Raw genomic sequence first — 57,671 nt, 5'->3', positions numbered from 1 at the left:
GGCGAACAGGAAACGGCCGGGGAGGGCGGTCAGCGCCGGGTCGGCGCACAGGGCGGCGTCCAGCTCGCGGACCAGGGCCTGGATCGGCCGGTCGGCCAGCGGCGGGGCGGCGATGTTGCGCACCGTCTCGTGCGACGGGGCGGGCAGCAGTCCGGCGGTGGCCAGGCGGGCCGCCAGGTCGGTGGAGTTTGTCCTGGTCAGGGCGCGTAGCTGGACGTTGGCCCGGGACGTCAGCTCCAGGTGCCCGTCGCCGGACTCGGCGGCCAGCCGGGCCAGCTCGGCCAGCTGGGGCCCGGTCACCCGGCCGCCGGGGAGACGGATGCGGGCCAGGGGGCCGTCGGCCGCGGAATGCAGACGGAGGGCGCCCGGGCAGGCGTCGGTCTCGGCTTGGCGGATCGGGTGGGGCACGACCGGATCCTACGGAGGGGCCCCGACATGAACGCATCCTCGGGTCGGCATCGTCACACCACCGACCCCGGCTTGACGGGGGTCGGCACCGGCCGGGAGGCTGGGAACTCACGAGCGGCGACGCCGCGGAGGAAGCCGGTGCGAGACCGGCGCGGTCCCGCCACTGTCACCGGCCCGATCCGGGCCGGGAGCCAGGAACTCCGGTCGCCGCGATCCGTCTACCCGGGGCGCGGACCCCGAGGGGGAGAGCGCGTGTTTCTGCTGCTGTCGACGTCCGACACCGACCTGCTCAGCGCCCGGGCGAGCGCGGCCGACTGGCGGCTCGCCAACCCGGCCCGCACCGGCGTGGACGACCTGCCGGGCCTGCTCGCCGGGGTCGAGCTCGTCGTGGTGCGCATCCTCGGCGGGCGCCGGGCCTGGGAAGAGGGGCTCGACGCGCTGCTCGCCGGGCCGGTCCCGGTCGTGGTGCTGGGCGGCGAGCAGGCGCCGGACGCCGAGCTGATGAAGCTCTCCACGGTGCCGGCCGGGGTGGCCGCCGAGGCGCACACCTACCTGGCCCAGGGCGGGTCGGACAATCTCGCCGCGGTCTGGCACTTCCTCTCCGACACCGTGCTGCTCACCGGGCACGGCTTCGCGGCCCCGGTGGCCGCGCCCGACTGGGGGCCGCTGCCGCGCGAGTCCGCGCTCGACGCCGGGCCGACCGTCGCGGTGCTCTACTACCGCGCTCACCACATGGCCGGGAACACCGCGTTCGTCGAGTCGCTGTGCAAACAGCTCGAGGCGAAGGGCGCGCGGCCATTGCCGATCTTCACGGCCTCCCTGCGTACGGCATCAAGCGAGCTCCTCGCCGAATTGCGCAAGGCCGACGCCCTGATCGTGACCGTCCTGGCCGCCGGTGGCACGAAGCCGGCGACCGTCGGCGCCGGAGGTGACGACGAGGCGTGGGACGTCGGTTTTCTCGCCGGGCTCGACGTGCCGATCCTGCAGGCGCTGTGCCTGACCAGCAGCCGGGCCACGTGGGAGGCCAGCGACGACGGGTTGTCGCCGCTGGACGCGGCGACCCAGGTGGCGATCCCCGAGTTCGACGGGCGGATCATCACGGTGCCGTTCTCGTTCAAGGAGATCGACCCGGACGGGTTGTCGGTCTACGTCGCCGACGACGAGCGTGCGGCCCGGGTGGCCGGCATCGCGGTGGCGCACGCCCGGCTGCGGCACATCCCGCCGGCCGAGCGGAAGATCGTGCTGATGCTGTCGGCCTATCCGACCAAGCACTCCCGGATCGGCAACGCGGTCGGCCTGGACACCCCGGCGTCGACGGTGGCGCTGCTCGCCGCGCTCCGCGAGCAGGGTTACCGCACCGGGTCGTTCGGCGACTACGACGGCGACGGGCTGATCCACGCGCTGATCGCGGCGGGCGGGCAGGACCCGGACTGGCTGACCGAGGACCAGTTGGCCGCGAACAAGGTGCGGATCAGCTCCTCTTCCTACGCCTCATTCTTCGCCACCCTTCCGGCCGACCTGCGGGCCCGGATGGAACAGCACTGGGGGCCGGCGCCGGGCGAGCTCTACGTCGACAACGGCGACATCGTGCTGGCCGCGATGCGCGACGAGAACATCGTGGTGATGGTGCAGCCGCCGCGCGGCTTCGGCGCCAACCCGGTCGCCATCTACCACGACCCGGACCTGCCGCCGAGCCACCACTACCTGGCCGCCTACCGCTGGGTGGCCGACGAGTTCGGCGCACACGCGGTGGTGCACGTCGGCAAGCACGGCAACCTGGAGTGGCTGCCCGGCAAGAACGTCGGCATGTCGGCTTCGGACGGCACCGATGCCGCGCTCGGGGACCTGCCGCTGATCTACCCGTTCCTGGTCAACGACCCGGGCGAGGGCACCCAGGCCAAGCGCCGGGCGCACGCCACCCTGGTCGACCACCTGATCCCGCCGATGGCGCGGGCCGAGTCCTACGGCGACATCGCCCGGCTCGAACAGCTGCTCGACGAGCACGCCAACATCGCCGCGCTCGACCCGGCCAAGCTGCCGGCCATCCGCGCGCAGATCTGGACGCTGATCCAGGCCGCCAAGATGGACCACGACCTCGGCCTGGACAACCGGCCCGGGGACGAGGAGTTCGACGAGTTCATCCTGCACGTCGACGGGTGGCTGTGCGAGGTCAAGGACGTTCAGATCCGGGACGGCCTGCACATCCTCGGGGCCGCGCCGGTCGGCGAGGCCCGAATCAACCTGGTGCTCGCGATGCTGCGGGCCCGGCAGATGTGGGCCGGCAAGGTGGCCGCCCTGCCCGGTCTGCGCGAGGCGCTGGGGCTGGCGGAGGACGCGTCGACCGCTCGCACCGACGAGGTGGAGCAGGAAGCCCGCGCGCTGGTCATCGCGATGGAAGAGGCCGGCTGGCCCACTGACGCCTCGCACATTTCGGACAATTCCGAAGTGCGGCGAGTGCTGGAGTTCGCCGCCGCCGAGATCGTGCCGCGGCTGGCCCGCACCACCGACGAGCTCACCAACGTGCTGCACGCCCTCGACGGCGGTTACATCCCGGCCGGGCCGAGCGGCTCGCCGCTGCGCGGCCTGATCAACGTGCTGCCCACCGGCCGCAACTTCTACTCGGTCGACCCCAAGGCCATCCCGAGCGCGCTCGCCTGGGAGACCGGCCAGGCGATGGCCGACTCGCTGCTCGCCCGCTACCGCACCGACTACGGCGACTGGCCGCGCTCGGTCGGCCTCTCCGCGTGGGGCACCAGCGCCATGCGCACGGCCGGCGACGACATCGCCGAGATCCTCGCCCTGATCGGCGTACGGCCGATCTGGGACCCGGCCTCGCGCCGGGTGACCGGCCTGGAGCCGATCGCGCGCGACGAACTCCAGCGGCCCCGCATCGACGTGACGGTCCGCATCTCCGGCTTCTTCCGGGACGCGTTCCCGCACGTCGTGGCGATGCTCGACGACGCCTTCCGGATGGTCGCCGAGCTCGACGAACCGGACAACTACGTCCGCGACCACGCCCTGCGGGACAAGAACGAGCACGGCGACTGGCGGCGGGCCACCATGCGCATCTTCGGCTCCCGGCCGGGTGCCTACGGCGCCGGCATCCTCCCGCTCATCGACAGCCGGAACTGGCGGGACGACAAGGACCTGGCCGAGGTGTACGCCGTGTGGGGTGGCTTCGCGTACGGGCGTGGCCTGGACGGCGTGCCCGCGCGACCGGACATGGAAAATGCCTACCGCCGGATCGACGTGGCCGCGAAAAACATCGACACCCGCGAGCACGACATCGCCGACTCGGACGACTACTTCCAGTACCACGGCGGCATGATCGCCACGGTGCGCGCGCTGACCGGCAAGGCCCCCGCCGCGTACGTCGGCGACTCCACCAACCCGGACGCCACCCGCACCCGCAGCCTGACCGAGGAGACCGCCCGGATCTTCCGGGCCCGGGTGGTCAACCCGCGCTGGATCGCCGCGATGCGCCGGCATGGCTACAAGGGCGCGTTCGAGCTGGCCGCGACGGTCGACTACCTGTTCGGCTTCGACGCGACGGCCGGCGTGGTCACCGACTGGATGTACGAGCAGCTGGCCGCGAGCTACGTGCTCGACCCGGAGAACCAGAAGTTCATGCAGGACTCGAACCCGTGGGCCCTGCACGGCATCACCGAACGCCTGCTGGAGGCGGCCGACCGCAAGCTGTGGGACTCCCCGGACCCGGCGACCCTCACCGCCCTGCAGGAGGTCTTCCTGGCCACCGAGGGCGACCTCGAAGACAACTAGTCGGGGCGGCGCAGGAGATAGGTGTCCATGATCCAGCCGTGCTGTTCGCGGGCCTCGGCCCGGGTCTTCAGGATGTCGTCGGCGACGTCCGCGACCCGGCCCGAGCGCAGCAGCTCGTCGGTGGTGCCGAGGTAGGCGCCCCAGTAGATGTCGGCGTCCGGGTGGGCGGTGAAGGCCTGCTGGGCGTCGAGCATGACGATCACGTCGTCGACGCCGGCCGGCCAGCCCTCGTCGGTCAGCCGGCGGCCGGTCGTCACCTGGAACGCCCGGCCCACCCGGTTCAGGCCGATCCGGTGCCGGGCGGCCAGCGTCGACACGCTGCTGATGCCGGGGATCACCTCGTACTCGAAGAGGGTCTGACCGCGGGCCAGGATCTCGTCGAGGATGGCGATCGTCGAGTCGTAGAGCGACGGGTCGCCCCAGACCAGGAACGCGCCGGTCTCGTCGTCAAGCAGGTGCTCGCTGATCAGCGCCTCGGTGACCTCGGAGCGGCGGTGCCGCCAGTCGGCGATCGTGCCCTGGTAGTCGGCGGGCGTGCGGTCCCGGTCGGGGTCCCGCCCCTCGACGACCCGGCGGCTGGGCCGGCCGTACGCCTTCATCATCCGGCGCCGCAGCTCGACCATGCTCTCCTTCGCCGCGCCCTTGTCGAGGACGAAGAAGAGATCGGTCCGCCCGATCGCCTTGGCCGCCTGCAAACTCAGCTGGTCCGGGTCACCGGCACCGATCCCGATCACGTAGATCTTCCGCACGATTGTCGAGGTTAGCCTGCAGCTCGCGCAGCCCCCGCGCGGCCGGGCTGCCGGCGTCGGCGGTCACGAAGACGACCTCCTGATCGTCGTCGGGAACGGACAGCACGTCGCAATTGACGGCGAGCGCCCCGAGAAGCGGATGGTCGACGGTCTTGCGGCGGTGGCCGGGGGAGCGCACCGGGTTGGTGTCCCACAGCGCCACGAACTCTTCGCTGCCGGCCCGCAGCTCGCCCAGCAGGGCGGCGAGGGCGGCGTCGCGCGGGTAGCGGACGGCGGCCGCCCGCAGCCGGGCCACCGCGACCGCCCCGAACTCCTCGGCCCCCGAGCTCCGATGGCCGGGCCCGCCGAGGAACCGCCGCCGGGCCAGGTTGGGCTGCGTGCCGAGGCCGCCGAGCAGGGCGCCGGCCAGCGGACTCCAGGCGATCACGTCGTAGTTGGCGGCGGTGACCACGGCCGCGGTGTCCGGCAAGCGGCCGAGCAGGGCGGCGACGTGCGGGCGCACCCGTTGCGACGGGCCGGGTGGCGCGGTCGGGACGGCGCCGGCCAGGTGGAACAGGTGGCGGCGCTCGGCCGGGTCGAGGCCGAGGGCGTGGCTGAGCCCGTCCAGGATCCGGGCCGACGGGTGCGGCCCGCGCGCCTGCTCCAGGCGTACGTAATAGTCCACCGACATGTGCGCGAGGGCGGCGACCTCCTCGCGCCGAAGTCCGGGCGTGCGCCGCGGTCCGGCGTCGGCCGGCCGCAGCCGTTCCCGCCGGTTCCGCAGGAACCGCGCCAACTCCGCTCGCGCCACCGCGGCCTCCCTGGTATCGGTTGTCCCTGGCAGCGACTCCGCCGCCGCGGAATCGTCGAACCCATGACCAACACTTCCACGGCCCTGGTGACGGGCGCCAACAAGGGAATCGGCAAGCAGATCGCGCGGCTTCTGGCCGAGGAGGGATTTCGGGTGTACGCGTCGGCCCGCGACCCGCAGCGCGGCGCCGAGGCCGTCGCCGGCATTCCGGGCGATGTCCGCTTCGTGCAGCTCGACGTGACCGATCCGGCGAGCGTCGCGGCGGCCGCCAAGGAGGTCGGTGAGCTGGACGTTCTCGTCAACAACGCCGGCATCCTGGTCGGTGGCGCCAACCCGGCCGAGGCCGCCGTCGACGACTTCCGGCGCACCTACGAGACCAACGTCTTCGGTGTCCTCGCGGTGACCAACGCGTTCCTGCCGGCGCTGCGCCGCTCGGCCTGCCCGCGGATCGTCAACATCTCCAGTGGCACCGGCTCGATGACGCAGAGCGCGGCCGAGGCGTTCGCGGCCACCGGCGGCTCCGGCGCCGCCTACCGCTCGTCGAAGACCGCCCTCAACGCGATCACCCTGTTCTACGCCCAGGCCCTGCCCGGCTTCCGGGTCAACGCGCTCGCCCCGGGCCTGCGCCGCACCGACCTCAACGAGCGCGCCCAGCAGGCCGACGGCGACCCGGCCGAGGCGGCCGCCGGTGCGGTCCGGCTGGCGCTGCTCGGCGACGACGGTCCCACCGGTGGATTCTTCTCCTGGGACGGGCGCACCGTGCCGTGGTGAAAGTCAGTAACGTCAATGTCCATGGGGAGCGAGCCGACCGCCGGGGCGCTGCTCGCCGCGGGCAACGAGGCGATGCTGGAGGCGGCGTTCCGCACCGGTGACCACCTGCCGGCGCGGCAACTGCTGGAGGCGGCGTGCGACCGGGCCCGGCTGGCCCGCGACCGGATCACCGAGGCGGCCGCGCTGACCAGGCTCGGCATGCTGCTGCACTTCGCGGCGATCGGCGAGGACCTGAGCCGGGCCGACTGGGCGGCCGAGGAGCGGCTGTTCCAGGACGCCCTGGCCATCCAGCGGGAGACCGACGACCCGGCCGGTGCGGCCGAGTCGCTGTTCGGGCTGGGGCTGGTGCATCAGGTGCTGCGCGGTGACTGGGCCACCGCGATGCCGTTCTACCGCGAGGCGCTCACCCTGGCCGAGCGGTATGCCGACGAGATGGTGCGCTCCGAGGTGCACCGGCACATCGGGTTCTTCCACGTCTACGTGGCCGGCGACCCGGAGCAGGGGCTGCGGCATCTGCGCATGTCGCAGGTGCTGCGGGAGCGCTACGGCGATCCGCGCCGGGTCGCGACCGGCACCCTCGCGCTGGGCGAGGCCGAGCTGGCCGCGGGCAACCGCGCCGAGGCGATGCGCCTGCTGCACGAGGCGGTCCGCCAGGCCCGCGCGGCCGGCCTGAGCGAGCAGCGGATCGGCTGGGCGGAGCGGGCACTGCACGAGGCTGAACTACCGGGCGCCTAATCGGGAACGCCGCTGTCGAGACTTCGTCGGATTGCCGACGGATCGACCGTGATCTGTCCAGCGTGGTTGTAACTTAACCGACAGTGACCTGGTCAAAGGGGGCGGCCTTGACCGAGCACACCTCTTTCCATCCGGTTGTCGGGATCGACCTCGGCACCACTTCGTGCACCATGGCGGTCTGGAATGGCGCCGAGCCGATCGTCATCCCCGGCCCGGACGGCGGATCCACCCTCCCGGCCGTGGTCGGGCAGAATCAGGCCGGCCAGATCGTGGTCGGCCGCCCGTCGGCGAGTGACGCCCTGCCGCAGATCGACCGGATCAAGCGCGACCTCGGCACCGAGGAGCGACTCCGGCTGCGCGGCCGGCACTACCGGCCGCCGGAGATCTGCGCCTTCCTGCTGATCGAGCTGAAACGGCAGGCCGAGGCGTTCCTCGGCGGCGCGGTGCACGACGCGGTGATCACCGTCTCCGGTTCGGCCGGCGAGCCGCAGCGCCGCGCGATCCGGGAGGCGGCCGGGCTCGCCCAGCTCAACCTGCGCCTGCTGCTCGACGACCCGGTGGCGGCCGCGGCGGCGCTCGGCGTCGGCGATCAGGATCGGACCTACGCGATCTACGACCTCGGCGGCGGCACGTTCGACACGGCCATCGTGCGGATCGGGCCGGACGGGGTGGCCGTGCTGGGCGCGGCCGGCGACCCGCAGCTGGGCGGCGACGACTTCGACGAGCACATCGTCGGGTACACCCTGCGCCAGATCCGCGAGCGGCACCACGTCGACCTGAGCCGGGATGAGCACGTGCGGCGGCGGATCCGGTGGGAGGCCGAGCGCCGCAAGCGGGAGCTGTCCACGGCCGAGACCACCGTGCTGGACCTGCCGCTGCTCACCGCGACGGTCAGCGTCAGCGTGCCGCTGTCCCGGCGTGCCTTCGAGGCGATGATCGAGCCGGACGTGACCAAGTCGCTGGGCCACGTGGCCGCCGCGCTGGCCGCGGCCGAGCTCGAGCACGGCCTGCCGCGCCGCGCCGTCGACCAGGTGATCCTGTCCGGCGGCTCGACCCGGATCCCGTCGATCCGGGCCCGCCTGGCCGACTACTTCGGGCTCGACGCCGAGGCGGTGCGGGCCGACGTCGACCCGGCCGAGCTGAACGCGCGCGGCGCCGGGCTGATCGCCCGCGAGTTCGAACCGGCGATGATCTTCGAGGGCTCCCGGCCCGGCCTGCTCGGCGCCAACCTGCGATTACGCGCCGAGATGGCGGACCCGTCGCCGGCCGCCGAGACCATCGGTCTCCAGCCGCCCGACCTGCTGCCCGGCGTCCCGGCCGAGACCCCGGCCGACTTCCGCGCGGTCGCCGACGCCAGCCGCAGCCTGCTGACCACCACGCCGGCCGGCGGCCGCGGGCGCGGTCCGCTCCGCGCCGCCTATCTGGCGTTCGTGGCCGCCATCCAGGCGGCCGACCCCGACTCCCGGCTGACCGAGCTCGGCCGGCGGCTCGCCACCGAGTACGACCGGTCCGGACGGGGGGCTCCCGACCAGCCCACCGAAACGTCAGACTAACGTTTGAACCATGCGGATCAGCCTGGGTTTGCCGGTTTCGGGGGCGTGGGCCACGCCCGCGTCGCTGGCCCGATTCGCCAAGCTTGCCGAGGAGCTCGGCTACTACGGCCTGTGGTCGTTCCAGCGGCTGCTGGTCGGCGTCGACCAGGAGATGGCGCCGGTCTACCGCAGTGTGCTCGACCCGATGGTCGCGCTGAGCTACACGGCTGCCTGCACCTCCCGGATCCGGCTCGGCGTCGCGGTGATCAACCTGCCGTACGTGTCGCCGGCCTATCTCGCCAAGCAGGCGGCCAGCCTGGACGTGGTCTCCGGCGGGCGGCACGACCTGGGGCTGGGCACCGGCTGGTCGGAACCGGAGTTCGTGGCGACCGGGTCGGACCCGAACCCGCGTGGCCGGCGCACCGAGGAGTACCTGGCCGCCCTGCGCACGCTGTGGAACGACCCGGTGGCGTCCTTCGAGGGCGAGTTCTACACCGTTCCGCCGAGCCGGTCGGCGCCGCCGCCGGTGCAGGCGGGCGGTCCGCCGGTCCTGCTGGGCGGCACCGCGGAGCCGGCTCTGCGCCGGGCCGGCCGGATCGCCGCCGGGTGGGTGAGCAGCAGCCGGGCGCGGCTCGCGGACATCGAGCGCGGCGTGCAGGTGGTGCGCCGCTCGGCCGAGGAGTCCGGCCGGGACCCGGACGAGATGCGCATCGTGGTGCGCGGCGTGGTGCGGGCCGGCGCCCGGGACGATGCGCTGCCGCTGTCCGGCGACCCTGATCAGATCCGGGCCGGGGCCTCGCTCTACGCCCGGGCCGGGGTGACCGAGTTGTTCTACGACCTGAACTGGGATCCGCTGATCGCCGGGGCGGACGCCGACCCGGCGGCGGCCCTGGAGCGGGCCGAAGCGATCATCACCGATCTGGCGCCCGTCGACTTCGTAACGTAGGGATGACGCCCGTCGAAGTCCGCAAAATGGCCGAGAATGGCGCCCGATTCGTAATGGGAATGGCCGGTGGGCTTCCGGATGGCTCTTTCGCACGCCGGTGTTATGACCCGCGCGCTATGGAAGAACCGTGTTTCCAGGGCCGTACGGGCCGTGGATCTGGGTCCTTCGGCCCTGATCAACCGGAGATCTTCCTTGTGGGAGCGCTCACAGCAGGAGATCAGACGGGCACCGTCTGCCAAGATCGACATGTCGGCGAAACTCTCATGAAACAGCGGCCCATTGCGGTACGGGGCGTGACTTCGATGACTTTGCGCAACAGTACGATTGCCCTTTGACTTGTGATATCCGACAAAAAAGACACTCCAGATCGTCGAAACGCCTGATTTGTTCGGTCGAGTGGCGGTACGTGCCCCGGTGGGCGGTCCCTTGGTGTGACGTGGACAACATGCCGCTTTCAGCTGGCTGTTATTCATTCGATGCGTCAACTCATTTCCTACGGACGATTTCCGGGCTACCTTCCCAACCGCAGCATCCGAATACCTCTCGCGCACGGCGCATGTGAGGGTGTGTCGTTCGATGGAGGTGATTGACCGTGGAACCACTGATCGAAGAGGCCGCGGTGGAGCCCAAGGGCGCGTCGATCGACGCGATGACGGCTCCGACAGGGGAACCCAAGAAGGTCGAGACCCGGCACAAGTCGCCGACCCAGATCGCCCTGGCGCGTTTGCGCAAGGACCGGCTGGCGATGGTCTGTCTGGGGATTTTCATCTTCTTCATCCTGATCGCCGTGTTCGCCCCGCTTCTCGCGAAGCTCGAGGGCCAGGACACGACGACGCTGCACCAGGACCTGATCGACGAGTACGGTTTTCCGACCATCTCGTTCACCAGTGAGCACTGGTTCGGCATCGAGCCGCGACTCGGCCGCGACCTGTTCGCCCGCTTCGTCTACGGCGCCCGCCCGTCGCTGATCGTGGCCATCACGGTCACCGCGATCACCGCCGTCGTCGGCGTGTGCATGGGCCTGCTGTCCGGCTTCCTCGGCGGCTGGATCGACCGGGTCATCTCCTGGGTCGTCGACTTCGTCCTGAGCCTGCCCTACCTTCTCTTCGCGATCGCCGCGCCGGCCGTGATCCTGAGCATCATGGGCGACAACCCGACCGAGGCGGACGTCAGCCAGGTCACCCGGTCCCGCTTCCTCGCGCTGATCCTGGTGCTCTCGTTCTTCGGCTGGGCGAGCCTGGCCCGCCTCATCCGCGGTGAGGTCCTGTCGCTGCGTGAGCGCGAGTTCATCGCCGCCGCCAAGGTGCTGGGTGTGCCCACCCGCAAAGTTCTGTTCAAGGAACTGCTGCCGAACCTGGTGGCGCCGATCATCATCGCCACCTCGCTGGCTCTGCCGACCTACATCGTCGCCGAGGCGGGTCTGACCTTCCTCGGCGTGGGTCTGGTCGAGCCGACCCCGTCGTGGGGGCTCACGATCAGCAACGCCACGACGTACTACCGGGCCGACCCGCTCTACCTGTGGCTGCCCGTCCTGGCGATCAGCATCCTGGTGCTGGCGCTGAGCCTGCTCGGTGACTCGATCCGAGACGCTTTTGATCCCCGCACCCGACGGTGACCCCGTCGACGCATTGTTAAGGAAGAGGAGAAATGGCAAGGCGCTTCAAGGTGGCCGTGGCGGCGACAGCCGCCCTGGCGATCGGGCTGTCGGGCTGTGGCAGCCCGTCATCGAAGAACGACACAGGTAAGGCAGACACCGGCAAGCTTCAGGCCCAGCAGGCCGCGACCGACCCGAACGCCAAGGGTCCGGCCGAAGAGGTCCCCGGCGCGAAGAAGGGCGGCACGATCCAGATCGTCGCCCAGACCACGCCGTCGACGCTGGACCCGACCGATACGTACTACACCGACTCGAACGAGATCGAGAAGCTCACCTTCCGTACGCCCACGCAGTACGACATCCGGAACGGCCAGCCCGTTCTCGTCCCCGACCTGACCGACCTCGGTACGGCCTCGGCGGACAAGCTGACGTGGACGTTCAAGATGACGGGCACGTTCAAGTACGAGGACGGCACGGACGTCAAGGTCGAGGACCTGGCGTACGCGATCAAGCGGTCCTTCGCGCACGACGTGTACCCGAACGGCCCGGCGTACCAGCTGACCTACTTCAAGGACGGCGACAAGTACAAGGGCCCGTACGCCGACGGTGACACCTACTCCGGCGTGGAGACCCAGGGCACCGACACCCTGATCATCCACCTGGCGAAGCCGTTCGCCGACCTGCCGTTCTACCTGACCTTCCCGGCGTTCACGCCGATCCCGAAGGCCAAGGACACCAAGCAGGACTACAAGAACCACCCGCTGTCCACCGGCCCGTACATGTTCGACCAGTACGTTCCGGGCACCTCGCTGACGCTGAAGAAGAACCCGAACTGGGACCCCAACACGGACCCGGCCCGGCACCAGTACGCGGACGCGTGGAGCTTCAAGTGGGGCGGCGAGCTCGTCACCCTGCAGCAGAAGGTGCTCAACAGCGCCGGCGACGACGCCAACTCGCTCGCCTACGACGAGGTTGACGCTTCGCTGATCCCGCAGCTGACCGGCGACAAGGCCAACCAGCTGATCAAGGGTGAGAGCCCCTGCCTCTACATCCTGAACATGGACACCCGCAAGATCACCGACATCAACGTCCGTAAGGCGATCGCCAAGGCGTACCCCTACGACGCGCTGTCGAAGGCCAACGGCAACAACGACTACACCGCCGAGCCGGCCAGCACCTTCCTTCCCCCGGGCGTTCCGGGTCACACCAAGTACACCCCGCTCCCGGACATGACCGGCACCGGTGCCGGTGACCCCGAGGGCGCCAAGAAGCTGCTCACCGACGCCGGCAAGATCGGCTTCGAGCTCAGCTGGTACTACGACAACACCAAGCCGATCCCGCAGCAGATCTCGAACATCCGGGCCGACGCGCTGACCAAGGCCGGCTTCAAGGTCAAGGCGATCGGTGTGGCCACGGCCGACCTGCGTGCCAAGGTCGGCGACTACGACGCTCCGGTCAACATCGGTCAGTCCCCGCGTGGCTGGTGCTCCGACTGGCCGACCGGTAGCTCGTGGCTGCCGGTGCTCTTCGAGACGAAGAGCATCGCCGAGGGCCAGAGCTGGGGCATGCTGCAGGACGCCGCCCTGGACAAGAAGATCGAGGACGTCGCGAACCTGCCCACCGACCAGGCGACTGCCAAGTGGGCCGAGCTCGACCAGGAGATCATGGGCATGTACGTCGCCCTGCCGTGGTACTACACCAAGATGGCCGTCGTGGCCGGCACCAACATCGGCGGCGCCGTCGGCGACGCGACCGTGGGTATGCCGTTCTTCCCGGACATGTTCCTGAAGAGCTGACCTAGGGTCAGATTCGGCCGGTGGCCCGGTCGCTACGGCGGCCGGGCCACCGATCACGCCTACCGGCGTTCCTCCAGTCACCTATCTCGATCTCTCTCACCATGAGGTGCCGCCGTGCTGTTCTACATCCTGCGACGCGTGATCAGTGCGATCTCGGTCGTGATAGTCACGGTGGTGTGCAGTTTCCTGCTGTTCTTCGCCGCGCCGCACGACCCGGCCGGCGTGATCTGCGGCCCGAAGTGCACGCCTGAACGGCTGAAGGACATCACCAACAGCCTCAATCTCGACCAACCCGTAGTCGAGCAGATCGGTCTCTACTTCAAGGGCATCGTGGTCGGTCGCGACTACACCGCCGGCGGTGTCACCCGGCACTGCGACGCGCCCTGCCTCGGTTACTCGTACATCCTCGGCGTTCCCGTCACCGACCTGCTGGCGCGCGCCGTCCCGGTCACGCTGTCGATCGTCATCGGTGGCGCGACCATCTATCTGGTCTTCGGCGTCCTGATCGGCACCATCGCGGCCCGGGTTCGAGGAACGACTCTCGACAAGGCCACGGTCGGCACCTCGCTGGTGATCGGCTCGGTTCCGTACTTCATCGTCGCCCTGGTCATCGCGCTGTACGCCACGTTCCTGCCGAAGTCGCAGTACGTGTCGTTCTTCGACAATCCGATCCAGTGGGCCGGCGGCCTGCTCGCGGCCTGGCTCTGTCTCGGCCTGACCAACTCGGCGCAGTACACCCGGTACTCCCGCGCCTCCATGATCGAGGCCCTCGGCCAGGACTTCGCCCGCACCGCCCGGTCGAAGGGCATCTCGGAGCGACGCGTGGTCTACCGGCACGGCCTGCGCGCCGCCATGACCCCGGTCATCACCATCTTCGGCGTCGACGTCGCCTACCAGCTGGTCAACACGATCTTCACCGAGCGCATCTTCCAGCTGCCCGGCCTCGGCACCCGCATCATCAACGCGTTCAACCAGTACGACCTGCCGGTGCTGATGGGCGGCGTGATCGTCGGCGCCACCGTCCTGGTCGTGATGAACCTGGTGGTAGACATCCTGTACACGGTGCTCGACCCTCGTGTGCGGCTCGGATGAGCGACACCGACCCGACCACATCTGTCCCGCAAGGCGGCAACATGACTGATCAGAGCGTCCGCGCCCCGCAGACCGTCACCCGCATCCCGCGCGCACACGCCGAGGGTGAAGAGGCGTACCTCGAGGTCAACGACCTGCACGTCCAGTTCCCCACGGCGGACGGCAAAGTGCAGGCGGTGCAGGGCCTGAGCTACTCGCTGCCGCTGCGGCGCACGCTGGCCATCGTCGGCGAGTCCGGCTCCGGCAAGAGCGTCTCCAGCATGGCCATCCTCGGCCTGCACGACCGCAAGTCGACCTGGATCTCCGGGTCGATCAAGGTCGGCGGCAAAGAGGTCGTCGGCATGAGCGAGAAGGACCTGATGAGCTACCGCGGCGCCGACGCCGCGATGATCTTCCAGGACCCGCAGTCGTCGCTGCACCCGTTCTTCACCATCGGCGACCAGATCATGGAGTCGTACCGGGCGCACCACAACGTCTCGAAGCGGGTGGCCAAGGCGCGTGCGATCGACATGCTCGGCCGGGTCGGCATCCCGAACCCGTCGCGCCGGGTGAATCAGTTCCCGCATGAGTTCTCCGGCGGCATGCGGCAGCGCGCCATGATCGCGATGGCGCTGGTCAACGACCCGAAGCTGCTGATCGCCGACGAGCCGACCACGGCCCTCGACGTGACCGTGCAGGCGCAGATCCTCGACCTCATCTCCGATCTGCAGCGCGACTTCGGCTCGGCGGTCGTCTTCATCACCCACGACCTGGGCGTGGTGGCCGAGATCGCCGACGACATCCTGGTGATGTACGGCGGCAACGCGGTCGAGCACGGCCCGGTCGACAAGATCCTCGGTGCGCCGCTGCACCCGTACAGCTGGGGTCTGCTGGAAAGCATCCCGGCGGTGTCCGGCACGCCCGGCCCGCTGCACCCGATCCCGGGCTCGCCGCCCAGCCTGCTCGCCATGCCGAGCGGCTGCGCCTTCCACCCGCGCTGCGAGTTCCGCGACCGGGTGGGCGGCGACCTGTGCCGCACGCTCAAGCCCGAGTTGATCTCGCGGACCGCGGACCAGGGCCGCACCTCCCGGTGCCACCTGAAGGAACCCGACAGGGTGTTCGAGACCGAAGTCCTGCCCCGGCTGCCGTAAGAGGACCACTGCGATGACCGCTGCTACGAACACGAAGTCGGGAGTCAAGCGGGTTGAGGGTGCCCCTCTGCTCGAGCTCGACAATGTGAAGATGCATTTCCGGACCAAGGGCGATGGCCTGCTGGCCCGCAAGAACAAGTGGGTGCAGGCGGTCGACGGGGTCAGCCTGACCGTGCAGCCCGGCGAGACGCTGGGCCTGGTCGGCGAGTCCGGCTGTGGCAAGTCCACCACCGCCCGGCTGATCACCCGGCTGCTCGAACCGACCGCCGGCTCGATCAAGTACCAGGGCGTGGACATCGCGCACATGTCCGAGCGCAAGCTGCGGCCGTACCGCCGGGAGATCCAGCTGATCTTCCAGGACCCGTACTCGTCGCTGAACCCGCGGCACACCGTCGGCGCGATCGTCGGCACCGCGCTGCGTACGCACGGCATGGTGCCCAAGAACGGCGAGCTGAAGCGGGTGCAGGAGCTGCTCGAGGTCGTCGGCCTCAACCCGGAGCACTTCAACCGCTACCCGCACGAGTTCTCCGGCGGTCAGCGCCAGCGCATCGGCATCGCCCGCGCGCTCGCCGCCCGGCCGAAGATCATCGTGGCCGACGAGCCGGTCTCGGCGCTCGACGTGTCCATCCAGGCCCAGGTGATGAACCTGCTGGAGAACCTCCGCAAGGAGCTGGGCATCGCGTTCGTCTTCATCGCCCACGACCTGGGCGTGGTCCGGCACTTCTGCGACCGGGTCGCGGTCATGTACCTCGGCCGGATGGTCGAGGAGGGCCCGCGGGACGCGCTCTACGAGAAGCCGCAGCACCCGTACACTCAGGCGCTGCTCTCCGCGGTGCCGGACATCGCGGTGGTCCGCGGCGTTCCGCCGAAGCACCGGATCCGGCTGGTCGGCGACGTGCCCAGCCCGGTCGACCCGCCGTCCGGCTGCCGCTTCCGCACCCGCTGCTGGAAGGCCCAGGACATCTGCGCCACCCAGGACCCGCCGCTGGAGGAGAAGCCGGGCGGTGCCACCGTCGCGGCCTGCCACTTCGCCGAGCCGCCGGTCGAGTCGATCGTCGCCGAGGTCGTCTAGCGGTGGTGGCCCCACCGCCGGCGGCTCCGTCGGTCTACCGCACCCGCGCCTATCGCACCCGGCAGCGCCTGCTCTTCGCGCTGGCCGGGCTGGGCTTGGTGCTTCTCGGCTACCTGATCGGGCGCTGGCAGGACACGCCGGCGCCGGCGGCGGCCAACGCGCTGCCCTCGGCGGTTCCGTCGTCGGGGCCGGTGTCACCGGTCCCGACCACCTCGGAGGCGCCGACGCCGACCGTCTACCAGACGCTGCAGGCCGAGTCGGCGAGCGCCGCCGAGGGCATCGAGCCGCAGGACACCGAGGACGAGGGCGGCGGCAAGAACGTCGGCTGGATCGCGGGCGGTGACGCGCTGCGCTTCGACAACATCGAGTTCGGCGAGGTGCCGGCGACCAAGCTGGACGTGCGGGTGGCCTCCGACGCGGAGGACGGGCGGATGGAGATCCGCCTGGACAGTCCGACGGCCGAGCCGGTCGGGACGCTGCGGGTGACGAAGACCGGCGGCTGGCAGAATTGGCGTACGGACGAGGTGTCGCTCACGCCGGTGACCGGGACGCACACGGTCTACTTCACGTTCGCCCGGGACGACGACGGCGAGTTCCTCAACATCAACTGGTTCCTCTTCGTGCACTGAGCCTGCTCAGTTCGGTGGAGGGCGGGCCCGTCTGCCCGCCCCCCACGTTCCCTGTTACCGGAAGAAGGCCGGTCCCGGGACGCCCACGCCGGTCTCGGCGTCGTAGCCACGGGTGCTGTGGATGGTCGTCGTCTGCACGTCGACCGTCTGCAGCAGGAACTGCCGGCCGTCCGCCGCGTTCTCCGAGTTCACGAAGTTCGTCCGGACCTGCAGGACGGGCTTCTTCGGCGCGACGATGTCGGTGATCGCCGCCGTGCCCGCCGTGCGGTAGTAGGCCGGGTTGGCGAAGCCGACCGGGTGGTGCTGCTTCTGGCTCTGCACCGCCTGCAGACCGGCCAGCAGCGGCGACGCCAGGCTGGTGCCACCGATGCGGTACTCGTCGTAGTAGGTGCCGTCGGTGAACTCCTGGGTCTGGCCGACGATGAAGCCGGTGTTCGGGTCGCCCGGCATCGAGATGTCCGGCACGGTCCGCATCCGGGTCGCCCCGAAGTACTTCGAGATCGAGTCCGGAACGACACCGCGCTGGTAGAACGGCTGCCCGAACAGGATGCTCGTACCGCCGCCACCACCGGACGAGTACGCCGACTCGCCCCAGCTCTTGCCGTCGTCCGACAACGGGGCGTAGGCCGACTGCCAGCCGTGCTCCCAGACCCGCTTGCCGTGCTTGTCGATGCCGACGCTGGTGCCGCCGACGCCGGTCACGAACGGCAGGTCGGCCGGGAAGTCGACGGTCTTCAGGTCGGGCTCGGTGCCGCCCTGGGTCTCGTCGCCGGCGTCGCCGCTGGAGAAGTCGACGGTGATGCCGGTCAGCGCGGCCTCCAGCGAGAACTGCTGGTAGAACGCGATGAACTCGGCGCCGAGGTCCGCCACCTTGTCGGTGCCGGTGCCCCACGAGTTGGTGACGATGTCGGCCACGTGGTTGTCGATGGTGGTCGCCCACGCCTCGTCGAGGCCGGTGTTGCAGTCGGCCCCGCCCACGTAGACGATCTTCGCGCCCGGGGCCATCGAGTGCACTGCCTCGATGTCCAGAGTCTCCTCGCCGTACCAACCGGCGCCGCCGCAGTCCTCGACCATGTCGTAGCCGTCGGGGCCGGGGGTGATCTGCCGGAACTGGTTCCGGCCGAACGCGGGCAGGCCGTGCTTGCGGTTGTACGTGCTCAGGTCCTGCGCGATCGTCGGCGAGGCGAACGCGTCGGTGACCGCCACGGTCACGCCACGCCCGTCGATGCCCTTCTTGATCAGGTCACTGACGCCGTACGCCGACTGGTACTGCTTCGGCGCGTAGCCACACACGACGTACGGCTGCTTCTTGCCGTTCGCGGCCGGCTGCGCGGTGGCGGTCTTCTCGCCGTAGTACGACGAGCAGGGCGTGCCCGGGCGGAAGCCGGTGTCCGGGCCGGGCAGGGTTTCGCCCGGGGTCTTGAGCGCCTGGCCCTGGTCGAGGCCGAGCACGCCGGCGACGACGCCGAGGACCGCCGACGGGGTGTCCTCCGGCAGCGACAGCGCGGTGCTGTTCGCGTGCACGGTCTTGCCCTGGTACGAGTAGTCCTTCACGGTCGTACCGAAAACTTTGTTGATCTGAGCCGTGGTGCCGGCCGCCTCGACATACATCCCGCCGAGGGTGTCGCGCAGGGCGAAGCCCTGGCCCTTGAGCCAGGAGCGGACGGCGTCGACATCGGTCGAGGCCGGCGCGAACCGGGTCTTGAAATCACTGGTGGTGAGCCACTTGCCGTAGCTCGCGCTCGCCGGGTCGGAGATCTGGGCGAGAGTGGCCTCGGCGTTGGCGCTGTCGCGCAGGTTGAGCAGGACGCCGAAGGAGATGGATTCGGCGGCGGCCGGAGCGCCGCCGGTAGCGCGCGCCCTGGTCAGCCAGCGCGGCTGACTGCCGTTGAGGACGTGCCGTCCGGGACGGGCCGCGGCGGTGGCCGGGCCGGCCCCGAGGAACGAGGCGGCGGCGGTGCCGAGTGCGACAACCAGCGCCAGCCGCGACCTCACGGTCGAGCTTTTGATCACTTTGCCTCCATTGAAGCGGACGAACGCCCCCACATAACGCCGATAGACGTTCGTCGGTCAATACCTCCCGGGGAAATTCCGTGTTGCATAGATAGATGTCTTCGCAGCTCAGAGGCCCTGTCGCCGATCGAACATATGTTCTAAACTGCTCAGCGTGCCCATCCTGCACGCCGATCTCGACGCGTTCTACGCCTCGGTCGAGCAGCGCGACGACCCCGCGCTGCGCGGCCGTCCGGTGCTGGTCGGCATGGGCGTGGTGCTGGCCGCGAGCTACGAGGCGAAGGCGTGCGGCGTGCGCACGCCGATGGGCCTGACCCAGGCCCGGGCGCTCTGCCCGCGGGCGGTGGTGGTCCCGCCCCGGATGAAGGCGTATTCGGCGGCGAGCAAGGCGGTGTTCGAGATCTTCCGCGACACCACCCCGCTGGTCGAGGGCATCTCCATCGACGAGGCCTTCCTCGACGTCACCGGCCTCCACAAGATCCGTGGGGAGCCGCGGGAGATCGCGGCCGGCCTGCGCGCCGCCGTGCGCGACGGGGTCGGCCTGCCGATCACGGTCGGCATCGCCGGCACCAAGTTCCTGGCCAAGGTCGCCAGCGCCGTCGGCAAGCCGGACGGCCTGCTCGAGGTCCCGCCCGGCACCGAGCTCGACTTCCTGCACCCGCTGCCGGTCGAGCGGCTCTGGGGCGTCGGCCCGGTGACGTCGGCCAAGCTGCGCGAGCACCGGATCAACACGGTCGGCCACGTCGCCCGGATCGGCGAGGCCGCCCTGGTCACCATGCTCGGCCCGCACTCCGGCCGACACCTGCACGCGCTGGCCCACAACCGCGACCCGCGCCGGGTCCGGCCCGGCCTCCGCCGCGGCTCGATCGGTTCGCAGTGCGCGCTGGGCCGCCGCCCGCGCCCGTTCGCCGAGATCGACGCCACCCTGGCCGCCCTGGTCGACCGGGTCACCCGCCGGATGCGCGGCGCCAACCGGGCCGGCCGCACGGTGACGTTGCGGCTGCGCTTCGACGACTTCGGCCGGGCCACCCGATCGCGCAGCCTGCTGACGGCGACGATGCAGACCCGGGTGGTGCTGGAGACCGCGCGGGCGCTGCTGGCCGAGGCCCGCCCGCTGATCGAGGCCCGCGGCCTGACCCTGGTCGGTGTGGCCGTGAGCAACCTGGACACCGACGGCAGCGTCCAGCCGTCCCTGTTCGACGAGCTCTCCGACGACCGCCTCGACGTGGCGATGGACGCGGTTCGCGACCGCTTCGGTTCGAGCTCCCTGGGCCGCGCCGCCACCCTGGGCCGCCGGCTCAACCCGTCGGTGCCGATCCTCCCCGACTAGCCGGCGGACGGCCTCGACCACGGTGCGGCGGCGGCCCGCGCGCTCTTTGGGTGGTCGTCGTAGAAGGCGGTCAGGTCGAAGGGCATGGCTCGGGACCGTAGGAGAACGCCGGGGCGGGCGGCTGTGCAGTTTCGCCGGATGGTGGCGCAACGGCCTTGGCCGGACGCCTTGCCCTGCCTGTGCGGGCGGGGGCTCATCTACGGCGTATTTATATGGGTTTATGCGGAATTTCGGATTACCAAGGACGGCTGGAACGTCACCGAGCGAGGCAGGCGACCCGGAGTGGCTATGTGGGCCATCAGGACCTCGGCCATCTCGGCGGCCATCTCCTCCACCGGCTGGCGCACCGTCGTCAGCAAGGGGCGGCAATCCAGGGCGGCGCTGCTGTCGTCGAAGCCGACCACCGCTATGTCGTCGGGGACTCGGCGGCCCAGGTCCTGCAAGGCGCGTAGTGCGCCTTCGGCCATCAGGTCGTTTGCTACGAAAAGTCCGTCTATGTTGGGGTGTTGGGCCAGCAGGCGGCGGGCCATTGCCTCGCCTCCTGCTCGGGTGAAGTCGCCCTCGATCGTGGGGACCGACGGGAAGCCTCGGGTTGACAAGAAAGCTCGGAATCCGTCCAAGCGGTCCAGACCCGATGGGATGTCCAGCGGGCCGCTGATCGTCGCTAGCGTGCGGCAACCCCGGTTGAGCAGGTGTTCTGCGGCCAGGCGGGCGCCCAGGCGCTGATCCACGTCCACGTAACTGACCGCAATCGGGGACGTCGGGCGGGCCGAGACCACCGCCGGAATCCCCAGGTCGTGCACCTGCCTCGGGAGGGTGTCCTGTTCGTGGCTGCTGATCAGCAGGACGCCGTCGACGTGGCCCTGGCGCAGGTAACGCACCACCTGGTGGTGATCTGTGGAATCTGTCGGGATCACCACCAGGTGGATGTCGTGCGGGCGCAGCGCACTTGTCGCGCCGGCGGTGATGCGGCCGAAGTACGGGTCGGTGAAGATGCGGTTCAGGAAGCTGTGGTTGTCGGGGCGGTCCGGCTCGCTGATCACCAGGGCCACCGAGTTCGACCTTCGGGTGACCAGGCTGCGGGCCGCCACGTTCGGGACGTAGCCCGTGTCGGCGATCGCGCGCTGGACCATCTCGCGGATCTTGGCGTCGACGCTGGGGGCGCCGTTGATGACGCGGGAGACGGTCGCCCGCGAGACGCCGGCGGCCTCGGCCACCTGGTCCATCGTCGGATGCTGGCCGCCGCGAGCGGGCCGGGGATTCATGCGGTCTGTTATAGCAGGCCCATTGAGAGCGCTCTCTCGGTGTGAGGCGCCGCCGCCGGGGACGGCGGCGGCGCCCGCGCTCACTGGTAGACCCGCACGTAGTCGACGAGCATCTGAGACGGGAACGGGGTGGTCGCGTCGACCGCACCCGGCCAGTCGCCGCCGACCGCCAGGTTCAGGATGAGGTAGAACGGGTGGTCATAGACCCACGCGCCCTTGGTGTTCTCGGTGGTCTCCTTGCTGGCGTAGAAGACCTGGGTGTTGTCGAGGAAGAAGCGGATGCCCTTGCTGTCCCACTCGGCGGCCCAGGTGTGGAAGTCGGCGGAGAGGTCCACCGTCTTCAGCGACTGGCCGTAACCGCCGCCGCCGTTGTACATCGGGGCGTGCAGCGTCGCGTACGTCGTGGTGGTGTCCTTGCCGAGGACCTCCATGATGTCGACCTCGCCGTTGTACGGCCACGGGCGGCCGCTCAGGAAGTCGGCGCCCATCATCCAGAACGCCGGCCAGAAGCCCTGGCCCTTCGGCACCTTCACCCGGGCCTCGACCCGGCCGTACTGGAAGGTGAACTTACCGCCGGTGTTCATCCGGTGTGACGTGTAGTCACGGCCCCCGACGGTCTCCTTACGCGCGGTCATCACCAGGTGGCCCTGGCCGTCCATCGCCGCGTTGTCGCCGTTGGTGTAGTACTCCTGCTCGCCGTTCTGGCCGGTGCCCGGGTCGAGCGTCCACTTGGACGAGTCTGGTTTGCTGCTGGCCGCGCCGTTGAACTCGTCCGCGAAGACCAGGCGGGACGCCGGGAAGGTCGGGTCGGCCGGTTTGGCCGGCGGGTCCTGCGGGGCGCCGCCGGTGCCGTAGATGCTGAACTCCCACAGCGAGTAGCCGTAGGTGCTGCTGCGGGCGGTGCCGTACATCCGGACGTAGCGGCCGGTGCCGGTGGCGTTGATGACGTCCTTGAGACCGTCACCGGTGGTGGTGCTGTAGATCGAGGTCCAGTTCACGTTGTCGTTCGAGACCTGGATTTGGTACGCCTTGCCGTAGGCCGGGTCCCACTGCAGGACGACCTGGCTGATCTGCGCGGTGGCGCCCAGGTCGACCGCGATCCAGCCGGGGTCGACCCAGCCGTTGGTCGAGCTGGTGGCCCAGCGGCTGGCCGGGTCGTTGTCGAACGCCTTGTCGGGGCTGCAGGGGTTGCAGTTGACGTCGTTCTGCCAGGTGGAGGCGGTGGCCGGCTTGTTGTAGCTCAGCAGCCGCGCGGTGCCGGTCGGCGGGGTGGTCGTTGGCGGCGTGGTGGTGCCACCGGCAAAGACTTGGAACTCCCAGAATGAGTAGCCGTAGGCGGCCAGTGCCCGCTCAGTCAGATTTATCCGAACATATCGGGCGGTGCCGCTGACCGTGATGCTCTGCTGGCCGCCCGCGCCGGTCGTGGTGGCGTAGGCCTGGGTAAACGACGAGCCGTCGTTCGAGAACTGGATCGTGAACGCCTTCGCGTACGCCGACTCCCAGTTGATCGCGATCCGGGAGACCGCGGTGGCCGTGCCGAGGTCGACCTGCCACCACTGCGCGGCCGACCAGGTGCTGGCCCACCGGGTGCCGTTGTTGCCGTCGTTGGCCTCGGACGCCAGGTAGGCACCGGCCACCTCGGACGACGACGCGGTCGCCGTCTTGCCCTGCGAGACGACCACCTCGGCGGCGTCGGCGCGGGTCATGGTGATCACGAAGTAGGTGGCGAGCAGGCCGAGGACGGCCAGAGCCAGGGCGAAGGGTCGTCTGCGGACCAGGATTGGGGATGTCATGGGGTTGACTCCTGGGTCGGGGGATTGCGGCCTCACGTCGGGGATGTCACGTGAAAGCGCTCTTTTGAAACACACTGTGAACCGCGGCTTGAACGGATGTCAATGCCTGGTAGAGGGCTCGGGAAGCGCTTCCCAGGTGGCCGCCGGTTCCGGAACCGTCCCAGGGGGACGGTTCCGGACTGTCCGGAAAGGGAAGGCGGACTGTCCTCAATGGGAGACGGGCTCGGGTTCAGCGGATAACGGAGAACGGCGAGCGGCCAGCGCGAACAGGGCCGCGGCCGGGAGCAGGAACACGCCGGCCGCCGAGATTCCGGCGCCGAGCGACCGGCGCGAACCGACCACGCCGGCCGGCGGGCCGCCGACGATCTGGCCGAGCGCGTCGGCCTGGGCCTGGATGGAAAACACCGTCGCGCGGGTGTCGGGGCCGGTCGCGGAGACCATCCAGATCGTCATGATCGGGGAGGCGGTGTCCCGCAGGAGGCGGACCACCAGGTAGAGGCCGAACGCGAGCCACCACTGGCCGGTCAGACCGAAGCCGATCATGCCGATCGCGGTGACGATCTGCAGGACGGTCATCAGCTCACCGATCCGGCGCGGGTGGGTGGTGTCCAGGTGCCGTCCGATCAGGCCGGTCAGCGCGATCGAGCCCAGCGCCGCGGCCATCGCGAGCCCGCCGAAGACCCAGGTCTCGTCAAGAGAAGAGACGAAGGGCAGCAGGAACGGCTGGCTCAGCCGGTCGAAACCCTCGCTGCTCATGCCCGCGAAGAGCGTGCCGGCGACGATGCCGCCCAGCAGCATGCTGCGCCGGACCGCGCCGGCGCCGGCCGCGACCTGCCGGCCCATCGACCGCCACGACCCGCGGGTCTCGGCCGGCGACCAGCCGTCCTCCTTCATGAAGACCATCAGGAGTACGCCGAGGAGAAGCGTCAGCACGCCTCCCACGACGATCGGCACCGCGAGTCCGAGCAGCGCGAGCCCGGTGGCCGCGGCGATGCCGAGCAGCGATCCGGCCTGCACGAGCTGACCGCCGCGGACGAAGGCGGACGTGACCCGAGCCGCCGGGATCTCGTCGGCGGCCCACGCCTCCTCGGCGCCGTCGACGCAGGTCACGCCGATCGACCAGATGACGTTGGCGACGAGAATCGCGGCGAACGAGGGGATCAGGCCCCAGACGAGCAGCCCGACGCCCATCAGCAGATAGCCGATGATCACCGAGAGGCGGCGGCTGCGCAGGTCGGCGATGACGCCGGTCGGCACCTGCGCGAGGAAACAGACGGTCTCCATGACCGTGCCGACCAGCACGAGCTGGAGCGGGGAGAGACCGATGGAGGCCTGATAGATCAGGTTGAGGGTGAAGGCGATCCTCGATGCGAACGAGTTGAGGCCGCAGATGAGCAGGTAGAGACGATATGACGACATGCGGATGCATCCCGAGGGCCGAAGGCTCCCGGCGCCTTAAGAAGTGCGGCGCTGCTTCCTAGAGGGTGATCAGCCCGGCAGGCGACGCACGGCACCGGAGATGGACACGATGCCGCAAGGGGTTGTCATGCCGGGCAGATTACCCGATGCCACCGACGAAGACAGGCGTCGGCGGGGCAAAACCGTTGAAGTTCGAGGCGTACGCCAGGGTGTAGGCCCCGGCCGACCCGAAGTAGAGCGTGTCGCCCACGGCGAGCCCCGCCGGCAGCGGGATGGCGTAGCCGACGACGTCGGTGGCGTGCCCGCTCGGCCCGGCGATGGTGAACGGAAGCGTGGGCGACCCCTCCGGCAGCGAGGTCGACATCGGGTAGTCCCAGCCGCCCGGCGACTGCATCGGCTCCATCAGCCCGTGGTAGGCGCCGACCTCGACGTAGAGCCAGTGCTCGGCGCCGCGCAGTTCCCGCCCGATGACCTTGGCGGCCAGCACCGACGCCTCGGCGACCAGGAAGCGGCCCGGCTCGGCGGTGACCACCGCGGGCGGGTAGGGCAGCAGCGCGATCTCCGAGGCGATCACCTGGCCGAGCTGCTCGATCGACGGCTCGCCGGCCACGTAGGTCGCCGGGAACCCGCCGCCGAGGTCGAGCATCGTCAGCTCGATGCCTTCGTCGAGGAGCCGGTCCATCAGTTCGCCGGCCATCCGGATCGCCGACCGCCACGCCCCGGTGCTCTGGCACTGCGAGCCGACGTGGAAGGTCACCCCGTACGGCGTCAGGCCCATCCGGCGGGCGAGCAGCATCAGGTCGTACGCCTCGTCGAGGTCGGTGCCGAACCGGTTGCCGGCCGGGAAGACGCTGGTGCTGTCGTCGACCCGAAGCCGCACGTGCACGGCGGCCCCGGGCGCGTTCTCGGAGATCTTGGCGAGCTCGTTCGGCGAGTCGAAGCCGAATCGCCGGACCCCGGCTCCGAACGCGGCAGCGATCATGCCGGGCGCCTTGATCGGGTGGCTGTAGAGCACGTCGGCCGGGTCGACGCCCTGCGCCTGGAGCATGCGCAGCTCGGCGATCGAGGAGATCTCGAACGCCGACCCGGCCGTCGCGAGGGTCCGCAGGATCTCGGCCGAGGAGTTGCACTTCATCGCGTAGTGGATCCGGGTCCCGGGCAGGGCCGCGGCGAACCGCGCGTACCGGTCGGCGACGACGTCGAGGTTGGTGACCAGGTAGGGCGTGGGAACGTCGATCAGCTGCAGGATGGCGGGGGCGTGCAGGGCGGCGACGCTCATCTGGTTCCTTAGATCTTGGCGGCGGGGGACGAGGCGAGGAACAGCTCGCCGGCCTCGGCGGCGGGGACCGGGCGGGAGAAGTAGTAGCCCTGGGCGAAGTGGCAGCCCATCTCGCGGAGCGCGGCCAGCTGGCCGAACTCCTCGATGCCCTCGGCCACGGTGGCCATGCCGAGGCTCTTGCCGAGCTGCACGATGGTGTCGGCGAGCGCGGTGTCGTCGGTGAGGGCGCCGAGCCGCTCCACGAACGAGCGGTCGATCTTGAGGGTGTCGACCGGGAAGCGCCGCAGGTAGGCCAGCGACGAGTAGCCGGTGCCGAAGTCGTCGATGGCCAGGGTGATGCCGAGCGCCTTGAGCCGGACCAGCTGCTCCAGGTTGTCGTCGGTGTCGGTCATCAGCACGCTCTCGGTCATCTCGAGGCACAGCTGGTCGGCGGGCATGCCGGTCTCGGCGAGGATGCCGGACACCACCTCGACCAGGTCGGCCCGGTCGAACTGGCGGACCGAGACGTTCACCGCCATCTTCACCGGCCGGCCGCCGGCCCGCGCCGACCACTCGACCGCCTGCCGGCAGGCCTCGTCGAGGACCCAGCGGCCGAGCGGCACGATCAGGCCGGTCGCCTCGGCGATCGGGATGAACTCGGCCGGCGGGATCAGGCCGCGGGACGGGTGCTCCCAGCGGGCCAGCGCCTCGAAGCCGATCACCTCGCTGGTGACCAGGTCGACGGTGGGCTGGTAGTGCAGGTGCAGCTGCCCGCGGTCGAGGGCGGCCCGCAGGTCGGCCTCCAGCTCGAGCCGCTCGACCAGGCCGGCCAGCATGTCCGGGTGGTAGCTGGCGAAGCAGCCGCCGCCCGCCGACTTGGCCTTGTACATGGCCAGGTCGGCGTTGCGCATGAGCTGCTCGGCGCCGTCGCCCTCCGGCTCGCCCAGCACGCCGGCCGCGGCCAGGCCGATGCTGGCCTGCACGTGGATGTCCCGGCTGTCGCTGCGGAACGGCTGGTCCAGCACCTCGATGATGCGGCGGGCCACCTGCTCGGCGTCGTCGGAATCCAGCGACGCCTGGATCAGCACGGCGAACTCGTCGCCGCCGAAGCGGGCCACCACGTCCACCTCCCGGACCGAGGTGCGCAGCCGGTCGGCGACCTGCACCAGCAGCTGGTCGCCGGCCAGGTGGCCGAGGCTGTCGTTGACCTCCTTGAAGCCGTCCAGGTCGAGGAAGAGCACGGTGACGTCGTCGTCCGGGCCGCGGGAGCGCAGCGCGTCGCAGACCCGGTCGCGGAACAGCGCCCGGTTGGCGAGCTGGGTGAGCGCGTCGTGGTACGCCTCGTGGACGAGCTGGTCCTGGAGTTCCTTGCGCTCGCTGATGTCGCGGGTGTTGAGCACGAGACCGGCGACGCTCGGGTCGGAGAGCAGGTTGGTGATGGTCACCTCGGCCTGCCGGATCCGGCCGTCGTGGTGCTTGACCGGCAGCTCGAGCATGATCGTCGCGTACGGCCGGCCGGCCACCTGGCGCATCGCCTGGGCCAGCCGGACGGCGGACTCGGGGTCGACGAGCTTGGTGAGCCGCTTGCCGCTGAAGACCCGGGCCGGGAAGCCGAACACCCGCTGCACCGACTCGCTCTGGTAGAGCACGTCGCCTTCCGGGCTGACCACGGTGACCACGTCCGAGCTGTGCTGCACGAGCGCGTGGAAGCGCTGCTCGCTGGCGAACAGCTCGGCGGTGCGGCCGGCCACCCGGGCTTCCAGGTTGCGGGTGAGGTTGCGGTTCTCCCGCAGGGTGAGCAACTGCCGCCCGATGATCAGCAGGATCAGCGCCGACCGGGTGTACGCCACGAACAGGTTGCTGTGCCCGGTCTTCGCATACCAGAACAACGTGGTGAGCAGGGCGGCCAGCACCGCGACGTAGGGCAGCAGCAGCCCGACCGGCTGGCCGTCCTCGGCCGGGAGATCGTGCTCGGTGTCCGGTGGCAGCGGCTTCATGGCCGCGATCAGGATCAGTGCGAAGCCGGCGAACCAGCCGATGTCGGTGATCTGGCCGGACCGGTATTCGCCGGCCAGGGTGAGGTAGGCGAAGCCGATGTCGGAGGCGGCGAACGCGCCGATGCCGACGGCGACCAGCATCAGCGAGCTGAACTGCCGGCCCCGGCGCTTCTGGGCGAGCATGTACAGCACGATCGTGATGATCATGATGTCGCCGAGCGGGTTGATCAGGTTGACGTAGAGCGAGGCCGGGGCGGTGTGGCCCTCGGCGAACCGCGGCGCCACCACCATGATCCAGGCGATGAGGACCAGCGAGGTGGCCACCATCAGGCCGTCGAGCACGCTGCGCAGCCGGTTGGCCAGAGCCTGGGTGGGGCTGGGCAGGACCAGGAGGCCGGCCGAGGTGAAGACGATCATGCCGAGGTAGCCGAGGGTGGACGCGGATGCTCCGGGGCGGTCCAGCGCGACCCAGGCGACCTGGCCGATCGCCCAGCTGAGGGTGCCCAGCCCGATGAGGGCCCAGCCCGCCCGGGCCCGGCCGGTGTGCCACGCGGCGCAGACCAGGCTCGCGATGGCGGCCGAGAAGGCGGCGTAGCAGAGTCCGTAGCCGGAGACGGCATCGGCGACCCGCGGCCCGCCGATGCTCAGCACCACGGCGAAGGCGACGACGGCCAGGCCCGCGGCGATGCACAGGCGCGGCCACAGGAGGCCGTGCGAGACCGGGGCTCTGAGCCGCGGTTCGGTGGCAGTCATCAGACGTGTCTCCGGTCCGCTGGTCGCCGTCCCGAGGTGGACGGATGTACCCGAGATCGGGACATCCGCCGGTGGCCTGAGGAAATTCCGGGGCAAAGCCGGGGGCGCCGGGTGCAAATCGGTTGCCAACACATTGACTTGTGTCACTGGCTTGCGACAACGTTGTCATCGGTTGATCACCCCGGTAACAGGAGGTTTCGATGACCGCATTCGTCTCGGTGGCGTTGCTGGCGGCGTCCTTGGCTGTCGCGCCGGCAAACGCCGCCCCGGAGTTCGAGGTCAACCCCTTCGTGGGCACCGAGAACTTCGGCAACACCTTCCCCGGCGCCGGCGCACCGTTCGGCATGGTGCAGGTCAGTCCCGATACCGGCGGCCAGGGCGGCTACGACTACCGGCAGGACACCATCTACGGCTTCAGTCAGACGCACCTCTCCGGCGTCGGCTGCGGGGTGGCCGGCGAGCTGCCGATCATGCCGACCACCGGCGCGATCACCAGCGTGGACCCGGCCGCCTACCGCTCGGCCTACGCGCACGCCGACGAGGAGGCCGCGCCCGGCTACTACCGGGTCGGGCTGAGTCGCTACGGCGTCGGCGCCGAGCTGACCGCGACCGCCCGGACCGGCTGGCAGCGCTACACGTTCCCGGCCACCGGCGCCGCGAACGTCCTGTTCAACACCGGCCGGGCCAACCAGTCGGTGTTCGACTCCGAGATCCACGTGGTGGGGGACCGGACGATCGAGGGCCGGGTGCACGCCGGCAACTTCTGCGCCGGCAAGGACGACCACACCGTCTTCTTCACCGCCTCGTTCGACCGGCCGTTCGCCGCCTTCGGCACCTGGCGGGGCTCGTCCGCGACGGCCAACTCCCGGGACGCCGCGGGCAGCGGCGGGAACGGCGCCTACGTCACGTTCGACGCGACCGCCGCCGCCGACGTCGTGGTCAAGGTCGGGTTGTCCTACACCGGCCTGCCGGGCGCGCGGGCCAATCTCGCCGCCGAGACCGGCGACGGCTACGACTTCGATCAGGTGCGGGCGTCGCTGCAGGCTTCGTGGGTGGCCGCGCTTGCCAAGATCAAAATAGGCGGGGGTACGGCGGACCGACGCGTCGCCTTCTACACCGCGCTGTACCACTCGCTGCTGCACCCGAACCTGGCCGGTGACGTGGACGGGTCGTACGTCGGGTTCGACCGGGCCGTGCATCGGGCCGTGGGGTACACGCCGTACCAGAACTTCTCGCTCTGGGACACCTACCGGCCACAGAACCAGCTGCTCGAACTGCTCGCCCCGGAGGTGGCCCGGGACGTCGCGCTGTCGGTGCTCGCGATCGGGCGGGACGGCGGCTGGCTGCCGCGGTGGGCGCTGGCCAACAGCGAAACCAACATCATGACCGGGGACCCGGTCACCCCGTTCCTGGTGGAGGCGTGGTCGAAGGGGCTGCTGAGCGGGCACGAGGAGGAGGCGTACGCGTTGTTGCGGGCGAACGCGCTGAGCCAGCCGCCCGCCGCATCGCCGTACAACGGGCGCACCGGCATCGCCTACTACTCCGACCGCGGCTACATCCCGTCCGGCCTCAAGCTCGGCACTGACTGCGTGGCCAAGGGCGGCGACAACGACTGCCAGCATCCGGCGTCGGCGACCCTCGAATACGCGGCGGCCGACGCCTCGCTGGCGCTGATGGCCTCCGGGCTGGGCAAGACGGCCGACGCGCGGCTCTTCGCCGGCCGCGGGCAGTGGTATCGCAACCTGTGGGACTCCTCGATCGGACAGTTCCGGCCGCGGACCGTGGACGGCACCTGGCTCACCCCGTACGACCCGGTCGCGGCGGGCGAGCAGTTCCACGAGGGCGGCGCCTATCAGTACCAGTGGCTCGTGCCGCAGGACCCGGCCGGACTCGTCTCGCTGATGGGCGGTCGGCAGGCCACCGAGCAGCGGCTCGACGACTTCTTCGCCTACCCGCACCTGCTGACCGACCCGGCCGGGACCGCGCGCACCGACTGGATCGCGCACCCGTACGAGTACTACTCGAAGGCCACCTACAACCCGAACAACGAACCCGACCTGCTCGCGCCGTACCTCTACCACTGGGCCGGCGACCCGGCCAAGACCGCGACCGTGGTGCGGGCCGCGATGACCCTGTTCACCACCGGGCCGGACGGGATGACCGGCAACGACGACCTCGGCACGATGAGCGCCTGGTACGTGTTCTCGTCGCTCGGCCTCTACCCGACCATGAGCGGCGCCAACTTCCTGGCCGTCTCCAGCCCGCAGTTCCCGTCCGCGGTCGTCGACGTGGCCGGGCACCCGCTGACCATCACCGCGCCCGGCGCCTCGGACACCCGCCGCTACATCCAGCGGGTCTCGGTCGGCGGCCGGTCGCTCAGCAGGAACTGGATCCCGTGGTCGGCGATCGGGTCGGGCGGGACGATCGCGCACACCCTCGGGGACACGCCGTCGAAGTGGGGGACCGCGGTCGCCGACCAGCCGCCCTCGGTCAACCAGGCGCCGGCCGACGGGCGCACCCATCTCGACGCGGCGATCCGGCCCGGGTCGGCGGCGCTCGCCCCGGGCGGGAGCGTCACGCTGACCGTCGACCTCGTCGGCCAGGCCCCGGGCGTGCTGCACCCGAAGGTGACCGCGGAAGTACCGGCGGGGTGGACGGTGTCGGTACGGCAGCCGCGGCCTCTCCACTCTTATCGACTGCCGGTCTCGTCCTCAGCGGCAGTAACGGTCTCGGCTCCGGCGGGAACGGCCCTGGCCTCGTACCCCCTCTCGGTGACGGTGACCGGCGCTCAGCCGGTGGCAGCGACAGCGAGCCTGGTCGTCAGTGCGCCGTTGACCTGTGGCTATACCAACGCGGAGGCCAACACGGAGGCCAACACGGCGGCCAACGCGGCGGCCAACACGGAGGCCAACACGGAGGCCAACACGGCGGCCGACGCGGAGGCCAACGCGGCGGCCTGCGCGGTTGATCTTGGGCCGCTGCTGAGCCGGGACGGCACCGCGACCGTCGCGGCACCGGCCGAGGGCAACTTCGACGGCGGCGGCTGGAGTTTCGATGCCGACCTGCTTCCCGCGGCCGGGCCGGTGACCTGGGATGGCGTCACGTTCCTGGCCCCGTCGCCGGCGGGAACCGCGCCGAACTTCATGCCGGCGGCCGGGCAGGCGCTGCTGCTCCCGGCCGGGCACGCCACCGCGCACCTCGTCGTGACCAGCCACAACGGGCCGGTCAGCGGTGGCCTGACCATTGGCTATACCGACGGAACGTACGCGTCGGTGCCGCTCACCGTGGCCGACTGGTGCGGGAGCCCGGCGGCCGGAACGACCACGGTGCTCGCCATGGACCACCGGATCAAGGCCGGTCAGGGCGTGGATGGACCACCGGTCAGCCTCTTCGGCGTGACCGTGCCGGCGGCCGCCGGCAAGCAGCTACGGTCGCTGACCCTGCCCACCGCCGCCGGCCTTTACGTCTATGCGGTGAGCATTTACTGAGGGACCTGCCTTGAGCTGCAGCTCGCCGCCGGCCTTGACGTCTATGCCGTGTGTATTTATTGAAGGTTATTCAGGACCTACCTTGAGCTGCAGCTCGCCGCAGGTCAGCGGCGAGGTCCTCGCCGTCCTGAATAACCTTCATTGAGTCCAGCCGTACAGGTGCTCGACATGGATGCGGACGACCAGCCGGCCGTCCGCCACCATGGCGCGCCGGTAGTCGTCCCAGTCGGGGTGCTCCTTGCCGGCGATCAGCCGGTAGACCTCGATCAGCTCGTCGACGGTGGCGTCGTCCTCGGCCCAGGAGACCGCGCTGAGCTCGGCGGTGCCGTCGGCCACCGCGTAGCCCCAGCCGCCGGCCGTGGTCACCTTGATGCTGACCCGGGGGTCGCGCCGCATGTTGTGCACCTTGGCGAGGGCGGTGCGGGTGGAGAACCGGATGAGACGGTCGCCGGTGGTGTAGCTGACGTCGGACAGCTGCGGCCGCCCGTCCTTCTTGATCGTCGCCACGGTGCCGAGGTTCCCGGCGGCGATCACGCTCCACAACTGCTCTTCGGACATGCCCTCGAATCTACTGACTGACAGCAGCCGGCGCGGCGGGGAACCGCCGCGCCGGCCGCTGTTCACCTCAGAGCTGGGAGCACTGGCCGAGACGGAGGCCCGTCCCGGCGTTCTTCAGGCCGTTGTTCACCGGCGGCGGCTGGTTGCCGGTGCAGGTGAGCGGGCCGTTGATGGTGTTGCCGGCCACCACCGTCGAGCCGTGCCCACTGGTCAAGGTGACGAACCCGCGGACCGTGTTGTGTTCCAGGGCCACCGGGCCGGCGCCGGTCGCCGTGATCGCGCCCTGCACCGTGCTGTTGAGCAGCGACAGCGAGCCACTGACGGTGACCGCCGCCTTGAGGGTGGCGCCAGTGGCGTAGAGGGAGGCGCCGCTGCGCACCGTGACCAGGCCGGTCACCGTGGCGCCCGGGGCCAGGCAGGTGACCCCCGACTTGATCGTCAGAGCGCCGGAGACCTCGTCGGCGATCGTGGTGGTGCAGGCCGGCGCGGGCGTGCCGAGCAGCTCCACCTCGGCCAGCGAGCCGGTCAGGTCGAGCGCGTAGTACTTGTAGCGCCCCGGGTTGGCGATCTTGAAGGGCCGGGTCTGGAGTCGCCAGTCGAAGGTCTGCGCGGACCTGGTGTCGATGGTCGTCCAGGTGGTGCCGTCGTAGGAGCCGCGCAGGGTCCACGATGCCGGGTCGGTGCCGGTCGTGTCGGCCGAGGTGAGCGTGTAATAGGAGGCGGCCTCGCCGGCCGAAGCGAACGTGTAGGTGAACGAGCCGTTGACCGCGGCGCGGGTGGCCGACGTGTCGTCCACCAGGGTCGGGATCGAGGCCGTGCCCTTGCCCGGGCCGGTCAGGTCGCGCAGCGGCGACGCCACCGCAGTACCAGTGGTCAGCGACGGCGGCGGGGAGTAGGCACCCCACGACGACGGCTGCGAGCCCATGTCGAAGTCGAGCGTCGCCCCGTTCGCCAGCAGCGTGTGCGGCAACGACGTACTCGAATAAGCCTTGCCGTTGATCTTGAGGCTTTGAACATAGACGTTCGTCGCGGAGTTCTTAGGCGCGTTCACGACGATCTTCTTGCCGTTCTCCAGGTTCACCGTGGCCTTGGTGAAGAGCGGGGAACCGATCGCGTAGGCCGCGCTGCCCATCTGCAACGGGTAGAAGCCGAGCGCCGAGAACACCTGCCAGCCGGACATCTCGCCGTTGTCCTCGTCGCCGGGGTAGCCCTGGCCGATCTCGCTGCCCAGGTAGAGCCGGGACAGCGCCTCCCGCACGAGTGCCTGCGTCTTGGCCGGCTGACCGGCGAAGTTGTACATGTACGGGATGTGGTGCGACGGCTGGTTGCTGAAGCCCCACTGACCCATCCGCACGTCCCGGGCCTCGAGCATCTCGTGGATCGTGCCGCCGTAGGAACCGGGGAAACCGGCCGTCTCCGGTGTCGCGAAGAACTGGTCGAGCTTCTTCGCCAGCCCGTCCTTGCCGCCGTAGAGGTTGGCCAGCCCCTGCCCGTCCTGCGGCACGTGGAAGGCCATGTTCCAGCCGTCGGTCTCGGTGTAGTCGTAGCCCCAGACCCGCGGGTCGTAGTCGTCGGCACTCTGCCGCCAGCGACCGCTCGCATCCTTGCCCTGGAAGAACCCGACGCTCGGGTCGAACATGGTGACGTAGTTCATCGCCCGGTTCCGGAAGTACTCGGCCTCCTCGGTCTTGCCGAGCGCCGCCGCCATGTTCGCGATGCCGAAGTCGTTGATGTAGCCGTCCATCGCCCACGACATCGCCTCGCCGGTCGCGTCACTCGGCGTGTATCCCTTGAAGATCGAGGTCGCGAGGGCCTTCCGCCCGACGTTCTGGTTGGGCGGCGTCACCGTCGCGTTCTTCAGCGCCGCCTGATAGGCCGCGTCAACATCAAAGCCTTTGACCCCTTTGAGGTACGCGTCGGCAAAGGCCACATCGGAGCTGGTCCCGACCATCAAATTCGCGTATCCGGGCGACGACCACCGGGAGATCCATCCGCCGTCCTTGTATTGCTGCACGAACCCGTTGACCATCTCGCCGGCGTCACTCGGGGTGAGCAGCGAATAGGCCGGCCACGTAGTGCGATAGGTGTCCCAGAACCCGTTGTTGACGAACACCTTCCCGTCCTTGACCGGCGCCCCGGTCTCGGTCGGTGTGCTGGCCGGCGAGGTCACCGCCGACTGCACGGTGTGCTTGAAGACCGGCGCCTCGGCCGACCCGGTGTTCTCGTAGGCCGAGTTCGGGTAGAGGAACAGCCGGTACAGGTTGGAGTAGAGCGTGGTGAGCTGGTCCTCGGACGCGCCCTCGACCTCGATGGTCTTCATCTTGGCGTCCCACTGCTGCAGCGCGGCATCGCGCACCGACTCCAGCGTCGCGTCGGCGGCGATCTCCAGGTCGAGGTTGTGCTTCGCCTGCGCCACGCTGATCAGCGACGTCGCGATCCGCAGGTTGACGGTCTTCGCGCCGAACTTCAGGTAGCCGGTCGACGGCCGGTTACCACTGGTCAACATCCCGCTCGCGGTGATCGGGGCGTCCACCGTGGCGTACATGAACATCCGCGTCCAGCCCGCCGACAGGCTGCCGCTGTTGACGTCCGACCAGCCGGAGAACGCCTGGCCGGGAGCGTCGATGGTCAACCCGGCATTCGCGTTGACGTTGTCCAGGATCAGGTTGGCGTCGTCGCCGGGGAACGTGAACCGCATCAGCGCCGCGTGATCGGTCGGCGCAAGCTCGGTCGTCAGCCCGTTGTCGAATGTGACCCCGTAGTAGTACGGCTTGGCGATCTCGTTGTCGTGACTGAAGCTCAGCGCCCGATTTGTCCGGCCGGCGTTGATCGCCGTCGACGGCATGACCTGGAACGTCTGCCGGTCACCCATCCACGGTGACGGCTCGTGACTGGCCGAGAACGCCTGGATGGTCGGCCGGTTGGCCGCGTTGTTCTGCCGTGACCACTGGTAGAGCCAGCTGGTCGAGCCGGCGTCGGTCACCGGCGTCCAGAAGTTGAAGCCGTGCGGCACCGCGGTGGCCGGGTAGTTGTTGCCCCGCGAGAAGTCGCCGGACGACTGGGTGCCGCGCCGCGTGTCGGCGTACTCCGCAAGGTGGGTCTGGGGTGTCGCCGCCGCGACGTCGCCGATCGAGATGTCGTCGAACCAGGCCCGGAAGTCGGTGGGCCCGCTCGGCTTGTCGTAACCGACAAGGATCCGGTCGATGGTCTTGCCCGCCGCGACCGTGCCGATCCGCGCGGTTCGCTTGTTCCACTGCGCGGTGTACAGGGTCTTGGACTCGCCCTGCGCGGCCGGACTGAGCACGATGCCGTGCTGGTCGGTCGCCTGCAGATCCGACAAATAGGTCCCATCGGTGAAGGCCAGGTCAACTGCGGTATAGGTGGCCGGATTGCTCAGATCCGCCCGATTGAACTCGGGAAACACAAGGTAGGAGAGCTCGGTCTGGTCACTCACGCTCAGCTCGACATCAAAGACTTTGCTGTACGCGTAACCGCGGCCCGTCACGGTGTGTCGCCCGGCCAGCTGGAACGCCTTGAGCCCCGAGTAACCGGCCCCGGCCTTCGCGGTCGGCGAACTGGCCGGACCGTTGCCGACCCGGCTCTGCGCCGGCCCTTCCTGCGGGGGAGTGGTGTTCGCGTCGGCCAGCTCCAGGCCGGCGAGCTGGGTGAGGTTGCCCGACGGGTGCCCGGTGATGGTGAGCCGGTAGATCGACCAGCTCGACGGGGTGGTCACGTCGTAGGTGTTGGTGGTGAACCGGTCGGCGAACGTCTGCCCCGACCGGGCGTCCACGGTCGTCCAGGTCGCACCGTCGGTCGAGCCCTGCAGCGTCCAGTCCCGCGGGTCCCGCTCCGGGGCGTCGTTCGCGCTGGTCAGCGCGTATTTCACGACGGTCGCCGGGGCGTCCAGGGTGTACTGCGCCCAGCTCGGGTCGGTGTCCACCAGCCACTTGGTGGCCTCGTCGCCGTCGTTGAGGTTGTTGCCGTTCTCGTTGCTGTTCGGCTGGGCGTTCACCGCGATCGCGGTGACGTGCGCGCGCAGGCTGCCCGGCATGCCCGCGGTGACGTCGCCGTCGACACCGCTCGCCCGCTCGACCGTGTCGGTCCAGTCCGGCTGCGGATCCCCGGCCTCGAACGACGAGGCGAACGCCGGCCCGGCCGCGTGCGCCGGACTACCGATCATCATCGCTCCCACCAGGCTGCCGACGGTAACTGTCGCGAGTATCCAATGTGGTCGGCGCATCCTCGCTCCTCAGATCATCCACGTAACGTCCGCGACACATCGTTACTGGTAGATCTATCAATGGGCAAGAGTCCTTCAAACAGAATCGCGCATGAGTGACATCGATGTCATAACCAGCCTTGCGGGGCCTTCTTGCTTGGCATATGGTCGGGACGGACGGGTCGGGCCATTCTCGACCATGTGCGATTGTGTGAGTTTTATCGATGCTGCCTGAGTGGCTCTCGGGGTGGTGCCGAGAGCATCTCGGCGCGGCGCCCGCCACCGTGCTGCACTCGTCCGTCCACATGTCCGAGGTGTTCGGCCTGCGCCTGATGGACGGCCGGGATGTCGCGATCAAGGCCCGCCCCGACCAGAACGGCCGCGAGGCCACCTGCGTCGAGGTGCAGCGTTTCCTGGCCGCCAACGGCTATCCCTGCGCCGCCCCGCTCACCGGGGTGACGGTCCGCGACGGCTGGGCCGTGCACGCCGAGCAGTGGCGCCCCGGCGGCACGATGCTGAGCGACACCGACCCCGGCACCGCCCGCCTGTTCGCCCGCCCGCTGGCCGAGATGGTCGCCCTGGCCGCCGACATCGAGGTCGGCGGCACCGCTCCCGGCGCCGTCGAGCCGCCGCTGCCCAACCCCGAGTGGACCAGGTGGGACCACGGCGAGCCCGGCCCGTGGCCACGCATCCCCTACCTCGAGGGCCACGACCACGTCGAGGTCCCGGTGTTCGTCACCGAGGCGGCCCGCCGCATCCACGAGCGACTGTCCGCGGTCTATCTGCCGAGGGTGCTGGGCCACGCCGACTGGGAGGCGCAAAACTTGCGCTGGCACGGCGACCGCCCCTGGGCCGTGCACGACTGGGACAGCCTGGCCTGGCTGCCCGAGGCCGCCATCGCCGGCGCCGCCAGCGGCGCCTTCGCCAGCGCCAAATCCCCCACGCTGGCCCCCGTCCCCAGCTCACAGGCATTCCTCGACGCGTACGCCGAGGCCCGCGGCCGCCCCTTCGACGACCAGGAGATCGAGGTCGCGTGGGCGGCGAGCCTGTGGCCGGCCCTGCACAACGCCCGCTCCGAGGCCCTGCACAACAGCACGCCGGTGGCCCTGACCGCGGTGGCCCAGCAGGCCGAGGAGCGGCTACGCCTGGCCGGCGCGTGACGGCAGCGCGGCCACCCACCGCTCGACCTCGCGCGGCGACCGCAGCAGAACGATCTCGACCGGAAACGCCGGATCGGCATGCCACTCCCGCATGCGGCGCCGCTTGCGCGTGAACGACCGGAAATGCCAGACCAGAATCGACTCCCGGTCGAGAAAGGTGCCCCGCCAGGTCTCGTAGTTCCCGTTGCAGGTGGCCGTCCGCCGCACGATCTGCCGCACGGTGCGCCGAAGCAGCCGCTGAAGGCTGAGCCACCGGGGAAGATCAAGCCCGACGATGAGATCCACCCGGGCAAGCACAAGATCCCGCCAGATCCCGTACGCCGAGTCAACCACCCAGGCGTCCCCCGCACAGACCGCCCCGAGCCGTTCCCGCTGCTCCGCATGACCGACCGGAACCCACCCCGGATCCCAGGTGAGGTCGTCGACCGAGTGATAGGGCACCCCGAGCCGCTCCCCGACCCGCCGGGCCAGAGTGGACTTCCCCGACCCGGTCACCCCGTAGACCAGAATCCGCCGCACCCACTCACCCTACGATCGCCCGCGCCACCCCGTCACCCGTCCGGGTTTCACCCACGGTGCTGCCGTCGCCATACGATCGCCCCATGCGTGGTGTCGCCCTCTCGGTGGTCCTGGCCTGCCGGCGGGATGGTGCCGGCGGAAGTCCGACGGCCGTGCTCGACGATGTGGTGCTCTCCGATGCCGAGCGTCGTGCGATTCCGGGACTGGCCGACACGTCACACGCTGCCTTCGTGACCGCGGACGGCGCCGTGCGCTTCTTCACGTCCGAAGGAGAGCTTCCCGCGTGCGGGCATGGCACGGTCGCGGCCCTGGCCTGGCTCGCTCAGCGGACCGGCCGGGCCGACCACGTCCTGCGTGTCTCGGGCCGCGCCTTCGAGGGCTCGGCCGTTCGGCTCGGCGACGGCAGCTTCGAGGTCGCCTTCGATCCCGGGCCGGTCACCCTGCGCACGCCCGTGCCGGCGGAGATCTCCGAGGTGGCCGCGGCGGCCGGCGTGGACGCGGCGTCCGGCTGCGTTGCCACTCTCGGCCGGCCGCGGCTGCTGCTCGCCGTTCCCGACCGGGCGAGTCTCGCCGCCCTGGCCCCCGACATGGACCGGCTCCGCGCCGCCACCGAGGCATTCGGGCTGCTCGGCTGCTATGTCCACACGCCGCCCGACGACGGCGGCCGGTGCGCGGCCCGGATGTTCGCGCCGGCCATCGGCGTCCCCGAAGACATCGCCAACGCCAACAGCACCGCCTGCCTGGCCACCCACCTGGCCCGGCCGATCGCGGTGGACATGGGCGATTCGCTCGGACGTCCGGCCACCATCGCCGCCCGCCCCGGCTTCGTCGGCGGCTTCGCCACCGTGCCCGGCCGCGGCGTGTCGGCGGCAGAAGGGTCGTAACCTGCTCGGGTGCCCATGCTCATGATCTACGACGGCCCGGTGGCGCCGGATGCGCCCGGGACCCGCACCGGTGGTCTTCCGCTCGTCCCGCCGGCGTTCGAGTGGCCGCGGTGCCGCGAGTGCGATGGGGCCATGCAGTTTCTGGCTCAGGTCAGCCTCGCCGACATCGATCCGGGCGATGACGGCCTGCTGTCGATCTTCATGTGTGCGAACGATCCTGGCCTGTGCGACGAGTGGGATGCGGCCGGTGGTGGGAACCGGGCGTTCGTCTTCGGGGCGGATGCGGTTGGCGTGGCTGAGCCGCCCGGTGAAGAATTCACTCTTCTGGCCGAGACCTCCGGGGTTGCTTTCGAGGAGGAGCTGAGCGACGAGGACTACCTGGCCGCCTGATCAGGTTGGCCGGCCGACCAGGGCGGCGGCCCAGTCGGTCAAGGCGGGGTCGGCCAGCGAGGGGTAGAGGGCGTCGGTTTCCAGGGGCACGCCGGGCAGGGACGGGACGCCGATGATGAACATGCCGGCTGCTCTCGCGGAGCGGGCGCCGGTGCCGGAGTCCTCGAACGCCACGCTCCGGGCCGGGGTCGCGCCCAGGCCTGCGCACGCCGTCAGGTAGAGGTCGGGGGCCGGCTTCGGGTTCTCGACGTCGTCGGCCGTGCAGACGTGGGTGAACAGGTCGGCCAGGCCCGCGGACCGCAGCGCGGCCTCGACGAACGGGCGCGGGCTGTTGCTCGCCACCGCGATCGGGACGCGGCCGCGCACGGCCGTCACCAACTCGCGGGCGCCGGGCAGGGCGTCCGCGCCGGCCGCCAACTCCTCGGCCACCAGGTCGTGCAGGCGCTTCGTGACCGCTTCCACCTCCTGCGGGCGGCCGAAATACGCCGCCATCGCGGCGGCGCCGTCCCGCAGCGTCCGGCCGATCAGGAGCTTCTTCTGCTCCAGGCCGAAGGCGTGGCGGTGGTCGGCGAAGATCGCGGTTTCGGCCCGGGTCCAGCAGGTCTCCGTGTCGACCAGCAGGCCGTCGCAGTCGAAGACGATCGCGTCCACCTCGAGTGGCAAGCCCATGACTACTCCCCGTGGTAGTGGTGCGGGTGGACCAGTGGGTCCTCGGCGACCACGTGGTCGATCACCGCCCAGAACTCGGCCAGCCGCGGGTGGGCCAGCGCCTCGGCCCGGGTCAGCTTCTGGCCGAACAGCGGGGCATCCGGCGCCACCGCGGCCGCGTCCACCGCCGTGGCGGCCGGCTGGTCGCTGCCCTGCACCGGGCCGAAGCGGCAACCGAACGTGAGGTGGTCGTCGACCGGCTCGGGGGTGCCCCACGTTCCGAAGATCACGTCTATCCAGGACTCGCGGACGTCGCCGTGGTCGTAGCAGGACGCGAAGAACACCGCGTACGGCACGCCGTCCCGGGTGATCGACGACCAGGTGCGGCGGCTCGCGTTGCCGCAGCACTCGCAGGTCTTGTCGGTGCCGCCCCGGGTCGCCTCGTCGATTGCCAGCATGGGGACGGATCATTCCCGCGGTGGGCAGCGCGTGGCAACCCCGCGGGGGAGGATGGCGGGGTGGCGGAGACGGGTGAGGAACGCGACGGGGTCAAGCTGACCAACCTCGACCAGGAGCTGTTCGAGGGGGCCGGGGCGACCAAACGGGACCTGATCGACTACCTCGACGCGGTCGGTGACCGATTTGTCGCGGTGCTGCGGCAGCGGCCGCTGTCGGTGATCCGGCTGCTGCGCGGGCAGGAGCAGTTCATGCAGAAGAACCTGCCGAAATACACGCCGGAGTGGGTGCCGCGGACCGAGGTGTGGGCGGAGGCGTCGCACCGGAAGGTGACCTACGGGCTCTGCAACGACCGGCGGACGCTGCTGTGGTTCGGCAACCAGCGGGCCCTCGAATATCACCCGGGGCTCATGCTGGCCGGCGACCACCACCCCACCCATCTGATCATGGACCTGGACCCGCCGGAGGGCGACGGCTTCGGGTCGGCGGTCGCCGCGGCGAAGCTGGTGCGGCGGGTGCTCGCCGACATCGGGATGGCCGGGGCGTTGAAGACCAGCGGCTCCAAAGGGGTGCACGTGTTCGTGCCGCTCGACGGGAAAGCGCCGGCCGACGAGGTCGCGGCGGCCACCCGGGCGGTCGCGGCACGGGCCGAGCGGCTCGATCCGGAGCTGGCGACCACCGCGTTCATCCGGGACGACCGGCACGGCAAGGTCTTCCTCGACGCGACCCGGTCCGGCGGCGCGACCGTGGTGGCGGCCTACAGCCCGCGGGTCCGGCCGGGGGTGCGGGTGTCGTTCCCGATCGACTGGGACGATGCGGACACGGTGGACCCGGCGGCCTTCACCATCAAGACCGTGCCGGGGCTGATCGGCGACCGCGACCCGTGGGCCGCGGCCATGCCGTCACCGCAGCCGCTCGACCGCGGGCTCGTCGAGGAAGGGCACACCATTCCGGTCGCCCGGGTCGCGGCCATGCACGAAGGAAAGCGGCGCGCCAAGGCGCGCCGCGAAGCGGAATGACGGCCTGCTCTGAACCCGAACAGCACGGAACTGCCGCAAAAATGCGGGACCCGTCACGCGTACCTATAAAAGGTCTCGCCAGAACGTGACCGATGCCCGGACCTGTTGGTCCTCGGGTTTTCCGAGGGTGAATTCGCGGTTCAGCCAATCGGTGAGGTCGTTGCCGTAGTGGACGACGTCGGTCTGATAGATCGACAGGACCGGGTGGCCGGGTATCGCGGCCGGTAGATAGCGGTGCGAATAGACCGGGATCATTCGCGGTGCGGTCACCAGATAGCCGCGCGCGGCCGTCATCGCGTCGGCGACGTTTTCCGGCCGGAAGCCCCACCCTTCGTACCAGAAATTGTTTTCCACGACGTCGAAGAGGATGCCCTCGACCGGCCAGGCCAGGCGTTCACGCAGGCCCAATCGGTCGGGGCTGCGCCAATCCGGCCAGCCGCGGCCGGACGGCATGCCCTCGGCCAGAAAGGCGCGGTGCTCGGGGGCGAAGGTGAAACCGAACTCGTGCTCGGTCGCCGATAGCTCCTGGTCGGAGAGTCCGGGTGCGATGAGGAATCGTCCGGAAGCGGCGAGTAGTTCCGCGGCGGTCACCCGGTTACCTTATCGGGGTGAGTGACCGGGATGTATCCCTCTGGAGGCGGCACTACACCGAACGGTGTAGCCGGCAGTGACTGCGCCGGGACGACGCGCCTGGCCGGCGACCGGAAATAGCGTCCCGGCCATGAACTTCATTCTCACCCTGGTGGGTGTGCCGGCCGGGCTCGCGATCACCGGCGGCAACACGCAGACCGTCATCACCGCCTCGCTGGCCCTCTGGCTGGCGCTCCTCATGCTGTTCCTGCGCCGGTGGCCACGCACCGTGCTCGTCGTGTCGATGCTGTCGGTGACGGCGTTCCATACGGCCGACCTGATCGGGTCCGGCTGGGTCTGGCCGGCCACCGCCGCCCTGGTGGCCCTCACCCTGAGCGGGCGACTCCGGGCCACGAGCATCGCGGCGGGCTGCGGGCTTGCGTACGGGTTCGGCTGGGACGCCTTCGTCGACCTCGACCACGGCCCGGACTGGGCGCTCGCCCACGTCGGCGGGGAGATCCTGTGGGTGGCCGCGGTGCTGGCCGCCGCCACCGCCTACCGCAACACGCTGCGCTGGCGGACCGAGGTGGCCCGCCGGCTCGAGCAGGACGAGCACGAGCGGGAGTTGGAGGCCGGCCGCCGGCGGGCCGAGGAACGCGTCGAGATCGCCCGTGACCTGCACGATGTCGTCTCGCACACGCTCGCCGTCGTCGGCGTGCACCTGAACGTGGCGCTGGACGCGTTCGAGACCGACCCGGCCGAGGCGAAGGAGTCGCTGCGGCTGGCGCAGGAGGTGCGCGGCCGGGCGATGACCGACCTGAGGTCGATGGTCGGCGTGCTCCGGGTGCCACCGACCGACCTGGGCGGGCTCGACCGGATCGTCGAGCAGATCCGGGCGGCCGGGCTCGACGTGTCGCTCACCGAGTTCGGCGAGCGGGCCGACGTGCCGGCCGCGGTCGCGACCGCGGTCGTCCGGGTCGTGCAGGAGTCGCTGACCAACACGGTGCGTCACGCGGGCGCCCAACGGGCGGTGGTGACGCTGCGGTACGCACCGCAGAGCGTGGTGGTCGACGTGCAGGACAATGGCCGCGGCGCCGCCGAACCGATGACCGACGGCCACGGCATCTCCGGCATGCGGGAGCGGGTGGCCGCGCTCGGCGGCGCGCTCACGGCCGGTCCGGGCAGAAGCGGTTTCACCGTACGGGCGACGATCCCGATCGCCGCCGGATAGGGAACCCGATGACCATCTCCGTTCTTCTCGCCGACGACCAGCACCTGGTCCGGGCCGGTTTCCGCAGCCTGCTGCGCCGGGACAAGGAAATCGTGGTCGTCGGCGAGGCGTCCACCGGCGACGAGGCCGTCCGCACCGCCCGGCAACTGCACCCGGACGTCATCCTGATGGACATCCGGATGCCCGGCATGGACGGCATCGCCGCCACCCGCCAGATCCTCGCCGAGTCGGACACCCGGGTGATCATCCTGACGACTTTCGAGACCGACGAGTACGTGTTCGCGGCACTGGCGGCCGGCGCCAGCGGCTTCCTCACCAAGGAGATCGCCCCGGACGGCCTACGCCAGGCGGTCCGGGTGGTGGCCGCGGGCGACGCGCTGCTGTCCCCGAGCGTGACGCGCCGGGTGGTCGGCCAGTTCGCCCACCGCCCGGTGCCCTGCGCGGCGTCCCCCGGCGGCGACCGCCTGGCGGTGCTGACCGACCGGGAGCGCGAGGTGGTGCGGCTGATGGCGACCGGCCTGTCCAACGACGAGATCGCCAAGGAACTGGTGATCAGCCCCCTGACCGCAAAGACCCACATCACCCGAGCGATAGCGAAGCTGGGCGTCCGCGACCGAGTCCAGCTGGTGATCCTCGCCTTCGAGGACGGCCTGATCGGCTCCTGAGGCATGCCGATCAGGCAACTCCGGTCTAGGTCAGGCCCCTTGGAGGGTCCGGACGACCTGGGAGGTCGGCTCGAACGTCGGCCAGCTCGCGGTGTTGCAGCCGGCGGCATGAAGGGCCGTGCGCAGGTCCATCAACAGGTAGGCCATGGCCATGTTGACGTCGGTGCCGTTCGCGCTCGTGGCGAACTCGGTCGTTCGCTCGGCGAGGGCGGCGCTCAGCTGGACCTCGCGGCCGATCGACTCCAAGTGCTCTTGGACGGCGTCCAGGAACTCCTCGAACTGGTCGTCGGTCCCATGCGGAGTGCTGCCGAACGTCATCTCCACCGCTAGGCGAATGTCGTTCATTTACACCTCCCAACATGTCGCGCGCTTGAGCTGACCTAGTAGATCACGAAGGTAGTTCGGGTTCGACGGTGTCGTTGAGACGGTCTTCATGTGCTTTGCAGGGCATGGGCACTTCATCTTGAAGTGTTTACTTCCGCCACCTTCTACCCGCCATCCCGCCTGTTCGGCCTGCTTGAGAACCTCCTCAAGCTCCTTCACCCCGTGTTTGGGCCGTGACACTTAGTAAACGCCCTTCGCGTTTAGAGGTTACCCGGTAACCGCTGAACTTGAATACCGGGGAAGTTGCCAACTACCAACCGCCCACACAGGGTTCCTCGTTCGTGAGGACAGGATCGGACATCGAGTGCGCAAGCACGCGGTCGATCCTCGAGGGCGGGACACGCGACGGTAGCGCTTGACGCTCGTCCTGGTCGACTCGATCACGTGGCTTCGCCACTACACGCGAACGTGACGTTCGGGGTCGAAACGCTGGCGCCTGTCTTGTCGGTCAGGCATAGCGGGTGGCGACCGTGGTGAAGGCGGCCTTCGGCTCCCAGGGCATGTCGGGGTAGGTCGTGCCGGTTCGGTTCTCGTAGACCTTCACTATGCCGCCGCTGGCCAGGTCCAGGTCGTCCGGTGGGTCGCCGTCGGGGCGGTGGGGGAGGTTGTGCAGGGCGAACAGGTGGATGAAGGTGCTGTCCACGCCCTCGCTGTCGAAGACCTGCAAGACCTCGTCCAAGTATCTGGCCTGGCCCTCCTCGTCCCGCTCGTAGACGCCGTTCAGGCGTAGCGGGAGGCCGGACTCCTCGTCGTACTCGATGATGTCCATGCTCTGTGGGGCCACGTCGCCGGCGCCGCGCCATGTTGCCGTGCCGAAGCCGGTTATCGCCAGTGGTTTCGGGGCGGCTGTGGTGACCAGGGTGCGGACGGCCTCGCGGAACATGCCGGCCACCCCGGCCGAGCGGATCAGCTCGAAGGTGATGATGTCGAACTGGGTCCAGTCGACGCCCTCGTACTGGATCGCCGCGTAGGTGACCCTGCCGGTGAAGACCTCGCGGATCGCGGGGACCGTCGCGCGGAAGAAACGGCCCAGGCGGTCCTGGACCTCGGCGATGCGTTGCGGGCGGGTGGCCGGGTCGCCGAACAGGTGGGCCAGGCGTTGCGGGAGGCGGTCGCCGTCGATGAAGCCTCGGTTCATGATGGTCAGTTCCGCGCCGGCCACGAAGACCACCTCGCCGGGGATCGTCGCGGCCCGGCGAGCGCACTCGACGAGCAGCTCGTGGATCTCCGGAAGGGACAGATCCAGGGGGTACGGCGTGAACCACACCTCCAGGCCCAGGCCGGTGGCGATGCGGGCCACCGCCTCCAGGCGTTCCGGGTCGCCGCCGACGATCTGGACGGCGGTGCAGTGCAGGTCGTCGCGGATGATCGTCAGCTCCCGCCGGGTCAGGTCCGGGTCGAGGTGCGGCACTGAGTTCCGGCCGTCGACCACCCAGCCCGCGTCGTAGGTCATTCCCTTGGCTCTCATGGCGACGACGGTAGGTCCAAAATTGCGTGCACGCAACTTTGCGCGCACGCAGTAAGATGTGGCGGTGACATCGCTGCGCGAACGTAAGAAGCAGGCCACCCGGGTGGCGCTCCAGGAGGCGGCGTTGCGGCTGGCGCTGGCGAAAGGGCCCGATAACGTACGCGTCGACGAGATCGCCGATGCCGCGGGAGTGTCGCCGCGGACCTACAACAACTACTTCCCGAGCCGGGAGCATGCGATCGTCGCGGCGGTGACCGCATCCCGAATGCCTGCCCTCGCCGCCGGCGGCCCGCTCGCCGCGGCCGTTGCCGACGCGGTCGTGGGGCATTACACCGAACCCGGCGACCCGGCCGCGATGCTGATGATCACGACCAATCCGGGGCTGCGTGCCTGCTACGTCGACACGGCCGCCGGGATCGAGGGGCCGCTGACCGAAGCCATCGTCAGTCGGGGAGTGGATGCGAAGACCGCCGAGGTGCTGGCGGCGGCGATCGGGGCCGCGGCGAAGGTCGCGCTCCGGCGGTGGCTGAAACCGGCGGGCGGCCTGATGATGGTGTCCGGGTCGCTGCCGGAGCTGATCCGGGCCGCGCTCGAACCGCTGGCGCCGGCCCTGGACGCTACAGCCGGGTGATCGCCGCGGCCGGCAGGACCATCAGCAGGGTCAGCACCACGTAGGCGCCGCCCAGGCCGAAGCGGCGGTTCCTCGTGGCCATCGTCGCGGCGACGAACGGGCCCAGCAGGGTCAGGAAGGCGGCCAGGTCGAAGATGTGGTCGCCGCGGTGGCGGCCGGTCAGGCCGAACAGGAGCAGCAGCGGGACGGTGACCAGCCACGCCAGCGTGACGGCGGTCAACTTCAGGTGGAGATGGGTGCGGCGGGCGGGTTCGGCCGGGTCCTTCTGCAGGGCGAATGCCATCCGCGCTGCGTAGCCGGTGGCGGCCGGCTGGTCCTCGGTGGTCACGCCCGAAACCCTATTGGCCGGGGCGGAATCGCGCATCATTCGATGCGGACAATTCACCCCTCCCGGCACGCCTGGAAGGGGCGTGCCGGGAATCGTGATCAGCTCTTGACCGAACCGGCCATCAGACCGCCGATGAACCACCGGCCGAGCAGCACGTAGACCAGCAGCGTCGGCAGCGAGGTGATCAGCGCGCCGGCCATCGACGCGGCGTAGTCGGGGGACTGGGCGCCGGCCAGCGCATTGAGCGCGATCGTGATCGGGCCGTTCCGGGTGTTGGCCAGGAAGATCGCGAAGAGGTAGTCGTTCCAGGCCGAGGTGAACTGCCAGATGACCGTGACCACGAAGCCGGGGATCGAGATCGGCAGGATGATCCGGGTGAACGTGCGCAGCAGGCCGGCCCCGTCGACCCGGGCCGCCTCCACCAGCTCCTCCGGGACCGTGGTCGCGTAGTAGTTGCGGAAGATCAGCGTGCAGATCGGGATGCCGTAGACGCAGTGCACGAAGATCAGGGTCGGGATGCCGGGCGCGATGCCGATCGTGGTCACGATGTCGCGCAGCGGGATCATCACCGCCTGGTACGGGATGAACATGCCGAACAGGATCAGCGTGAAGACGACATCCGCGCCGGGGAAGCGCCAGCGGGACAGCACGAAACCGTTCGCGGCGCCGATCACCGACGAGATGACCGCGACCGGGATGGCCAGCTCGAACGTGCGGATGAAGGACGGGCGCAGGGCCGTCCACGCCTTGCCCCAGGACGCCGTCGTCCAGTGCGTCGGCAGGTTCCACTGGCTGGTCACGCCGATGTCCGAGCCGGCCTTGAAGCTGGTCACGATCAGCACGTAGAGCGGCATCAGCACGACGATCAGGAAGAAGATCGCCAGGGCGTACTTGACGATCGACCCGGGGCCGAAGGAGCGCTTCGGCTTGCGGCGGGGCGCGAGGCTCTCCACCGCGGCGGGCGGTGCGGTCACCGTCGTCATGTGTTCTTCTCCGCGCGGTTGGTGTAGATCAGGTACGGCACGATGACCACCGCGACCAGCAGGAGCAGGACGATCGAGATCGCCGCCGACTTGGCGTAGTCGCTGGTCAGCAGGGTCTGCCAGACGTAGATGGCGGGCACCTCGGTGAGCCACTGCGGGCCGGAGACGCTCATGATCAGGTCGAACATCTTCATCGACATGTGGCCGAGGATGATCAGCGCGGAGAGGGCTACCGGCGTCAGCTGCGGGAAGATGACGTTGCGGTAGAGGCGGTAGGTACTCGCGCCGTCCATCGCCGCGGCCTCGCGCAGCTCCTGCGGGATGCCGCGGAACCCGGCGAGGAACAGCGCCATCACGTAGCCGGAGAGCTGCCAGACGGCCGGCATCGCCATCGAGGCCATGCCCCAGTCGGGGTTGGTCCACCAGGTGCTCTGCAGGAAGTCCAGATGCAGCGAGCCGAACACGGCGTTGAGGCCGCCGGCGCCGTCGCCCTTGAGCGGGTTCATCAGCCAGCGCCAGACCACGCCGGAGGCGATGAAGCTGACCGCCATCGGGAACAGGTAGACGGTGCGGAAGAAGCCCTCGCCGCGGACGCCGCGCTCCAGCAGGAACGCCCAGAGCAGGCCGAGGAGCATCGCGCCGACCAGGAACACCAGCGTGAAGATGAGCAGGTTCTTCAGCGAGTGGGTGAACCGGTCCTGGATGTCGTTGGTGAACAGGTTCTTGTAGTTGTCGATCCCGACGAAGCCCTTCGACCCCCGAGCGTTGTGCTCGTCGGAGAGGGAGACCTTCGTCGTCCAGGCGATCAGCCCGTAGACGAAGACGGCGAGCAGGATGAGCGAGGGGGAGAGCAGGAGCAGGCCCGGTCCCCAGTGCCGAAGTCGGCGCATCAGGGCTCCTCGTGGAAAAAGGGCGGGACGGCGTTGAGCCGTCCCGCCCGAGATGACTGCCTTACTTCTTGACGAACTGCGAGGCGGCGGCGGCCAGGGCCTTCTGCAGGCCGGCCACGTCCTGGTTGGAGGAGAACGCGCCGAGCGCGGAGTTGGCCGCACCCTGCCAGCCCTGCGTGCAGGCCGAGCCGTGCGCACACGACGGGACCTGGGTCGCGGACTTCCAGTCGGCCATCGCGGCCTGCTGGTACTTCGGGTAGTCGGCCGGGACGGCATCGGTCCGGGCCGGGATCGAGCCCTTCTTGGTGTTGAACGCCTTCTGGCCGTCGGCCGAGCCGACCGTCTTCAGCCAGCACTTGGTGCCCTCGGCGTTCTTCGCGCCGGTCGGCAGGACGAACGAGTCGGCCAGCCACTGGAAGGTCGTGCCGTTGCCCGGGAAGGTGAACCAGGCGTAGTCGGCGAACTTCTTGGCGTCCAGGTCGGCGGCTTCCCAGTCACCCATCAGCTGGTAGGCGGCCTTGCCGTCCATGACCAGCTTCTCCGCGTCGGTCCAGTCGAGGGCGTCGCGGTCCTTGTTGGTGTAGGTCAGCAGCGTCTTGAAGTCGTTGATGCCCTTGGTGACCTCGGCGCTGTTCCAATCGGTCTTGCCGTTCCACAGGCCGGTGAACTTGTCCGCGCCCAGGTCGGTGATCAGCACCGACTCGAACAGCATGAGCTGGGTCCAGTCCTTGCCGATGGCGAGCGGCGCGGCGATGCCCTTGGCCTTGACCTTGTCCAGGTCGGCGATGAAGCTCGCCAGGTCGGTCGGGTCGCTGGTGATGCCGGCGTCGGCGACGACCTTCTTGTTGGTCCAGACCACGTTGGCGCGGTGGATGTTGGCCGGCACCGAGTAGATCTTGCCGTCGACCGTGAGGTTCTGGATCAGGCCCTGCGGGAACGCGGTCTTGAGGCCCCACGTGTCGTAGTCGGCGCTGAGGTCCTCGACCTGGCCGGCGTTGATGTAGTCGCCGAGCTCCGCACCGGCGTGCGCCTGGAACGTGTCCGGCGGGTCCTTCTGCTGCAGGCGGGAGGCGAGCACCTGCTTGGCGTTGGCGCCGGCGCCACCGGCGACCGCGCCGTTCACGAACTCCTGGCCGGCACAGTCCTTGCCGAACTGGGCGACGAGGCCGTCGAGACCGGCCTTCTCACCACCGTCGGCCCACCACGTGAAGACTTCCACCTTCTTGGAGCCGGAGCCACCGTCGCCACCGTCGTCGCTCGACCCGCAGGCCGAAGCCGTCAGCAGCGCGGCGACACCGACGACGGCGATAGCGGCCCGTCGAGTGAAGCGCATAACTATCTCCCATCGAGATATTGACATCGTTGTCAAGTACGTCGGGGAGTACCGTGCCGCCTGAACCGCACACGTGTCAACGAAAGTTTCCGTGTCGTTACGTGCGGACCTATGTGGTCAGTGCGGGAACCTTTCGCCCGAACCTCGGGCGATCAGGGATGTCGATATGACGATGGTTCGAGCCGGGCCAGTATGGCCGCTGATTCGCTCATAAGCGAGCCTTGCCGCCTCTCGCCCAATGGCGCTCATGTCGTGCGCGACCACCGTCGTGCCGAGCACGTCGGCCAGGTCGAAGTCGTCGAAACCGACCAGCGCGGGCGGATTCACCTGGTCGCGCAGGGCGCGCAGGGCGCCGGTGGTGAGCCGGTTGTTGGTCGTGAAGATCGCGCTCGGCGGCTCGTCGAGGGCGAGAAGCCCGCGCACCGTCCGCTCGGCGTGCCGCACATCGTGCACCTCGGTGCGCAGGTACGGCTCCCAGTCGATGTTGCCGGCCGATTTCATCGCGCTCACGAAGCCGTCGATCCGGCCGCGCTGCGGGGCCATCCGGGCCAGGTCGGCGACCATCGCGATCCGCCGGTGGCCGCCGCCGAGCAGGTGCTCGCCGGCCGACCGGGCGCCGCCCGCGTTGTCGATCAGCACCGCATCGGCGGCCAGCCCGTCCGGCGGCCGGTCCAGGAACACGAACGGCACGCCGCGGTTGCCCTCGATCGCCAGGTATTCGTGGTCGTCGGCGCTCGGGATCACCAGCAGCGCCCGCACCCGCCGCTCCAGGAACGCGTCCACCAGGCTGCGCTCGAGCTCGCCGTCCTCGTCGTTGTTCGCGGTGATCAGCAGCAGGCCGTGCTGGCGCAGCTCGCGCTCGGCCCCGCTGGCCACCGCCGAGTAGAACGGGTTGGCCAGATCGCCACTGACCAGCCCGACCAGCGCGGACGTGGCGCCGCGACGCAACTCGCGGGCGATGCCGTTGAGCCGGTAGCCCAGCGAATCGGCGGCATCCTGGACCCGGCGGCCGGTGGACGCGGCCACGTTCGGCTCACGATTGAGGGCCCGGGACGCCGTCTTGAGACTGACTCCCGCCAGCGCGGCCACCTCGGTCAGCGTCGGCCGGCGGAGGGTCGTTTCGTCGGAGGGCATGTCGATGTCGCTCCGCGGGTTCGGCGGCGGGAAACCCCGCAAGTATGACATCGATGTCGCTCAGAACCTCACGCCGAGTCGCGAGACGATTTCGGCGGGTGCCAGGTCGGTCGCGGTCTCCGGGGTGCCGGCGGCCAGCCGGGTGCCGGCGATGTCGGCATAGACCTCGGCGATCGCGGCGAACAGGTCCGGGGTCAGGCCCGCGGCCGCCTGGGTCGCCGCCACCTCGCGCATCTCGGCGACGAAGCGATGCGCCTTCGGCGCCGACCGGGCGACGGACGCGGTCCGCGCGAGATCGTTGCGCTCCAGATCATCCAGAACCGCATGGAGTACGCCGTGCGCGCCGGCCACCCGCATCGCCTGCGTGATCAGCGCGGTCAGCCCCTTGTAGACGCTCCCGGTGCACATCTTGACCGCGCTCGCCGACCCGATCCCGTCGCCGACCAGCATCGGCATGACCAGGTCGCCCCAGGGCAGGCCGGCCACCGTGGCGGCGTCCGGGCCGGCCAGATAGAGATAGGTGCCGGCGATCGTGGCCGGCGGCGGGCCGGAGATCGCGCCGTCGACGACCCGGCAGCCGGTCAGGTCGGTGGCGATCGCGGCCATCGTCTCCGGCGAGACCGCGTTGAGGCCGGCGCCCATCTGGCCGGGGCTCAGGATTCCGACGATCGACATAGACGAACCTTCATCCTTATCTTGCGCACAGCGTCAGGACAGTGCGGGCTCAGGGCCCGTTGGTTCGCTGCAGTTCAGCCCAGCAACGCCCCCTGGAGACGAGCCTGATGCCAGATCCCGACCTCGGCAACCCGGACCTCGACAATGCCGCCTACGTCCGCGAAGTGCACGACAAAGGCCTGCAATTCGACCTGAACACCATGAGCAGACGGCGGATGCTGGCCGTCCTCGGCGGGGCGAGCGCTCTCGCGGTCACCGGTGGGGCGCTGCTCTCCGGTGGGACCGCCCTCGCCGACACCCTCGAAGAGGTGGAGTCGGAGACCGCCGGCCCGTACCCCGCGGACGGCTCGAACGGGCCGGACGTGCGCACCCTCGACGGCATCGTGCGGAAGGACATCCGGTCCTCGTTCGGCACCGCGTCGGGAACGGCCGAAGGTGTGCCGTTCGAGTTCTCGCTGACCGTCCTCGACCTCGCCGGCGCGCCGATCACCGACGCGGCCATCTACGCGTGGCACTGCGACCGGGACGGCAACTACTCGCTGTATTCCACCGGGATCACCGATCAGAACTATCTGCGCGGCATCCAGGTGACCGACTCCACCGGCACGGTCACCTTCACCAGCATCTTCCCGGCCTGCTACTCGGGTCGCTGGCCGCACATCCACTTCGAGGTCTACTCGTCGCTGGCCAACGCGACCAGCGGCGACGGGCCGATCGTGAAGACGTCGCAGATCGCCCTTCCCGAGGACGTCTCCGACGTGGTCTACGCGACCGACGGCTACAGCCAGAGCGTCACCAACCTCGGCCAGATCACGCTCGCCACCGACAACGTGTTCGGCGAGGACTCGGCCGCGCGCGAGCTGGCCACGGTGACCGGCAGCGTGGCCGCCGGCTACACGGCCACGCTGACCGTCGCGGTCGACCCGTCCGGCACCGAGGAGAGCGGCGGCACCCCGCCGTCCGGCGGCACGCCCCCCTCCGGCTCACCCCCGTCCGGCACGCCGAGCGCGTCCCCCAGCGCCACGGCGACCGCCACCGCCTCGGCGACCACGTCGGCCACGGTGTCCCCCTCGGCCACCACGACCGCCGCCCGGCCCCCGGCTCAGCCGAGGAAGCAGCAGAAGAAGAACAAGCACTGGTGGAACCCACTCTCCTGGTGGTGAGAGCCGTCCGCCCGCGCACTGCCTGACACACCTGCCCCCGCGCGGGCGGGCCTGCGGCCGTATCCCGCCATCCGGGTGGGATACGGCCGCATCACCATGTCCGGCCGCCGCGACGATCAGGGCAAGGACAGATCGTCGCGGCCCGGTGTAGACCGGACACGCGGGCCGAGAGAGATCCGGGCCGCCCGCACGGCCCGGATCTCGGGTTTTCGGTTTTAGCGCAACCACTTACGCACGTCGCCGTGGTGGGGTGAGCGTTCTGGCCGCGCCAGCGGCCTGCTCGGCCCGCCGCGGTCCCGGCGGGAGCGACGGTCCGTACCCACCACCCAGGCACGACATCCGGAAGTTGACCTTGAATTAGACCTCGGCGGTCAGCTCGTAGATCTCCCCGGTCGGGTGGCCGGCGCGCTCGTGGATCCGGAGGACGGCCTCCTTGCTCGGGCCGGAGCTGAGGCAGAAGACCTTGCCGGATTCCGGGTCGAGCCAGGCGCGCTCGAAGTGCACACCCTCCTCGGCCTCGATCTTCAGGTCGGCCTCGTGGGCGTCGGCGAGCTGCTCGGGGGTGACGCCGACGAATCCGCTGTGTACATCCATGAACTTGGCCATCTCGTGGCGCTCCTCGCTGCTATGTGTCTGACATGGGAAGACTGCCGGGACGCGGGCAGTCGGACATCGGTCATTGCACCTAGGAAGGGCATGTTCGGTGACCTAAAGTCGCGGAGATGGACAGCGCGCTGAGCAGTCCCGTCCTGATCGGGCGGGACGATCTGGTGGCGCTCGCCTCCCGGCGGCTGGCCGCGGCTGCGGAGGGGAGCGGCGAACTCCTGTTCCTCGCGGGGGAAGCGGGGATCGGCAAGACCCGGCTGCTGGCCGAGATCGTGCGGCAGGCGGCGGGCTTCACCGTGGTGAGCGTGGGGGCGTCGCCGGGCGATGCCGAGGTGGCCGGCGGTCTGCTGGCCGAGCTCGGCGCCGAGTTGCGGCACTGCGCGGCGGTCGCCGAGGTCGGCGCGCGGGTGGCGGCCCGGCTGCGGGAATTCGCCGACGGTGACGCCGAACGGCAGCGCCGGATGCTCGTCACCGACCTCACCGAGATGATCGGGATGGCCGCGTCCGGACCGCTGCTGGTGACCCTGGAGGACCTGCACTGGGCCGACGACCTGACACTGGACGTGCTGGCCCGGCTGGCCCGGCGGGCGTCCGCGCTGCCGCTGCTGGTGGTCGGCACCTATCGCAGCGACGAGCTCTTCCCGCGGGTCCCGTTGCGCGCGTGGCGCACCCGGCTGCTGACCCAGCGGCTCGCCGAGGAGGTGCGGCTCACCCGGCTCAGCCTGGCCGACACCACCGCGATGGCGGCGGCGATCGCCGGTGGCGCGCTGCCGAGCACGGTCACCGGCGACGTGTTCGCCCGCAGCGACGGGATCCCGCTGCACGTCGAGGAGTTCCTGGCCGCCCGGGACAGCGTGCCGGACACCCTCGCCGACGCCGTCCTGGCGCGCGCGTTCGCCCTGTCCGAGCCGGCCCGTGACCTGGCCGGGGTCGCCTCCGTGCTGGGCCGTTCCTTCGACCTCGACCTGCTGACCGCGATCACCGGGGACGGGCCGGCGGCCGTCGACGACGGGCTCCGCGAGCTCAGCGACCGGTTCTTCGTGCAGGTGCATCCGGACCGGTCGACCTTCGACTTCCGGCACGCGCTGATCCGGGACGCCCTCTACGCCGACCTGTCGCCGCATCGGCGCCGGGAGCTGCACGCGAAGGCGGCCGCGGCGGCCGTCGCGGCCGGGTTCCCGGCGGCCTTCGTCAGTGATCAGTACGAGCGGGCGGCGCGCCCGGCCGAGGCCTTCGCGTACGCGATGGACGCGGCCCGGTCGGCGGCCGAGATGTCCGCCCACCGGGAGGCCGCCGAGCTGTACGGGCGGGCCCGGCGGACCGCCCCGGAAACGCTGCCGGCCGACGCGCGGGCGGGCCTGCTGACCGCGCTCGCCGGGGAACTCGCGGCGGTCGACGACAACGCCGGGGCCGACTCCTGCTACGAGGAGGCCTACCGGCTGCGGATGCGGCTCGACGACCGGCTCGCGGCGGCCGCCCTGGTGCCGGAGTGGGTGGCCGCCCGGCACCAGCTCGGCGTCGGCCTGGCCGAACGTGCCGCCGCCCTGCGCGGGGCGCTGCCGCTGATCGCCTTCCGGGACGACTCGCCGGCCCAGGAGGTGCGGGCCAACATCCACGCCGCGCTGGCCGCCGCGTACATGCTGGACCGGCGGCTGGGCGAGGCGATCGAGGACGGCGAGTTCGCCCGGTCGATCGCGGTCGAGGACTGCGACCGGGCCATGCGCTGCAACCTCGACGCGACGCTCGGGGCGGTGTTCCTCTTCGCCGGCCGGCTCGACGAGGGGCGGGAACTCCTCGAGGGCTCGGTCGCCCGGGCGCAGGAGTGGCGCTTCGAGGGGCAGAGCGCCCGCGGCTACCGGATGCTCGGGTCGAGCATGTCGGTGCTGGTCGAGTACGAATCGGCGCTGCGCTGGCTGCCGGAGGGGATCTCCTACGCGGAACGGGTCGAACGGATCAACGACCGCAACTACCTGACCGCCCACCTCGGGCACGTCCGGTGGGCGATCGGCGACTGGGTCGGCGCCGAATCGGCGGCCCGGCAGGCCCTCGCCGACGGCGGCGGGATCACCACCCGGATCACCGCCCTGCACGTCCTCGGCTACGTCGCGATGGGACACGGGGCGCCGGCCTCCGCGGTCGAGCACCTCGGCGAGGCGGCGTCGCTCGGCGCCGGCATGCGCGAGCTGCAGCGGGTGTCGCCGGCCTGGTGGGGGCTGGCCGAGGTGGCGCTGCTCAGCGGGGATCTGGCGACCGCGGTGCAGCGCTGCGAGGAGGGGTTCGAGGCATCCGCCCGGGTGCGCGACGCCGCCTATCTCTTCCCCTACCTGGTGACCGGGGTCCGGGCCCATCTGGCCCTCTCCGGGGCCACCGCCGCCCGGGAGTGGCTGGCCCGGGCCGGGGAGCTGATCGGCGAACGCCGGATCCCGGGCACGCTGGGCGCGCTGACCCACGCCCGCGGGCTGATCCACCTGCACGAAGGACAGACCGGCAAGGCGCGGGCCGAGCTGGCCGAGGCGGCCGGGTTCTGGGCCGGGCGGCGGCGGTTCTGGGAGGGGACGGCCGCGCTGATGGATCAGGCGCGGTGCGCCGCGCGCAGTCGCCGGCCGGCCGAGGCGGCGGCCTTCACCGCGGCGGGCCGGGCGGCGTACGGGCGGGTCGGCGCGCCGGTCCCCGGATATCTGTCGTCGCCGGACGACGCGGTCACGTCGGCGCCGGTCGTCGCGACCACGGTGACCCCGGGGCTGTCGCCGCGCGAGTTCGAGGTCGCCCGGCTCGTCGCGATCGGGATGACCAACCGGGAGATCGCCGCCAAGCTGGTGATCGCGCCGAAGACGGCGGCCGCGCACGTCGAGCACATCCGCACCAAGCTGGGTGTCTCGCGCCGGGCGCAGATCGCCGCCTGGGTCGCCACACTCGGGTGATGCGCCCGGATTTCCGGACCGTCCCGCCTGAACCGACGTCCTACTTCCATCGGGGTACGTCGAAAGGGCCATAGCTGCCGATCGATCAACATGGCCACAATCGTCATCGTGACCGCACCTGGCAACTCAGCTTTGATCTTCACCCTGCTCGCCGTGTTCGTGGCCTGTTGCGGATACGCCGCGGGCCGGATCCACCAGCGACGCCAGACGGATGATGACCGGGAGGAGGCCTACCGCGAGGGCTACGACACCGCCACCCGCAGCGTGTTCAGCCTGGCCGCGCGGGTGATCGCGCCACGCCGGGGCAGCCGGGCGGTGGCGGCATCTCCCGCGCCGTCGGTGGCCGCCGGGCCGCCGGTGCTGGACGGGAAGGTGGTCAGTGAGCCGCCGGCCCCGCTGCGCCGGCCGGCCACCTCGCCGATTCCGGCCTCGCGCATGCCGGCCGACTCGCGCATGCCGGCCGACTCGCGCATGCCGGCCGACTCGCGCATGCCGG

47 protein-coding genes and 1 riboswitch (1 of these 48 running past the window's edge) are annotated in these 57,671 nt (G+C 70.2%); of the genes, 22 read left to right on the top strand and 25 right to left on the bottom strand.

The window, feature by feature from the left end; translation table 11 throughout:
• Positions 1 to 408, bottom strand: the 5' portion of a protein-coding gene (locus Adu01nite_RS18040) for a ferredoxin-like domain-containing protein (RefSeq protein WP_203728051.1). The gene continues 777 nt to the left of window position 1, outside the view; only the first 408 of its 1,185 coding nucleotides appear in the window; it begins with the start codon at positions 406 to 408; its stop codon lies off the left edge, out of view.
• A 128-nt stretch (positions 409 to 536) separates the two neighbouring features.
• Positions 537 to 609, top strand: a riboswitch (cobalamin riboswitch).
• Between the two features lie 51 nt (positions 610 to 660).
• Here Adu01nite_RS18040 and cobN point away from each other — a divergent pair.
• Positions 661 to 4,188 carry a cobaltochelatase subunit CobN gene (gene cobN / locus Adu01nite_RS18035; protein WP_203728050.1) on the top strand — a complete coding sequence of 1,176 codons (3,528 nt, stop codon included), beginning with the start codon at positions 661 to 663 and terminating at the stop codon, positions 4,186 to 4,188.
• Here cobN and cobF read toward each other — a convergent pair.
• Positions 4,185 to 4,937, bottom strand: coding sequence for a precorrin-6A synthase (deacetylating) (gene cobF / locus Adu01nite_RS18030; RefSeq protein ID WP_203728049.1), 753 nt, complete (start codon positions 4,935 to 4,937; stop codon positions 4,185 to 4,187). The genes cobN and cobF overlap by 4 nt on opposite strands.
• On the bottom strand, positions 4,900 to 5,727 hold the full coding sequence (locus Adu01nite_RS18025; protein ID WP_203728048.1) for a helix-turn-helix transcriptional regulator: 828 nt from the start codon (positions 5,725 to 5,727) through the stop codon (positions 4,900 to 4,902). The genes cobF and Adu01nite_RS18025 overlap by 38 nt, the downstream gene beginning before the upstream one ends.
• Positions 5,728 to 5,790: 63 nt before the next feature.
• Here Adu01nite_RS18025 and Adu01nite_RS18020 point away from each other — a divergent pair, with 63 nt between their 5' ends.
• The 10 genes from Adu01nite_RS18020 to Adu01nite_RS17975 all read left to right on the top strand — a co-directional run bounded on the left by Adu01nite_RS18020 (position 5,791) and on the right by Adu01nite_RS17975 (position 17,024).
• Entirely contained in the window at positions 5,791 to 6,498 is a 708-nt protein-coding gene (locus Adu01nite_RS18020; protein WP_203728047.1) for an SDR family oxidoreductase, read from the top strand.
• A 21-nt stretch (positions 6,499 to 6,519) separates the two neighbouring features.
• Positions 6,520 to 7,233 (top strand): tetratricopeptide repeat protein, encoded by a 714-nt coding sequence (locus tag Adu01nite_RS18015; RefSeq protein WP_203728046.1) that lies wholly within the window; start codon positions 6,520 to 6,522, stop codon positions 7,231 to 7,233.
• Between the two features lie 107 nt (positions 7,234 to 7,340).
• Positions 7,341 to 8,786: an Hsp70 family protein gene (locus Adu01nite_RS18010; protein WP_203728045.1), complete on the top strand. Its 1,446-nt coding sequence runs from the start codon at positions 7,341 to 7,343 to the stop codon at positions 8,784 to 8,786.
• 10 nt (positions 8,787 to 8,796) lie between these two features.
• Complete coding sequence (locus Adu01nite_RS18005) at positions 8,797 to 9,711, top strand: TIGR03619 family F420-dependent LLM class oxidoreductase (protein ID WP_203728044.1); 915 nt, start codon at positions 8,797 to 8,799, stop codon at positions 9,709 to 9,711.
• A 592-nt stretch (positions 9,712 to 10,303) separates the two neighbouring features.
• A complete protein-coding gene (locus Adu01nite_RS18000; RefSeq protein WP_203728043.1) occupies positions 10,304 to 11,326 on the top strand; it encodes an ABC transporter permease in 1,023 nt (340 codons plus the stop codon).
• 32 nt (positions 11,327 to 11,358) lie between these two features.
• The gene (locus Adu01nite_RS17995; RefSeq protein ID WP_203728042.1) at positions 11,359 to 13,101 is read left to right on the top strand and encodes an ABC transporter substrate-binding protein; all 1,743 of its coding nucleotides are present in this window, start codon (positions 11,359 to 11,361) and stop codon (positions 13,099 to 13,101) included.
• A gap of 114 nt (positions 13,102 to 13,215) precedes the next feature.
• On the top strand, positions 13,216 to 14,193 hold the full coding sequence (locus Adu01nite_RS17990) for an ABC transporter permease (protein ID WP_203728041.1): 978 nt from the start codon (positions 13,216 to 13,218) through the stop codon (positions 14,191 to 14,193).
• A gap of 41 nt (positions 14,194 to 14,234) precedes the next feature.
• Complete coding sequence (locus tag Adu01nite_RS17985; RefSeq protein ID WP_203728040.1) at positions 14,235 to 15,323, top strand: ABC transporter ATP-binding protein; 1,089 nt, start codon at positions 14,235 to 14,237, stop codon at positions 15,321 to 15,323.
• A gap of 13 nt (positions 15,324 to 15,336) precedes the next feature.
• On the top strand, positions 15,337 to 16,395 hold the full coding sequence (locus tag Adu01nite_RS17980) for an ABC transporter ATP-binding protein (protein ID WP_203728039.1): 1,059 nt from the start codon (positions 15,337 to 15,339) through the stop codon (positions 16,393 to 16,395).
• Positions 16,396 to 16,397: 2 nt separating this feature from the next.
• On the top strand, positions 16,398 to 17,024 hold the full coding sequence (locus Adu01nite_RS17975) for a carbohydrate-binding protein (protein WP_203728038.1): 627 nt from the start codon (positions 16,398 to 16,400) through the stop codon (positions 17,022 to 17,024).
• Between the two features lie 54 nt (positions 17,025 to 17,078).
• Here the strand turns inward: Adu01nite_RS17975 and Adu01nite_RS17970 are convergent, their stop codons facing one another.
• Positions 17,079 to 19,037, bottom strand: coding sequence for a S53 family peptidase (locus tag Adu01nite_RS17970; RefSeq protein WP_239132495.1), 1,959 nt, complete (start codon positions 19,035 to 19,037; stop codon positions 17,079 to 17,081).
• A 145-nt stretch (positions 19,038 to 19,182) separates the two neighbouring features.
• Here Adu01nite_RS17970 and dinB point away from each other — a divergent pair, with 145 nt between their 5' ends.
• Positions 19,183 to 20,367 (top strand): DNA polymerase IV, encoded by a 1,185-nt coding sequence (gene dinB / locus Adu01nite_RS17965; RefSeq protein WP_203728226.1) that lies wholly within the window; start codon positions 19,183 to 19,185, stop codon positions 20,365 to 20,367.
• Between the two features lie 218 nt (positions 20,368 to 20,585).
• Here the strand turns inward: dinB and Adu01nite_RS17960 are convergent, their stop codons facing one another.
• The 5 genes from Adu01nite_RS17960 to Adu01nite_RS17940 all read right to left on the bottom strand — a co-directional run bounded on the left by Adu01nite_RS17960 (position 20,586) and on the right by Adu01nite_RS17940 (position 28,852).
• Positions 20,586 to 21,632: a LacI family DNA-binding transcriptional regulator gene (locus tag Adu01nite_RS17960; protein WP_239132494.1), complete on the bottom strand. Its 1,047-nt coding sequence runs from the start codon at positions 21,630 to 21,632 to the stop codon at positions 20,586 to 20,588.
• 80 nt (positions 21,633 to 21,712) lie between these two features.
• On the bottom strand, positions 21,713 to 23,425 hold the full coding sequence (locus Adu01nite_RS17955; protein WP_203728037.1) for a galactose-binding domain-containing protein: 1,713 nt from the start codon (positions 23,423 to 23,425) through the stop codon (positions 21,713 to 21,715).
• Between the two features lie 207 nt (positions 23,426 to 23,632).
• Positions 23,633 to 24,844 (bottom strand): MFS transporter, encoded by a 1,212-nt coding sequence (locus tag Adu01nite_RS17950; RefSeq protein ID WP_203728036.1) that lies wholly within the window; start codon positions 24,842 to 24,844, stop codon positions 23,633 to 23,635.
• A 139-nt stretch (positions 24,845 to 24,983) separates the two neighbouring features.
• A complete protein-coding gene (locus Adu01nite_RS17945; RefSeq protein WP_203728035.1) occupies positions 24,984 to 26,123 on the bottom strand; it encodes a type III PLP-dependent enzyme in 1,140 nt (379 codons plus the stop codon).
• Positions 26,124 to 26,131: 8 nt separating this feature from the next.
• On the bottom strand, positions 26,132 to 28,852 hold the full coding sequence (locus Adu01nite_RS17940) for a putative bifunctional diguanylate cyclase/phosphodiesterase (protein WP_203728034.1): 2,721 nt from the start codon (positions 28,850 to 28,852) through the stop codon (positions 26,132 to 26,134).
• 200 nt (positions 28,853 to 29,052) lie between these two features.
• On the opposite strand from Adu01nite_RS17940, the gene Adu01nite_RS17935 reads away from it, so the two are divergent.
• Positions 29,053 to 32,340, top strand: a complete 3,288-nt coding sequence (locus tag Adu01nite_RS17935) for a GH92 family glycosyl hydrolase (protein WP_203728033.1) — start codon at positions 29,053 to 29,055, stop codon at positions 32,338 to 32,340.
• 138 nt (positions 32,341 to 32,478) lie between these two features.
• Here the strand turns inward: Adu01nite_RS17935 and Adu01nite_RS17930 are convergent, their stop codons facing one another.
• Both Adu01nite_RS17930 and Adu01nite_RS17925 read right to left on the bottom strand, forming a co-directional pair.
• A complete protein-coding gene (locus tag Adu01nite_RS17930; RefSeq protein ID WP_203728032.1) occupies positions 32,479 to 32,898 on the bottom strand; it encodes a PPOX class F420-dependent oxidoreductase in 420 nt (139 codons plus the stop codon).
• Between the two features lie 67 nt (positions 32,899 to 32,965).
• Positions 32,966 to 37,138 (bottom strand): GH92 family glycosyl hydrolase, encoded by a 4,173-nt coding sequence (locus Adu01nite_RS17925; protein ID WP_438871084.1) that lies wholly within the window; start codon positions 37,136 to 37,138, stop codon positions 32,966 to 32,968.
• A 203-nt stretch (positions 37,139 to 37,341) separates the two neighbouring features.
• On the opposite strand from Adu01nite_RS17925, the gene Adu01nite_RS17920 reads away from it, so the two are divergent.
• Entirely contained in the window at positions 37,342 to 38,277 is a 936-nt protein-coding gene (locus Adu01nite_RS17920) for an aminoglycoside phosphotransferase/kinase family protein (RefSeq protein ID WP_203728030.1), read from the top strand.
• On the opposite strand, the gene Adu01nite_RS17915 is transcribed toward Adu01nite_RS17920, so the two are convergent.
• Complete coding sequence (locus Adu01nite_RS17915; protein WP_203728029.1) at positions 38,257 to 38,796, bottom strand: P-loop NTPase family protein; 540 nt, start codon at positions 38,794 to 38,796, stop codon at positions 38,257 to 38,259. The genes Adu01nite_RS17920 and Adu01nite_RS17915 overlap by 21 nt on opposite strands.
• Before the next feature lie 83 nt (positions 38,797 to 38,879).
• Here Adu01nite_RS17915 and Adu01nite_RS17910 point away from each other — a divergent pair, with 83 nt between their 5' ends.
• Together Adu01nite_RS17910 and Adu01nite_RS17905 are read left to right on the top strand one after the other, a co-directional pair.
• Entirely contained in the window at positions 38,880 to 39,680 is an 801-nt protein-coding gene (locus Adu01nite_RS17910; protein WP_203728028.1) for a PhzF family phenazine biosynthesis protein, read from the top strand.
• Positions 39,681 to 39,695: 15 nt separating this feature from the next.
• The gene (locus tag Adu01nite_RS17905) at positions 39,696 to 40,070 is read left to right on the top strand and encodes a DUF1963 domain-containing protein (RefSeq protein ID WP_203728224.1); all 375 of its coding nucleotides are present in this window, start codon (positions 39,696 to 39,698) and stop codon (positions 40,068 to 40,070) included.
• Here Adu01nite_RS17905 and Adu01nite_RS17900 read toward each other — a convergent pair whose 3' ends face one another.
• Positions 40,071 to 40,739, bottom strand: a complete 669-nt coding sequence (locus Adu01nite_RS17900; protein WP_203728027.1) for an HAD family hydrolase — start codon at positions 40,737 to 40,739, stop codon at positions 40,071 to 40,073.
• Between the two features lie 2 nt (positions 40,740 to 40,741).
• Positions 40,742 to 41,176, bottom strand: coding sequence for a hypothetical protein (locus Adu01nite_RS17895; RefSeq protein ID WP_203728026.1), 435 nt, complete (start codon positions 41,174 to 41,176; stop codon positions 40,742 to 40,744).
• A gap of 60 nt (positions 41,177 to 41,236) precedes the next feature.
• Here Adu01nite_RS17895 and Adu01nite_RS17890 point away from each other — a divergent pair, with 60 nt between their 5' ends.
• A complete protein-coding gene (locus tag Adu01nite_RS17890; RefSeq protein ID WP_203728025.1) occupies positions 41,237 to 42,193 on the top strand; it encodes a DNA polymerase domain-containing protein in 957 nt (318 codons plus the stop codon).
• A 63-nt stretch (positions 42,194 to 42,256) separates the two neighbouring features.
• Here the strand turns inward: Adu01nite_RS17890 and Adu01nite_RS17885 are convergent, their stop codons facing one another.
• Complete coding sequence (locus tag Adu01nite_RS17885) at positions 42,257 to 42,784, bottom strand: hypothetical protein (protein ID WP_203728024.1); 528 nt, start codon at positions 42,782 to 42,784, stop codon at positions 42,257 to 42,259.
• A 130-nt stretch (positions 42,785 to 42,914) separates the two neighbouring features.
• Here Adu01nite_RS17885 and Adu01nite_RS17880 point away from each other — a divergent pair, with 130 nt between their 5' ends.
• Positions 42,915 to 43,994 (top strand): sensor histidine kinase, encoded by a 1,080-nt coding sequence (locus Adu01nite_RS17880; protein WP_203728023.1) that lies wholly within the window; start codon positions 42,915 to 42,917, stop codon positions 43,992 to 43,994.
• A gap of 8 nt (positions 43,995 to 44,002) precedes the next feature.
• Positions 44,003 to 44,659, top strand: coding sequence for a response regulator (locus Adu01nite_RS17875; RefSeq protein WP_203728022.1), 657 nt, complete (start codon positions 44,003 to 44,005; stop codon positions 44,657 to 44,659).
• 30 nt (positions 44,660 to 44,689) lie between these two features.
• On the opposite strand, the gene Adu01nite_RS17870 is transcribed toward Adu01nite_RS17875, so the two are convergent.
• Together Adu01nite_RS17870 and Adu01nite_RS17865 are read right to left on the bottom strand one after the other, a co-directional pair.
• Positions 44,690 to 45,004: a hypothetical protein gene (locus Adu01nite_RS17870; RefSeq protein ID WP_203728021.1), complete on the bottom strand. Its 315-nt coding sequence runs from the start codon at positions 45,002 to 45,004 to the stop codon at positions 44,690 to 44,692.
• A 487-nt stretch (positions 45,005 to 45,491) separates the two neighbouring features.
• Positions 45,492 to 46,511, bottom strand: a complete 1,020-nt coding sequence (locus tag Adu01nite_RS17865) for a glycoside hydrolase family 113 protein (protein WP_203728020.1) — start codon at positions 46,509 to 46,511, stop codon at positions 45,492 to 45,494.
• Positions 46,512 to 46,575: 64 nt separating this feature from the next.
• On the opposite strand from Adu01nite_RS17865, the gene Adu01nite_RS17860 reads away from it, so the two are divergent.
• Positions 46,576 to 47,142, top strand: coding sequence for a TetR/AcrR family transcriptional regulator (locus tag Adu01nite_RS17860; protein WP_239132493.1), 567 nt, complete (start codon positions 46,576 to 46,578; stop codon positions 47,140 to 47,142).
• Here the strand turns inward: Adu01nite_RS17860 and Adu01nite_RS17855 are convergent.
• From Adu01nite_RS17855 to Adu01nite_RS17830, 6 genes are all read right to left on the bottom strand, one after another.
• Positions 47,129 to 47,470, bottom strand: coding sequence for a hypothetical protein (locus Adu01nite_RS17855; RefSeq protein ID WP_203728019.1), 342 nt, complete (start codon positions 47,468 to 47,470; stop codon positions 47,129 to 47,131). The genes Adu01nite_RS17860 and Adu01nite_RS17855 overlap by 14 nt on opposite strands.
• A 98-nt stretch (positions 47,471 to 47,568) precedes the next feature.
• On the bottom strand, positions 47,569 to 48,453 hold the full coding sequence (locus tag Adu01nite_RS17850) for a carbohydrate ABC transporter permease (RefSeq protein WP_379131786.1): 885 nt from the start codon (positions 48,451 to 48,453) through the stop codon (positions 47,569 to 47,571).
• The gene (locus Adu01nite_RS17845) at positions 48,450 to 49,343 is read right to left on the bottom strand and encodes a carbohydrate ABC transporter permease (protein ID WP_438871083.1); all 894 of its coding nucleotides are present in this window, start codon (positions 49,341 to 49,343) and stop codon (positions 48,450 to 48,452) included. The genes Adu01nite_RS17850 and Adu01nite_RS17845 overlap by 4 nt, the downstream gene beginning before the upstream one ends.
• A gap of 61 nt (positions 49,344 to 49,404) precedes the next feature.
• Positions 49,405 to 50,676 carry an ABC transporter substrate-binding protein gene (locus Adu01nite_RS17840; protein ID WP_203728018.1) on the bottom strand — a complete coding sequence of 424 codons (1,272 nt, stop codon included), beginning with the start codon at positions 50,674 to 50,676 and terminating at the stop codon, positions 49,405 to 49,407.
• Positions 50,677 to 50,793: 117 nt separating this feature from the next.
• The gene (locus Adu01nite_RS17835) at positions 50,794 to 51,810 is read right to left on the bottom strand and encodes a LacI family DNA-binding transcriptional regulator (RefSeq protein WP_203728017.1); all 1,017 of its coding nucleotides are present in this window, start codon (positions 51,808 to 51,810) and stop codon (positions 50,794 to 50,796) included.
• Between the two features lie 60 nt (positions 51,811 to 51,870).
• Positions 51,871 to 52,485 (bottom strand): NAD(P)-dependent oxidoreductase, encoded by a 615-nt coding sequence (locus Adu01nite_RS17830; RefSeq protein WP_203728016.1) that lies wholly within the window; start codon positions 52,483 to 52,485, stop codon positions 51,871 to 51,873.
• A 107-nt stretch (positions 52,486 to 52,592) separates the two neighbouring features.
• Between Adu01nite_RS17830 and Adu01nite_RS17825 the strand changes: the two genes are divergently transcribed.
• A complete protein-coding gene (locus Adu01nite_RS17825) occupies positions 52,593 to 53,648 on the top strand; it encodes an intradiol ring-cleavage dioxygenase (protein WP_203728015.1) in 1,056 nt (351 codons plus the stop codon).
• Between the two features lie 357 nt (positions 53,649 to 54,005).
• Here the strand turns inward: Adu01nite_RS17825 and Adu01nite_RS17820 are convergent, their stop codons facing one another.
• Positions 54,006 to 54,254 (bottom strand): SCO4226 family nickel-binding protein, encoded by a 249-nt coding sequence (locus tag Adu01nite_RS17820; RefSeq protein ID WP_203728014.1) that lies wholly within the window; start codon positions 54,252 to 54,254, stop codon positions 54,006 to 54,008.
• A gap of 116 nt (positions 54,255 to 54,370) precedes the next feature.
• Between Adu01nite_RS17820 and Adu01nite_RS17815 the strand changes: the two genes are divergently transcribed.
• Positions 54,371 to 57,175 carry a helix-turn-helix transcriptional regulator gene (locus Adu01nite_RS17815; protein WP_203728013.1) on the top strand — a complete coding sequence of 935 codons (2,805 nt, stop codon included), beginning with the start codon at positions 54,371 to 54,373 and terminating at the stop codon, positions 57,173 to 57,175.
• Between the two features lie 242 nt (positions 57,176 to 57,417).
• Here Adu01nite_RS17815 and Adu01nite_RS17810 read toward each other — a convergent pair.
• Positions 57,418 to 57,671, bottom strand: a 254-nt coding sequence (locus Adu01nite_RS17810) for a hypothetical protein (protein WP_203728012.1), incomplete at its 5' end; no start/stop codon positions are given.

Origin of the sequence: Paractinoplanes durhamensis (genome assembly GCF_016862175.1) — a bacterium.
GTDB lineage: Bacteria > Actinomycetota > Actinomycetes > Mycobacteriales > Micromonosporaceae > Actinoplanes > Actinoplanes durhamensis.
The sequence above is the reverse complement of the archived record's forward strand: the minus strand, read 5'-3'. Positions and strand labels throughout refer to the sequence as shown.

Bases quoted from the DNA above. Each gene is read 5' to 3' on its own strand.
- Adu01nite_RS17980 (WP_203728039.1), top strand. From the start codon at position 15,337: ATGACCGCTGCTACGAACACGAAGTCGGGAGTCAAGCGGGTTGAGGGT.
- Adu01nite_RS17930 (WP_203728032.1), bottom strand. From the start codon at position 32,898: ATGTCCGAAGAGCAGTTGTGGAGCGTGATCGCCGCCGGGAACCTCGGC.
- Adu01nite_RS17985 (WP_203728040.1), top strand. From the start codon at position 14,235: ATGACTGATCAGAGCGTCCGCGCCCCGCAGACCGTCACCCGCATCCCG.
- Adu01nite_RS17875 (WP_203728022.1), top strand. From the start codon at position 44,003: ATGACCATCTCCGTTCTTCTCGCCGACGACCAGCACCTGGTCCGGGCC.
- Adu01nite_RS17955 (WP_203728037.1), bottom strand. From the start codon at position 23,425: ATGACATCCCCAATCCTGGTCCGCAGACGACCCTTCGCCCTGGCTCTG.
- Adu01nite_RS18015 (WP_203728046.1), top strand. From the start codon at position 6,520: ATGGGGAGCGAGCCGACCGCCGGGGCGCTGCTCGCCGCGGGCAACGAG.
- Adu01nite_RS17910 (WP_203728028.1), top strand. From the start codon at position 38,880: ATGCGTGGTGTCGCCCTCTCGGTGGTCCTGGCCTGCCGGCGGGATGGT.
- Adu01nite_RS17925 (WP_438871084.1), bottom strand. From the start codon at position 37,138: ATGCGCCGACCACATTGGATACTCGCGACAGTTACCGTCGGCAGCCTG.
- Adu01nite_RS17845 (WP_438871083.1), bottom strand. From the start codon at position 49,343: ATGCGCCGACTTCGGCACTGGGGACCGGGCCTGCTCCTGCTCTCCCCC.
- Adu01nite_RS17830 (WP_203728016.1), bottom strand. From the start codon at position 52,485: ATGTCGATCGTCGGAATCCTGAGCCCCGGCCAGATGGGCGCCGGCCTC.
- Adu01nite_RS17935 (WP_203728033.1), top strand. From the start codon at position 29,053: ATGACCGCATTCGTCTCGGTGGCGTTGCTGGCGGCGTCCTTGGCTGTC.
- Adu01nite_RS17880 (WP_203728023.1), top strand. From the start codon at position 42,915: ATGAACTTCATTCTCACCCTGGTGGGTGTGCCGGCCGGGCTCGCGATC.
- Adu01nite_RS17905 (WP_203728224.1), top strand. From the start codon at position 39,696: ATGCTCATGATCTACGACGGCCCGGTGGCGCCGGATGCGCCCGGGACC.
- Adu01nite_RS17820 (WP_203728014.1), bottom strand. From the start codon at position 54,254: ATGGCCAAGTTCATGGATGTACACAGCGGATTCGTCGGCGTCACCCCC.
- Adu01nite_RS17895 (WP_203728026.1), bottom strand. From the start codon at position 41,176: ATGCTGGCAATCGACGAGGCGACCCGGGGCGGCACCGACAAGACCTGC.
- Adu01nite_RS17940 (WP_203728034.1), bottom strand. From the start codon at position 28,852: ATGACTGCCACCGAACCGCGGCTCAGAGCCCCGGTCTCGCACGGCCTC.
- Adu01nite_RS17835 (WP_203728017.1), bottom strand. From the start codon at position 51,810: ATGCCCTCCGACGAAACGACCCTCCGCCGGCCGACGCTGACCGAGGTG.
- Adu01nite_RS18005 (WP_203728044.1), top strand. From the start codon at position 8,797: ATGCGGATCAGCCTGGGTTTGCCGGTTTCGGGGGCGTGGGCCACGCCC.
- Adu01nite_RS17995 (WP_203728042.1), top strand. From the start codon at position 11,359: ATGGCAAGGCGCTTCAAGGTGGCCGTGGCGGCGACAGCCGCCCTGGCG.
- Adu01nite_RS17840 (WP_203728018.1), bottom strand. From the start codon at position 50,676: ATGCGCTTCACTCGACGGGCCGCTATCGCCGTCGTCGGTGTCGCCGCG.
- Adu01nite_RS17865 (WP_203728020.1), bottom strand. From the start codon at position 46,511: ATGAGAGCCAAGGGAATGACCTACGACGCGGGCTGGGTGGTCGACGGC.
- Adu01nite_RS17950 (WP_203728036.1), bottom strand. From the start codon at position 24,844: ATGTCGTCATATCGTCTCTACCTGCTCATCTGCGGCCTCAACTCGTTC.
- Adu01nite_RS17920 (WP_203728030.1), top strand. From the start codon at position 37,342: ATGCTGCCTGAGTGGCTCTCGGGGTGGTGCCGAGAGCATCTCGGCGCG.
- Adu01nite_RS17945 (WP_203728035.1), bottom strand. From the start codon at position 26,123: ATGAGCGTCGCCGCCCTGCACGCCCCCGCCATCCTGCAGCTGATCGAC.
- Adu01nite_RS17850 (WP_379131786.1), bottom strand. From the start codon at position 48,453: ATGACGACGGTGACCGCACCGCCCGCCGCGGTGGAGAGCCTCGCGCCC.
- Adu01nite_RS18020 (WP_203728047.1), top strand. From the start codon at position 5,791: ATGACCAACACTTCCACGGCCCTGGTGACGGGCGCCAACAAGGGAATC.
- Adu01nite_RS17870 (WP_203728021.1), bottom strand. From the start codon at position 45,004: ATGAACGACATTCGCCTAGCGGTGGAGATGACGTTCGGCAGCACTCCG.
- Adu01nite_RS17900 (WP_203728027.1), bottom strand. From the start codon at position 40,739: ATGGGCTTGCCACTCGAGGTGGACGCGATCGTCTTCGACTGCGACGGC.
- Adu01nite_RS17815 (WP_203728013.1), top strand. From the start codon at position 54,371: ATGGACAGCGCGCTGAGCAGTCCCGTCCTGATCGGGCGGGACGATCTG.
- Adu01nite_RS17960 (WP_239132494.1), bottom strand. From the start codon at position 21,632: ATGAATCCCCGGCCCGCTCGCGGCGGCCAGCATCCGACGATGGACCAG.
- Adu01nite_RS17825 (WP_203728015.1), top strand. From the start codon at position 52,593: ATGCCAGATCCCGACCTCGGCAACCCGGACCTCGACAATGCCGCCTAC.